Raw genomic sequence first — 54689 nt, 5'->3', positions numbered from 1 at the left:
GCACGTCTACATCGGCCAGGACAAGCTGATCACCAAGCTGGTCGAGCCGGACTTCCGCCGCGAGGACCGGCAGTACTACTCGCACAGCGACCACCTCGGGTCGACCGGGTTCGTCACCGACGACCAGGGCGGCATGAGCGAGCACCTGCAGTACTTCCCCGGTGGCGAGACCTGGGTCAGCGAGCACTCCTCGCAGCCGGTGCCGCACCGGTTCACCGGCAAGGAGTACGACCAGGAGACCAACCTCTACTACTACGGCGCCCGCTACTACGACCCGCGTACCCAGGTCTGGCAGACGCCCGACCCGGTGCTGGAGAACTACCTGGAGGGCACCCCGAACGGCGGCGTGTACGCGTCGATGAACCTGGCGCTCTACACGTACGCCTACAACAACCCGATACGCCTGGGCGATCCCGACGGCAGATTCCCCTGGAACAGGGTGCTCGGCGGGGTGAAACTCGTCGGCGGTGTCGCCGAGGCCGCCGCGGGCGTGGCGCTCGGGGCCGCGACGAGCTGGACGGGTGTGGGCGCGGCCGCCGGTGGCGCGGTGGCGGTGCACGGCGTCGACGTCGCCATCAGCGGCGCCCGGCAGTTGTTCAGCGGCGAGGAGACCAGCTCCTTCACCAGTTCGGGCCTCCAGGCGGCCGGGGTCAGCAAGTCCAACGCCGAGCTGATCGACGCGGGCATCTCGATCGTCGGCAGCGCCGGCGCGAGCATGGCCACCTCGGCGATCAAGGGAGCGGCCACCGCGGCGCCGAAGGTGGCGGCGGCCGCCGCGGACGACGTCGCGGCCCGTGCGGTGCCCAGCACCGCCGAGAAGGTGGTCGAGACGGCCGCCAAGATCCCCTGTGTCGGCAACAGCTTCGCCGCCGGCACCCGGGTGGTGATGGCCGACGGCAGCACCAAGCCGATCGAGGACGTCCGCACCGGCGACCTGGTCCTCGCGGAGGACCCGGAGACCGGTGAGCGCGGACCCCGCGAGGTCACCCACCTGATCATCGGTCAGGGCGTGAAGCACCTGGTCGACGTCGAGGTCAACGGCGAGGTCATCACCGCCACCGACAAGCACCCGTTCTGGGTGGTGGGGGCCGGGACCTGGGTCGACGCCGGTGCTCTCACGCTCGGGGACGTCGTCCGGCTGGCCGACGGCCGCACCGCCATGGTGGACGGGCTCACGCCGTACACCCGGGTCGACCGGGTGCACAACCTGACCGTCGCGGGCATCCACACCTTCTACGTGGTCACCGGCGACGGCCGGGCGGCCGACGCGGTGCTCGTGCACAACTCGGGTCCGTGTTCGGTGAACGCGAAGGCCCTGGCGGGGAGCCTCACCGCGGCGAACGTGGTCCGCCCGGCGGAGACCGCCGCGCACCACATCGTGGCCAGCGGCGCCAAGGCGGCGGCACCGGCCCGGGCGCACCTGACCAGCCTCGGGGTGGGCATCAACGAGGCGGCCAACGGCGTCTACCTGCCCCGCTTCGTCAGCTCGGCCAACCCGCTCGGCGCGGCCGTGCACTCCACGACCCACAGTCCGGCGTACTACGCCGAGGTCAACCGGTTGATCCTGCAGACGAAGACCGCGGCCGAGGCACGCAACGTGCTGGCGTACATCGGTAAGCAGTTGGCGGCCGGGCCGTGGCCGTAGGCCGACCCGCTGACGCCCGGGCCCGCGCCGCCGGGTCCGGGCGGGCAGGATGACGCCATGACCCGACGACTGCCGATCGAAGCCGCCGAGGCCGCCTTCCGCGACCTCGGCGGCTTCGCCGCACCGGACTCCACCGTCCCGCCGCCGGCCCGGCTGCTGGACGCCGTGCGGCGCTTCGCCGCCGTCGAGTTCGAGGTGTCCACCGAGCTGCCCGAGCAGGACGGCCTGCTGTTCCAGTACGCGACGGTCGGCGCGACCGGCGACGCCGCGTTCGTCCTGAGCGTCGTGCGTCAGTTCGAGGTGGTCGACGCCGACGGCGACCACGAGGAGTACGTCCAGCTGCACGCCGAATACCGGTTCGGGCCGGACCCGGAGTGGACCGGGCATCATGAGGACTGGTGGTTCCGGGGCGGGCCGGAGCCGTTCGACGACTGGTTCGCCCGGATCTCGGCCCACCCGGTCTGGGGCCGCTTCGCCCACTCGCCGCCGACCGGATTCGAGATCTCGCAGGAGAGCGTCTGAGCCGCGTCCCCGAGCGACCGACGGCCACCCGGGAACGCGGCGGGACGATCAGTCCAGGTCCTCGCAGACGTTGTGCGTCGTGCCGTGGACCATGGTGAGGGTCTTGTAGAACGTCGGGCTGAACTCCATGCGGTACACCCCGTCGACGAGCCAGTAGCCGCGTGGCAGCGTGCCGCCGTCCTGGCGGAAGCCGAAGAGCGCCGGGCCGTTGGCGTACCAGGTCTGCGACCCGTCCGGGTGGAACTCGATCATGGCGGTGCCGCTGGCGTCCACCTGGGTGCTCGCCCCGCTGTCGGTGTTGGTCACCTTGACGATCAGGTCCCCCGCGTACAGCTCGCGGCGGGGCGAGCCGTCCGGGTTGGTGTCCAGCACCAGCTTGCGGACCTCGTCGCGCACCGGCTCACTGCGGATGGCGAAGTCGCACCGGGCCCCGGCCGGCTGTTCGAAGGATCCCTGCGGAGCGGGCACCCAGCCCCCCGTACCCCCGGTGGCGTCCGCGGACGCCGGGCTCGCCCCGCCCGCGACCACCGCCACCACGGCCGCGACCACAGCGACACTCGTTCTCCTACGCATCTCAACTCCTCCATCGGCATCAGAACGCCCCCACCCTCACCCCCACCCCTCACCACCCCCTCACCACCGACCCTCCCCACCCTCGCCCGCCCTCCCCCACACCGTTGATCATGAAGTTGTAGCCACGACACGCCGGAGAGCGCGGCAACAACTTCATGATCGACCAGGCGGTGGGGGCCAGGCTGGCAACCGGGGTGGGGGGTCAGGGGGTCAGGAGGGGTATGGAGTTTCTTCTGCTCGGGGCGTTCGAGGTGCGGCGGGGCGGGGAGGTGGTGGAGCTGGGGTGTCGGCGGCAGGAGCGGTGCGTCCTCGGGGTGCTGCTGCTGGACGTCGGCCGGGTGGTCAGCACGGAGCGGCTCATCGACCTGCTGTGGAACGGCGAGCCGCCGGCCTCGGCCCGGGGCGCCGTGCACACCTACATCGGGCGCTTGCGGGCGGCGCTGGCCCCGTACCAGGTCCGGATCACCACCCGGGGCGACGGCTACCTGGTGGAGCCGGACGGGCACCGGGTGGACGCGGTGGAGTTCGTCGAGCTGGTGGACCGGGCGGCCGCCACCACCGACCCGGCCGAGCGGGTCCGGCTGCTGGACCGGGCGCTGGCGCTGCGGCGCGGCCCGCTGCTGGTTGGCACCGCCGACGACGTGCTGCGGGACCGGCTGGACGGGCCGCTGGAGGAGCGCCGGCTCACCGGCGTCGAGCTGCGCGCCGAGGCGCGGCTCGCGCTGGGCCAGCACGCCCGCGTGGTGACCGAGCTGACCCCGGTGGTCGGCCGGCACCCGACCCGGGAGCACCTGGTCGCCACCCTGATGACCGCGCTGTACCGAGGCGACCGGCAGGCCGACGCGCTGCGGCTGTACCGGCGCACCCGCCGGACGCTGGTGGACGACCTGGGGGTCGAGCCGGGCGACCGGCTGCGGGAGGTGCACCGGCGGATCCTGCGCGCCGACCACCGCCTGGAGCGGACCGGCCGACCGGTGTACGAGGTGCGGGTCCGCGGCGAGTCCCTGCCGTGGAGCGTCGGCGGCCATCCGGCGCTGGAGTTCTGCAACACCTTCGCCGGTTGGGGCCACCAGCCGCCAATGCCGGGTGCGGAGTGGCTGCGCGGCTACCGCACCCTGGCGGTCTGGACCGGCCACCTGGGGCTGGCCGACGAGGTGACGGTGGGCCGCCTGCTCGACCTGGCCCGCCGGAATCCGGTCGGGGCGAACGCCGCCCTCGACGAGGCCCGCACGCTGCGCGCCCGGCTGTACGCCTGCCTGACCGACGCCGAGGACCGGCGCGCCTTCGACGCGGTCGCCCGGTACGCCGAGGAGGCCGCGAAGACGCTGGTCTTCCGGCGCGACGCCGACGGTCGCGGCCGGTGGTGGCCGGACCTGACCGCCGGGCTGCGGCTGCCCGTGCACGCGGTCGCCTGGAGCGCCGCCGAACTGCTGGCCGACCCGCGCCGGCTCACCGTCCGGGCGTGCCCCGACGAGCGGTGCGGGTGGCTGTTCCTCGACGAGAGCGGCCTGCGGCGGTGGTGCAGCCTCGCCACCTGCGGCCGGTCCGCCGCGGAGGCACCCTGCGAGGGCGCGTCGGCACCGCCTGGCAGGCTGGCCGGGTGGACGCAGACGAGGTGACCGCCCTGCTGACCGAGTTCGCCGCCCACGGGCTGCGGGGCTGGGTGGCCGGCGGCTGGGCGGTCGACGCGGTGGTCGGCCGGCAGACCCGACCGCACGGCGATCTCGACCTCGCCGTCGACGCGGCCCAGCAGGCGGAGGTCCTCGCCCTGCTGGACCGGCTCGGCTTCGCCGTGACCGTCGACTGGCTGCCGGTCCGCGCGGAGCTCACCGCGCCGGACGGGCGGCGGGTCGACCTGCACCCGGTGGCGTTCCGGCCGGACGGCAGCGGGGTCCAGGAGGGGCTGGACGGCGCCAGCTTCGGCTACGCCGCGGACGGCTTCGCCGAGGGCAGCATCGGTGGGCGGCCGGTGCCCTGCCTGTCGGTGGCCCAGCAGCTGCGCTTCCGGGAGGGCTACCCGCCGCGCGCCGTCGATCAGCACGACATCGCCCTGCTCCGGGCAACGGCGGGCTGAGTCAGCCCACCGTCCCCTGGCGCTCGTCGCCGGTATCGAAGAACCGGGTCAGGCACCACCCGCCCGTCGGCATTCTCGTCCACCGGGCCAGCCGGGAGTCAGAGGTACGCCCCACCCTCCTCGGTGAGGCGGGCGACCAGCAGCCCGATCCGGGCAGGGCCGGGCAGCCAGGGGTCGACGCCGCCCACCTCGGCGCGCAGGTGCGCGCCCTCGACCGGCGCGCCGCCGTTCCAGGGTGCCGGCCAGCTGGTGAACCTCCGCACCTCCACCAGACCGTCGGCGGTCAGGCCCACCAGCGCCCCGGCGAGCGCCGGCACGGCTTCCTCGACCGTCGGGGACCTCGCCCCGTTGTCGAACCAGGCGTCGGCGATCTCGGGCAGGGGCGCGTCGCCGTCGGACTCGTGCAGTACGAAGTACTCCACCTGGGTCAGGCCGGTCCGCTCCCTCATTCGTCCATTTTCTCCTGTTCGCCGCCGCACCCGCATCCGGCCCCATCCCGGGCGAATCGCGAGGCTCCCGCACGTTGCGATGCGGCGGGGACAACCTGCCCAGCGCTGTACGGGACAGGCGGTGACTGGCTGGCCCCGGTGAGGATCGGGGAAACGCTGAACAGCACGTCGTCGAGGTCCGGGTTGCCCGGCCAGATCACCTCGGCCCCGGCGATGATGAGCTGACCAACGATCGCGCTGGCCAAGCCCACCCGGGCGACATGGCCGTGGCCACCGGCGTCTGAGAGTGCCAGGGCGCCGCGGCGGTCGTGGGGGTCCGGCACCCGCCGGCGGTACCCGGCACGCTCCAGGCGGTCGAAGGATCTCAGCCCGCGGCGGACGACGAAAGCAAAGGCAAGGAGTTAACACTCCTTGCCACTTCTAACGTATAGCGCACCCGGGGGCTTGCGGCAAGACCTGGGTCTTACCGCAGAATCGGCGGCCGGACACGGCACCGACGAGGAACTGGGGGCACGACGTGGGTGTGTTGCCGATGTACGGGGGACGCGGCGACCTCGAACCAGATATGCGGACGTGCCCGACAAGCACGGCTGCCTCGGAGGTGTCGCGATGATCGAGCGGTACGTGGTGGACCTTCGAGAGGTTGACGAGACGCAGGTCGCGGTCGTCGGCGGCAAGGCCGCGCACCTGGGCGGGCTGTCGCGGATCGACGGCATCCGGGTGCCGACCGGGTTTTGCGTGACGACGGCCGCCTTCCGGCGGATCATGGCGGAAGCGCCGCCCATCAACGATCGGCTCGATCAGCTGTCGCGCCTGAACCCGGATGACCGGGAGGCGATCGGCACGCTCAGCGCGGAGATCCGCCGGACCATCGAGGGGATTGCCGTCCCGGGCGATCTGGCGGCGGCGATCACCCGCGCGCTCACCCAGTTCGGCGAGCAGGCCGCCTACGCCGTGCGATCCAGCGCGACGGCGGAGGACCTGCCGACGGCATCCTTCGCCGGCCAGCAGGACACGTACCTGAACGTCGTGGGGCCGGCGGCGATCCTCCAGCACGTCAGCCGGTGCTGGGCGTCGCTGTTCACCGAGCGGGCCGTGACCTACCGCCTGCGGAACGCCATCGACCACCGTACGGTCCAGATGGCCGTGGTCGTGCAGCAGATGGTCTTCTCGGATGCGGCCGGCATCCTGTTCACGGCCGACCCCGTCACGGGGAACCGGAAGGTCGCCACCGTGGACGCCAGCTTCGGCCTCGGCGAGGCCCTGGTTTCCGGCCTGGTGAACCCGGACGTCTTCACGGTGCGCGACGGCGAGGTCGTCGCCGAGGCGGTCGCCGCCAAACGGCGTGCCGTTCACGCCCTGCCGGCTGGCGGCACGCAGGAAGTGGCGATCGACCCGCAGCGGCAGGAGCAGCCGGCGCTGACGGATGCGCAGGTCGTGCGGCTCGTGCAGCTCGGGCGGCGGATCGAAGCGCATTTCGGCCGCCCGCAGGACATCGAATGGTGCCTGGTCGACGATGACTTCCACATCGTGCAGAGCCGGCCGATCACCACGCTGTTTCCCATCCCCGTGGCCGGCGACCGGGAGAACCACGTCTACGTCTCCGTTGGCCACCAGCAGATGATGACCGACCCGATGAAGCCACTGGGGCTCTCCATGTGGCAACTGACGGCCATGGCGCCGATGCACGAGGCCGGCGGGAGGCTGTTCGTCGACGTCACCCGGCACCTGGCCTCGCCCGCGAGCCGCGCCGGCCTCTTGGACATGGTGGGGAAGGGCGATCCGCTGACCAGGGACGCACTGGAGAGCGTCCTCGACCGCGACGACTTCGTCCCGTCGCTCCCGGACGCGGGTCCCGGCAGGCCGCCGGTCGGTGGCGCGTCGGCCCCGATCGAGACGGACCCGGCCATCGTCACCGAGCTGATCGAGCGCAGCCAGGCCTCCATCGCCGCCCTGCGGCGCGACATCGCGACGTTGATCGGACCGGCGCTGTTCGACTTCCTGCTGGAGGCCTTCCAGGAGCACAAGCGAGTCCTCGGTGATCCGTTGAGCATGCAGGCGATCATGGCGGGGATGGAGGCCACCTGGTGGCTCAACGACCAGCTGCAGGAATGGCTGGGCGAGAAGAACGCCGCCGACACCCTCACGCTGTCCGCCCCCGGCAACGTCACGTCGGAGATGGGACTGGCGCTGCTCGACGTCGCGGACGTGATCCGCCCGCACCCGGAGGTGGTGGCGTTCCTGCAGGGCGTCGAGGACGACGGCTTCCTGGACGAGCTGCCGAAGCTCGCGGGCGGGACCGAGGCGCGCCACGCCATCGAGGCCTACCTCGACCGGTACGGCATGCGCTGCGCCGGCGAGATCGACATCACGAGGCCGCGCTGGAGCGAACGCCCCACCACGCTCGTGCCCCTGATCCTCGACCACGTCAAGCTTCTCGAGCCGGGCGCCGCCGAGCGGCGCTTCGAGCAAGGGCGGCAGGAGGCGCAGCAGAAGGAGCAGGACGTACTCTCCCGCTTGCGGGCCCTGCCGGACGGGGAGCACAAGGCCAACGAGGCCAAGCGGATGATCGACCGGCTCCGGACCTTCATCGGCTACCGGGAGTACCCGAAGTACGGCATCGTCAGCCGCTACTTCGTCTACAAGCAGGCCCTGCTGGAAGAGGCCGAGCGCCTCGTGCGGGCCAACGTGCTCGCCGAGAAGGAGGACATCTTCTACCTCACGTTCCAGGAGCTCCACGACGTCGTTCGCTCGAACAGCGTGGATCACCAGCTCATCCAGCAGCGCAAGGACGCGTTCCGGTCGTACCAGGCGCTCACGCCGCCCCGGGTGCTGACCTCGGATGGCGAGGCCATCGCCGGGACGTACCGACGCGACGACGTGCCGACCGGCGCCCTGATCGGCCTACCGGTCTCCGCCGGAACCATCGAAGGGCGCGCCCGCGTCATCCTGGACATGGCCCAGGCTGATCTCGAACCGGGTGACATCCTCGTGACGGCCCACACGGACCCGAGCTGGACGCCCCTCTTCGTCGCCGTCGCAGGTCTGGTGACGGAGGTCGGAGGATTGATGACACACGGCGCAGTGATCGCACGGGAGTACGGCCTGCCGGCTGTCGTCGGGGTGGCAGATGCCACCCGGCTGATTGCCGATGGGCAGCGGATCCGCGTGCACGGCAGCGACGGGTACGTCGAGATTCTGCCTTGACCGACCACTCACCGAGCAGGCCCGGCTGCCTTGCCGAGCACGTACGCCCACCGGCAGACGCTGCGGCGACGGCGCAGCGATAGCCTGCCGTCATGGGGAGCGCTGAACTGGATGAGTTGATCGTCGCGGACGCCGGCGCGCTGCGCGCGTGGTTGTCGGCCAACCACGCCACGTCGCCCGGTGTCTGGCTCGCCCTGACCAAGAAGGGCGGCACAGTCACGACGCTGACCTGGCAGCAGGCGGTCGACGAGGCCCTGTGTTTCGGCTGGATCGACGGGCAGGCCCGGAAACGGGATCAGGAAACCTCCTGGATCCGGTTCACCCCTCGCAGGCCGCGCAGTTCCTGGTCACAACGCAACGTCGCCCACGTGGCCCGGCTGGAGGCGCAGGGGCGGATGCTGCCCTCAGGCCGCGCCGCGGTGGAAGCCGCGAAGGCGGACGGGCGGTGGGCGGCCGCCTACGCCCCGCCGTCAGAAGCCGAGGTGCCGGCCGACCTCCTCGCCGCCATCGCCGCCGACCCCGCCGCCCAGGCCATGTTCGACGTACTCACCAAAACCAACCGGTTCGCTCTCATCCACCGCGTCAATGCCGTCAAACGGGCGCAGACCCGCGAGCGGAAGATCAGCGAGTTCGTCGCCATGCTGGCCCGTCACGAGACGATCCACCCGCAGCAGGCCAAGCCCCCGAACTCCCCGTGATCGGCATCATCATGATCCAGTGCACTGATCGACGTGCGTACGGACCGGCACGCCGACCGCCGACCACCATGCGCTACTGTCGGGCCCGCAAGAACCTCGACCGGCACCCCAACTACTGGCCGCGTACAGGGCCTCCGGGACATAGCCGGCGCTCGCGGCTCTGCTGATGAGCGAGAACAGCCTTCCGTTCGCCCGCCGAGAAAACCCATTGCGAGTGGCCGGCTCTGGATATCTGGTTGATCCGCCGCCGAGCACGGGAGGGAACATGACGCGCGTGTCGCTGCCCGCCCCCACGCTGCACACCGCTCGCCTGCGACTGCGTCCCTTCGACGACGCGGATGCGAACGATCTCTTCGCGGTGCACAGCAGCGCCCACGTGCTGCGCTACTGGGACGCGCCGCCGTGGAGCGACCGCGTGCGCGCCGAGCGGTTCATCACGGCTTGCCGGCAGATGGCAGAGGCGGGCACCGGGGCGCGGCTGGCCGCGGATCGTGTCTCCGACGGGGCGTTCATCGGCTGGTGCAGCCTGAACCGGTGGAATCCGGACTACCGCAGCGCGTCGCTGGGCTACTGCTTCGACGATGCGGCGTGGGGCCACGGCTACGCGACCGAGGCCGCGCGCGCCTTGCTGCGGTGGGCATTCGACACGCTGGACCTGAATCGAGTCCAGGCCGAGACCGATACCCGCAACGTGGCATCTGCCCGCGTGCTGGAGAAGCTCGGGTTCGTGCGTGAAGGGACGTTGCGGGAAGACTGCGTCGTGAACGGCGAGGTCTCTGACTCGTGGGTCTACGGGCTGATCAGGCGCGAGTGGCGACCGTCGTCCGAGCTGGTTGCCGCCCCCTGAGTCCTCGCTCCCTCGCGCGAGTCGCCCGGCACCCGAATGCTTCGCTACGCCGAGTCGATGGGGTAGCAGGATCGGCGGGTCCGCTTCTCGCATCGCGCGGTGATCGGCGCATGGGTCGGCGCCCCGCTCGCCGACCCCGCCCCAGTGCTCGGCATCAGGACGAAATCGGTGGCCCCGCGAGCCCGTCGCGCCCTACCTTGTGCTGCATCATCTTCTCCGCACCATTCACGAGAGGACTTCACCCCGCGTGACGCCGCCTGCTCTGTAGACCTGACACCTTCCCCGCGCATCGGTCGCCGACGTCGCCGTCGGCTCTTCACCCATGCCATCCGTCAGGCCTCAAGAGGAGATCATGTCTACGCGTCCGCATATCGCGCTGCCCTGGACCACTCGGCCCACGCGCCTCCCTCTGCTCTCGAACCGCTGCGTCCGCTGCCGTTCCGGCTCCGCCAGTGCCGGCGACGGGGATTTCCGCGCCAGCACCCACGGCACACTCCTCGACGTCGGGCTCCCGGTCACCTCCATTGATCGGCTCTACGCCGCACCGCAGAGCCCTCGGAGACTTCTCGTTGGTCCTGCCATGAGCCGCCGCCGTGGGCCCGAGCTGGGGCGAGCGGCAAGGTGGCCGTGCCCCGGACTGCATCACGCGGCGGTCCGCACGCGGTCGCTCATGACCGAGCGCGAACGGAGTTCAGGGCCGGCCCGATACCGGCGACGAAGGTGAACGCCCCGGTGCATCCATCAGCGCGGGTGTCTGCGGTGGCCGGCGTTTCTTGACCGCAATGCCGCGCCCGCCATCGACAAGGGCGGAACCCGACGATCCGGCCCGCGGGGCGCGAGCCACGGGGGCCCGCGGGCCGGGGCGGGCACTATCGTGCTGACGTGCACATCCGTTTCGACGTCCCAGCCGATCCCGCCTACCCGGGCCGCGTGGCCGCCGCGCTCAGCAGTGTTCGGCTGCGCAGGTACGGCCACGTCGGCGCGGTGCTGACGGCGGTCGGGGCGATCGGTGTCGTCGTGTCGCAAGGGTTCGGGTGGGGTGACCGGATCACGCCGCTGTGCATCGCGCTGATCGTGAGTGGTCTGCTCTCGATGCTCTACCCGCCGTGGGTGCGGACGCGCGCCCAGCGCCGCTCCAGTCGCTACGCTGTCGAGGGCGCCTACGACATCACCGACGACAACATCATGATGCGCAGCGGCTCGGAATCCGGCGGCATCGCCTGGGACGGGGTCACCCAGGTGAGGGACACCCCTGAGTTCTGGATCGTGTACGTCGGCCGGATGCCGGCGACCGTGATCCCACGCCGGTTGATGTCCGCCGAGGACGCCGAGACGCTGCGAGCCCACATGATCGAACGCGGGTTGCTCCAGCCTCGGTGAGCTCGGTTGCCGCGGAGCAACAACGAAACCCCGTTCACCGCAGAACAGTCCACACTGCCCGCACCACGGCAGCACCACCGCCCCGCGCGCTCGTCGTGAGCAGCTCAGGCGCGCAGAGCCCGCACCGCAGTGGACGACATCGTCGCCAACTCCGGCCGGGCAGGCATGAACAACGTCGCGACGCCCAGCGCCTCATTCATCGCGGCGAGTTCGTACTCGTGCGAGAAATCGGTCGAGTTCCTGACCCCGCGGATGATCAGCCCGCACCCGTTGTGCCGGCAGTAGTCGGCGGTCAGCCCATGCCATGCGGCCACCGCGACGTTCTCCCAGCCCGGCGGAAGCAAGCCCCGGATCTCCCTCGCCCGCGCACCAGTCGTCCCAGACGGCCGCTTGCCGTCGTTGACGGCAACAAGGACGGTGACCTGATCGAAGATGCGGCGCGCCCGGTCGACAACATCCAGATGACCCGGTGTGAACGGATCGAACGTCCCTGGGTAGACCGCTCGGGCCGACCCGGGACTGCCATCAGCAGCGTGAGTCACCAGGCCAGACTAGGACGTGTCCTGCCGATCTTGGCATGGCGAGACGGAACCTCAGACGTCTAGGGTGTCGATGTGACGACCGCCCGGCCGCTTGACAGCGAGGAACTCGCGAGCACGGCTCCGGAGCGAGAGGTTCTGGAAGCCTTCATCGACGCGTACCGCGATGTGATCATTGGCAAGCTCCGGGGGCTGCCGGAGGATGACGCCCGTCGGAGCCTGGTGCCCTCGCTCACCACGCTCGTCGGCCTCGTCAAACACGTCGCCGCTGTCGAGCGGAACTGGTTCCAGCACTGTCTGGCACAGCAGCCACGTGAACAGATCATTGGCAACTCGTTCGGTGACAACGCCAGTTGGCAGGTCGGCTCGGGCGAGACGGTCGCAAGCGTCATCACGGAGTACGCCACGGCATGTGATCGATCGAGGCAGATCGCGGCCGGCTTCGCCCTCGACGACACTGTTCCTCATCCCCGCCTGGGCATGGTGTCACTGCGCTACATCTACGTGCACATGATTCGTGAGTTGGCGCGGCACTGCGGCCACGCCGACATCCTCCGGGAGCAGATCGACGGCATGACCGGGGACTGAGCTGCATCCCCGCCGATCATCCGTGCGGCGCGGTCTTCACATCGTCCAGATCAGCCATGCCGGCAGTCTTCCTCATCCGCCGAGCCAGCGGGTGAGGTATCGCCTGCAAGATCAGCAAACGCCGGGTGGCCGGGGCCTCGGTCGGTGGACCTCAGCCCGGGTCCCCTGTCGGACCTCAGTCCATGGCGAGGTAAAGCCGTTGACCGGCGGGTCGGTAGCCGACGCGCTCATACACCCGCCACGATTTCTCGCCGGAGGCCTCCAGCCAGGCGATCTCCACGCCGGTGGTGAACAGCCGCCGGGTGATGTCGGCGGTGATGGCGCCCGCCAGCCCCTGGCGGCGGTAAGGCGAACGAACGGCGATGCCGGCGACCTCGCTGACCGCGCCGGTGGGCGGGACCGCCCCGCCACCTCCCGCACAGGTGCCGTCGTCGGTGGCGGCCATGACGGTCGCGCCGCCGGCGGCCTGCAGGCGCCGGAGCCGAGCCACGTCAGCCGCGGAAGCCACCCGGTCGCCGCCGAAGGCTTCGTTCTGCGCGCTGATCAGCGCGGCGCGCTGGGAATCGGTGCCCGGTTCGCGCAGCTCGAGGTGGTCTGGCGTGGGTGGGGTCTGCAATTTGCCGGGCACACAGAGCAGGTAGGTGTGCCGGGCTTCCACGACGAAGCCGGCGGCGATCAGCAGTGCCTCCAGGCCGGGGGCGCAACTGACGACGTACTCCAGGCGGGGTCTGCGACCAGCCGCACGGAAGGCGGCGACCAGGGCGGTGACGTCGGCCGCGGTGATGGCGGTACCGGGACGCGGCGTCGCGTAGTTGATGTGGGGACTGGTCGTTGTCGGATCCACCCCGATCACGAACGGCCCCACTTCGACGGGCGCGGGTCGGCTGGACAGGTTGGCGACGACGGACTGCTGGATGCGGGCATCCATGATCAACGTGAACCTCGATGCATGGGAGAAGCTGCGATGGGCGGAGGAATCGTTGGACCGCTCACCGTGACAGAGCCACGCGACGATCATTCGTCGCGTGGTCGACACTCAGGCGGCCGCTCGGCCTACCCGGATCACAGGCGTCATTCCCTCATGCAGAGCGCCCACGCCGATCGCGTGGTCGGCTGCAAGGTTGCCGCAGCCGGCTTGAGCTGTCAACCCTTGATCACTCCCGCTTCCGCGCCTGCCGGGTCGCTGCGTCGCCGGCCGAGGCGGGGCCGGTGCCGGCAGGACGGGGCGAGGTCAGGCGCCGGGCGAGGAAGCTACGCCCGACGCGCCGGAGCGGAGCCCGGCCGGTCCGCCAGCGCCACACCGACCGCCTCCTCGGGCGTGTCGACGTGACGTGGGCCGGACACCGGCGCCCCGGTGGCGTCCACCACCCGCCAGCCGCCCAGCACCACCACCGGCACCCCGCCCCGACGCATCGCCAGCGCCACCTCGCTGAGGGTGCCCCAGGAGCCGCCCACCGCGATCACCGCGTCGGCGCTCCACACCAGGACGGCGTTGCGGGCCTGTCCCAGGTTGGTCAGCAGCGTCGCCGAGGCGTCGACGACCGGGCCGGGGGCGGTGCCGTCGTCGGGGCGTACCGCGATGACCAGGCCGTGGTGGGCCCGGGCGCCGGCGGCGACCGCGGCCATCACCCCGCCGCCACCTCCGCAGAGGACGGTCGCGCCGCGCGCGGCGAGCAGCTCCCCCACCCGGCGGGCGTGGGCCAGCTCGGCCGGCGTCGCCGACGCCGGGCCGCAGACCGCCACCTGCACCAACCGGCCTCACCTCCACGGCGAGGTTAGCGCCGGGCCCGGTCACCTCGCCGGTACGCCACGGGAACCCGCATGGTGGACCGGCCCTCGTACCATCCCCGGGCATGGCGCGTGACCTGGCGAAACCATCGGAACGGCGGCGGCTCGGTGGACTCGACTGGCAGCCGCTGCTCATCGTCGGCGGGTTCGCCGCACTCCTCGTGGTGCCCGGTCTGCTGCTGCTCGTGCGGGGGGTGGGCGCCGCCCTCGCCGAGTACGCCGGGTCGCCCGGCCAGGTACGGGTCACCCGGTGTGTCCCGTACGACCAAGGAAAGGGCAAGGGGTGGACCTGCAGCGGGGAGTTCGTGGCCGACAGCGGCGAGTTCCGCATCGCCGAGGTGACGATCGAACCGTACCTGGAGGAACGCCCCACCGCCCCGGTCGCGGCGCGAGTCCTCGACCGGCGTTCCGACGTGGCCTGGATCCCGAGCCTGGTGCCGCTCACCGCCGGCGGCGGCGGCCTCGCGTTCCTGGGTATGGCCGGGTGGGTCGGGTGGGGGGTGTTCCGTCCCGGCGACCCGGAGGAGAACCTGTCGAAGCGGGCCCGCCGGCGCCTGGAACGGCAGCGGCGCGGTCCGGCCGGCCCGCCGCAGCTGGGCGATCGGGCCAACAGCCGACGCCGCAGGCGACGCCGGTCCGCGACGTGAGGTGGCTCCCCGGTGTGCACACCGGGGAGCCACCTGGGCCGGGGTCAGAAGACGGCGACGCCGTACTTGCTCAGGGCCTCCTTGACGGGCTGGAAGAAGGTCTGGCCGCCGGTGCGGCAGTTGCCACTTCCACCGGAGGTCAGGCCGAGCGCGGTGCTGCCGGCGTAGAGCGGGCCGCCGCTGTCGCCCGGCTCGGCGCAGACGTTGGTGGCGATCATTCCGCGCACGACACCCTCGGCATACCGGACGGTGGCGTTGAGGCCGGTGACCGTGCCGCTGTGGGTGCCGGTGGTGCTGCCCCGACGGGTCACGGCCTGGCCGACGTACGCGTCACCGGCGGCGGTGATGTCCTGCGAGCCGACCGAGCCGTCGATGGCGACCGAGGTGTTGGTGTAGCGGACGATGCCGTAGTCGTTGCCGGGGAAGCTGGTGCCGGTCCGGTCGCCGAGCTTGGTGCTCAGCGCGGAGTTGGCGTACCAGCTCGCCGACAGGTCGGTGCAGTGCCCGGCGGTGAGGAAGTAGTAGGTGCTGCCGCTGCGCACGTTGAAGCCGAGCGAGCAGCGGTAGCCGCCGCCGTAGATGGCGTCGCCGCCGGAGATCCGCATGCTCAGCGTCCCGGCCAGGTCGGTCGTGCGCGCGCTGCCGCCGGAGGCGGCCACGGCGGCCCCGATGCGGGCCCGGTCGGCGACGCTGACCGTGCTGTCCACGCCCACCACGACCTGGTTGGTCACCGGGTCGACGTACGTCGCGGTGCCGGTGACGCCGAGGTCCACCCGGGACTGCGCGCGCTCCAGCGCGGCGGTGCTGCGGGTGACCAGGCGGGCCTGCCCGCCGGCAGCCCGGACCGTGGCGGCGGCCCGCGCGTCGGTCACGGCGACGACGGTACGCCCGGAGGCGTCGACGTAGGAGCCGGCGGTGCGGTCGGTGCCGAGCGCGGCCGTGAGGGTGGCGGCCCGTTCGGCGGACAGGGGTGCGGGGGCGGCGTGCGCCGGTGCCGCGGCGACGGCGCCGCTGACCAGGGCGGCGGTGACGGCGGACAGCACGCCACGTCGTGTGGTTCTCACGCGTTCCTCCCGGGGAGGGCTGGACGGCCCGATGGGCCGATCGATGAGTGCACATGTTTCTCGCGGCAGCGGGCCGGATCCAGGCCCCCGGCGCGGTTGTTCACCCCGGGCCGGACCGGACGTGGCCGCGTAACGCATCGACGTTGATCGACGCTGGTGGGACGTGGGGGCGCTGTCAGCTCACGGTCGTGCTCCTGACGCGGTGTCGACGCCCACCGCCCGGGTCGGCTAGCCTGCCGGCCATGCCATCGACGCTGACCGAAGCGACCGATCCGTACTGCCTGCGCGAGGGCGAGAGCGGCGCGCTGCTCGCCGGGCATCCGTGGCGCCGGTTCGTGGTGCTGGGCGACAGCGTCGCCGAGGGGATGTGCGAGCCGGTCGACGGGTACCCGCCGGTGCAGTGGGCGGACCGGATCGCCGCCGAGCTGCGCGCGGCCCGCCCCGGGCTGGCGTACCTCAACCTGGGCCGGCGGGGGCTGCGGGCGCACGAGGTGCGCGCGGCGCAGCTGGACGCGGCGCTGGCCTTCGACCCCGACCTGGCGCTGGTGGTCTGCGGCGGCAACGACGCGTTCCGCCCGGCCTTCGACCCGGACGCGGTCGACGCCGAGCTGGCCGCGATGATCGGTGCGCTGCGGGCGGCCGGGGCGGACGTGGTCACCGTCGGGATGTTCGACGTCTCGCACAGCCCGGCCGTCCCGGCTCCCCTGCGGTCCGGACTGAGCGAGCGGATGCGTCGTCTTTCTTCGCACACCGGGCGGCTGGCCGAGTGGCTGGGCACCGTGCACGTGCACCTCACCGACCACCCGGCCGGCGCGGACGCGTCGCTGTACAGCAGCGACGGCCGGCACGGCAGCGCCCGCAGCGACGCCATCGCGGCGGCGGAGACGGTACGCCGGCTCGGCGCCCACCTCGCCGCCCGGCGCGCGCCCCGGCCGTGATCGTCTGTCGTTTCCCGACGTCCGCCCCGGCGGGTCGCGTCGGGAAACGACAGACGATCGTCGGTTCGGTCAGTCGGTGAGCAGGATGCCGGTCAGCAGGACGCCGCGGGCGAGGTTGAGCACGCCCTCGCAGCCGGGGTAGCCGACCCGGGCCAGCGCGCCGGAGCCGGTGCGGCCGAACAGGTACGGGGCGATGCTGTACGGCACCTCCGCGGTGACCACCTCCCCGGTCTCGATCTGCACGAAGTCCATCGCCACCCGGTCGGCCGGCATGTACCGCTGCAGGATGTTGCCGCCCCGCCTCACGGCCGCGCGCACCCCGTCGGCCCAGGCCGCCGCGCTCAGCTCCGGGCCGATCAGCACGTCGTGGCCCGCGGAGCCGTCCGCCGGCTTGGCGACGAGGTCCGCCTGCTCGGCCAGCGCCCGGTCCAGCTCGGCCTCGGTCAGCACCACCGTGTGCGGCACGTACCGGCGGATCAGGGCCTGGTCGTCGGCGGGGAGCTGGTCCAGGTCCTCGTAGAGCCAGGCGAAGTTGACCTTGTTGCCGAGCAGCCAGGCGGCGGCGCTGACGAACATCGGCAGGGTGCCGGCGGCGAGCGCCCCCGCCACCGCCTCCAGGCCCGCGCTCGGCGTGACCCGGTTGGGCACGAAGAGCCGGAACAGCGCGTCCACCGGGGCGCCGCCCACCACCAGCCGCCGGTCGGCGTCCAGGGTGGCGGTGGCGACCGGGGCGATGACCAGGTCGATGCCGAAGCGCCGGGCCTGGTCCGCCAGGGGCGAGAGGATCCGGATGAACGTCTCCGGGTCGTCCAGCCCCGGGTACTCGGCGTCGAAGTCCATCAGCAGCGCCACCCGGGCCCCGTCGGCCAGGCCCAGCTCGTCCCGGATCGCCACGAACCGCTGGTCCAGCAGGGACGGTGCCGGCCGCGCCGGCACGCCGTCGAGCAGGCCGCGCTCCCGGTAGAGGTGGGCGAACCGCTGGATCACCGTGTCGGCGTCGAAGCCGCCGCCGAGGCTGCTGTCGATGTTGTACTCGACGATCCGCGGCTCCCCGCCGGAGAGCAGCACGTCCGGCCGGTACGCGGCCAGCAGCGCCTCGGTCAGCGGCTCGTCCTCGTCGAGCAGCCGGGTCTCCCCCGCCGGCACGCCGAGCAGCCGGCGCAGCTCCCCCGCCGTGCGGGCGCGTCGCCGGCAGGCGTCCAGGACGAGCTGGGCGATCCGGTCGCAGACCTCGTTCAGCTCGCGGAAGGAGTCGGCCGTCAGCACCGTCGGCCGAGCCAGCCGCCACTGCTTGTTGTACGTCGCCCGGCCGTGGAAGATCCGTTCCCACTCCTGCGCCCCGGCGGCGACCATCGCCCGGCGGGCGGCCTCCGGCAGGTCGGTCCACGCCCGGCCGGCCGCCGGCCACGGGTAGTTCACATCGATCATGATCCGTCCTTGGTCACGTGGTGGATGGCGGCGGTGAGGGCCGCCCGGCCGGGCTGTACGGCCCGGTCCAGCGCGGGCGCGAAGGGCAGCACCGCGCCGTCCGGGCGGGTGACCCGCCGGGGCGGAGCGGCCAGCGGTACCCGTTCCACGACACTGGCGATGATCTCCCCGGCGATGCCGCAGGACCGGTTGGAGTCGTCGAGCACCACCAGCCGCCCGGTCCGGCTCACCGAGTCGACCAACCCGTCGAGGTCGAACGGGTAGAGCGTGCGCGGGTCGAAGACCTCGACCGACACCTGGTCGGCCAGCTCCCCGGCGACCGCGAGCGCGTCGTGCACCAGGTGCCCGACGGCGACCACGGTCACGTCGTCGCCGGCCCGGCGCACCACGCCCCGACCCAACGGCACCGGGGCGAGGGTGGCGAAGTCGACGTCCTCGCGGACATCCAGCGCGCCGGCCGGGGCGAAGACCACCACCGGGTCGTCGTGCCGGATCGCCGAGACCAGCAGCCCGTACGCGTCGGTCGGGGTGGCCGGCACCGCGGTGACGATCCCGACGTGGGCGAAGAGCGAGTACGGGTGGTCGGAGTGCTGCCCGGCCCAGCCGGTCCGGGAGCCGGAGCCGGGCACCAGGTAGGTGACCGGGGCGGCGCACTGCCCGCCGGTCATCAGCGGGAACTTGTGCGCGTGGTTGACGATCTGCTCGAAGACCAGGAAGAGCAGCGACGGGATCTGGAACTCCACCACCGGGCGCATCCCGGCCAGCGCCGCCCCGGTGGCGAAGCTGGTGAACGCCTGCTCGGACAGGGGCGTGTCCAGGACCCGTTCCGGCCCGAACCGCTTGAGCAGGCCGGCGGTGACGTTCGACGCGGCCACCCGGATGTCCTCGCCGAGCAGGAACACCGCCTCGTCGCGGGCCAGTTCGTCGGCGAGCGCCCGGGTCAGCGCCCTGCGGTAGGACAGCCGTGGCATCAGCCACCTCCCGTCCGGGCGGTCAGCCCGCTGGCGTACAGGTGGTCCAGCGCGCCGGCCGGGTCGGGCTCGGGGCTGGCCAGGGCGAACGCGACGGCCGCGGCGAGCGTCGACTCGACCTCCGCGTCGACGGCCGCCCTTGCCGCCGGGACGAGCCGGGCGGCCTGGATGTGCACCGGGTCCCGGGAGCGGCCCTCGGCCACCTCCTGCGGCGGGCGGTAGTCGAGGCGTACCGCGTGTTCGAAGGTGTGGTGGGCGTCGAAGCGGTAGGTGCGGGCCTCGACCAGCTCCGGGCCGCCACCGGCGCGCATCCGCGCGACGGCGGCGGCCGCGGCGTCGCGTACCGTCTCCGGGTCCTGGCCGTCGACGACGGCGGCCGGCATGCCGAACGCCTCGGCCCGGCCGACGATGGTGCCGGCGACCGCGCCGGCGACCGGCATGGTGGTGGCGTAGCCGTTGTTCTCGCAGACGAAGAGCACCGGCACCCGCCAGAGCGCGGCCAGGTTGAACGCCTCCAGCAGCATCCCCTCGTTGACCGCGCCGTCACCGAAGAAGGTCGCCCCGACCACGTCGTCGCCGCGCCGCCGCCGGGCCCAGACCGCGCCGGTGAGGATCGCCCCGGAGGCGCCGACGATGGCGTTCGCGCCGAGCACCCCGCGGGAGAAGTCGGCGGCGTGCATCGAGCCGCCCCGGCCCCGGTTCAACCCGGTCTCCCGGCCCAGCAGCTCGGCCATCATCCGGGCCGGGTCGGCACCCTTCGCCAGCACGTGCCCGTGCCCGCGATGGGTGCCGGTGACCAGGTCGGAGTCGCGCAGCGCGGCGCACACCCCGGCGGCGATCCCCTCCTGACCGAGGTACGGGTGGATGCCGCCGACGATCGCCCCGGAGTGGACCAGCTCGACGGCCCGCTCCTCGAACCGGCGGATCAGTCGTACCGTGCGGTAGAGCCGGACCGGGTCGGCGTCGGTCACCGGTCACGCCCCTCCTTCACGGCGACGAGGATGTCGTCCCAGAGCGCGGCCCGGGCGGTGAGCGCCAGGTTGACCGTGTCGGCGCACTCCTGCCACTTGAGGTCGTCGTCGCCGCAGAGGTCGGCGAGCATCTGCATCGCCATCGGGGTGTGCTGCTCCCCGTCGACCTCGATGTGCCGCTCCAGGTAGTCGACGAAGGTGTGCAGCCGGTTGCTGCGCTCGTTGACGGCGACGACCTGGGTGAACATGTCGGGGATCAGGTCCTCCCGGCCGAAGGCGAACGCGGCGGCCTGGCAGTGCACCGGGGTCGACTCGATGATCTTCCAGGTGGTGGCGGCGAACCGCGCCGACGGCGCGGGGACGCCCGCCTCGGCCAGCGCGGCGGTCACCGGGCGACCGGCCCGCAGCAGGTCGACCAGCGCGTCCACGGCGGTGGTGTCCGCGCCGGCCTCCCGCATGCCCCGCACGTAGAGCTCGAAATGGCTGATGAAGCCCTCGCCGAGCTCGTCGCTCTCCTCCACCATCACGATGTCGTTGATCAGGCGGCGGCTGCCGGACGGGCCGGTGGGGATCCACGGCACCGTGACGCAGGTGAGCTGCCGCTGCAACGACTTCAACAGCGACATGAAGTCCCAGACCGCGAAGACGTGGTGCTCCATGAAGGTGACCAGCGCCTCGTGGGTGTCCAGGTTGGCGTAGAGCGGGTGCTTGACCACCGCGTCGCGGCGGTCGGTCACCGCCTGTTCCAGTCGCTCGATGCCCGGGTGGGTCCTCCCCCAGTCGTACCGTGACATGTCAGCCTCCCTGCTGGGCGCGGTCGCGCCAGATGACCGGGCAGTATTCGGGGTCCGCGTAGTCGGGCCGCCCCTCGTGGGTGCGGCGGACCAGCACGTCGTGGTTGTACGCGGCGAGCGTGCCGTCGGAGAGCGGGTACTCCCGCCAGGCGTTGTCGCCGTCCTGCAGGTGCAGCGAGATCGCCTGGCGCGGGCGGCCGCTGACGTTCGCGCCGCTGCCGTGGTAGGTGCGGCAGTGGTGGAAACTCAGGTGTCCCTTGGGGATCACCATCGGGATCTTGCGGATCTCCGCGCCGTTGTAGGCGGCGTTCTCGGCCAGCATCTCCTCCAGCTGGCTGCGGTCGCGGTCGGCGAAGTGCCGCACCACGGTGTCGTCCGCGCCGATCTCCTGCCACCGGTGCGAGCCGTCGACCATGGTGATGGTGCCCATCTCCTCGCCGCAGTCGTGGAAGGGGATGAACGCGGTCAGCATCTTCTCCGACGACGAGGACGCCCAGTAGTGCTTGTCGAAGTGCCAGGGCACGATGTTGGACGGCTCGCCGGAGATCGGCGGCTTGTAGATCAGCGTGGACTGGAAGATCCGGATCTCGTCGGCCTGCGCCAGCCGGGCGGCGACCGCCCCGATCAGCGGCTTGCGCAGGATCGCCGCCAGCCCGTCGTGCTCATGGTGGACGTAGTCGTTGTGCCGCTGCACCGGGCCCTTCGACGGTTCCCAGTAGGCGAGCTTCGGCGGGCGGACCGGCAGGCGGCGGTCCCGCTCCCCGGCGTAGTACCGGTCGGTGGCGGCGGTGAGCGCGTCCACCTCCTCGTCGGTGAGCAGCTTCTTCGACAGGTACCAGCCGTGTTCGGCGTAGAAGCGCACGTCCTCCTCGGACGGGAGCAGCGCCTCCTCCTCGGCGGTCAGCGTCGGATGGAACTCCGTGGTGGTCATGCCCCAACCCCTCGTGCCGTGCCGGCCACGACGGCGGGGGTTGCCCCCACCGCGGCCAGCTCCCGTTCCTTGGCCTCGTAGAGCGCCTTGATGTTGCCGCTGCCGAAGGTGCGCGCCCCGCGTCGCTCGATCAGTTCGAGGAAGAGGGTGCGGCGCACGTGCATCGACTCGGTGAAGATCTGCAGCAGCTGCCCGCCGTGGTCGGAGTCGACCAGGATGCTCAGGTCGCGAAGCCGGTCCAGCGGTGCGTCGACCGGGCCGACCCGCCGCTCCAGGTCGTCGTAGTAGGCGGCGGGGGTGCCGGCGAAGCGCACCCCCCGCTCGGTCAGCGCCCCGACGGCGGTGACGATGTCGTCGGTGCGCAGCCCGAGGTGCTGCACCCCGGCGCCGTGGTGCTCGGTGAGGAACGCGTCGATCTGGCCGGGGCGCCGGCCGGCGTCCGGTTCCAGCAGCACCAGGGTGACCCGCCCGGACGGGCTCTGCACCACCGTGGAGTTCATCGCCTGGCCGGCGACCTCGATGTGCTCCTCGAAGATCTGCGCGAACCCGAAGACCCGCTGGTAGTGCCCGACCGTCTCGTCGAGCTGCCCCGGCGGCACGCAGACCGCCAGGTGGTCGATCTCGGCGAGCAGCTTGTCGTCGTCGGTGACCGGCGGCGTCATCTCCACCGCCCCGGGCAGGAACTCCGCCCGGTCGCCACGCCGTTCCACCAGCCGGTGCAGCACGTCGCCGAAGCCGCCCACCTCGGCGGTCACCACCTCGGCGTCCGCGCCGGTCCAGGTGCGCGGCGCGCTCACCCCGGTCGCCCCCCGGGCCACCAGCTCCGCGTACGCCCCGGCGGCGTCGTCGACCTCCAGCGCCACCACCGCGATCCCGTCGCCGTGCCGCTGCACGTACGTCGCGGCGGGATGCCCGACGGTCAGCCCGGAGGTGAGCAGCATCCGGATGTCGCCCTGGCTGAGCAGCAGCGAGCGCTGCCCGGCCAGCCCCGTCTCCGGGCCCCCCTGGCCCCGCAGTCGGAAGCCGATCGCGGTGCCGAAGTAGAAGGCGGCCTGCCGCGCGTCCCCCGCGTACAGTTCGATGTGGTCTATTCCACGGATGTCCATCTCCAGCCCTTCCCCATGTCCCCCCGTGAGTGCGGTCCGGGCGCGTACCGCCCGGGTTGTCACCTGTGCGGCCCCCGCGCCCCGGCGGCGCGCCGCAGCAGCAGGCTGACGTTCTGGCCGCCGAAGCCGAACGAGTTGGTCAGCGCGAACTCCGTCCCGGTCGCCCGGGGCTCGACCCGGATGTGGTCCGCCGGGCAGTCCGGGTCCGGGTCGTCGAGGTGGTACGTCGGCGGCAGCAGCCCCGCGCCGAGGGCCAGCGCGCAGGCGGCCGCCTCCACCACCCCGGACGCGCCGAGCAGGTGCCCGGTGAGCGCCTTGGTGGAGCTGACCGGCACCCCGCCCGCGCCGAAGACCGTCGCCAGCGCGGTGGTCTCGGCGATGTCGCCGAGCTTGGTGCCGGTGCCGTGCGCGTTGACGTAGCCGACGTCGCCCGCCGACACTCCCCCGCCGGCCAGGGCCCGCCGCATGCACTCGGCCGCGCCCGCGCCGTCGGGCCGGGGCGCGGTCGGGTGGTACGCGTCGGTGGTAGCGCCGTACCCGGCCACCTCGGCGTAGGCGGTGGCGCCGCGCGCCGCGGCGTGCTCGGCGCGTTCCAGCACCAGCAGCGCCGCCCCCTCGGCGAGGACGAACCCGTTGCGCCGGCTGTCGAACGGCCGGCTGGCCCGGGTCGGGTCGGCCCAGCCGCGGGCCAGCGCCCGGGCGTTGCCGAAGGTGTCGGCGAAGGTCGGGAAGAGCGGTGCCTCGCTGGCCCCGCAGAGCACCACGTCGGCCTCCCCGGCCCGGATCAGCCGGACCGCGTCGGCGACCGACTGGGCACCGGAGGCGCACGCCGTACCCACTGCGGAGCTGTAGCCGCGGATGCCGTGCGCGATGGCGATCCGCGCCGACGGCATGTTCGGCAGGATCCCGGTCAGCAGGTACGGGCTGACCGCCGCCCGCCCCCGGGCGGCCCGCGCCATCACCTGCGCCTCCAGTGTGGACATCCCGCCGACCCCGCCGACGATCACGCCGATCCGCGCCGGGTCGACGTCCTGGCCGACCTCGATGCCGGCGTCGGCGAGCGCGTCGCCGGCGGTGAGCAGCGCCAGCACCACGATCCGGTCGAGCACCTTGGTCTCCGGGCCGGAGGCGACCGTGCGCGGGTCGATCGGCGGCAGCAGCCCGGCGACCTCCAGCGACTCCCGGGCGGGGTGCCCCTCGGGCGGCCGGGCCAGCCCGGACTTCCCGGTCATCAGCGCGTCGAAGGTGGCCGCCACGCCCCGCCCGACGGGGCTGAACAGACCCATCCCGGTGATGACGGCGGTCATGACGGCGACTCGGTCAGGTAGCGCTCACGCAGCGCCACCTTGCGTACCTTGCCGGTGACGGTGACCGGGATGTCGGCGGAGGCGACCGGCACCACCCGGCGCACGGTCGCGCCGACGTCCGTTCCGAGCGCGGCGCGCACGGCCGCGGTGCGGTCGGCGTCCGGGTCGGCGCCGGCGGCCAGTTCCAGCAGCACGTCGGTGACGACGGTGCCGTCGTCCTGTTTGACGATCACGACGGTGCAGTCGGTGACGTCGGGGCAGGCGGCCAGGATGCGCTCCTCCGACAGCGCGGTGAAGAAGCGCCGTCCGTCGGGCAGCTCGACCGAGTCGACGGCCCGGTCCAGGTGGTAGTAGCGGCCCTCGGTGTCGGCGTACACGAGGTCGCCGGTGAGGTACCAGCCGCGCAGCCGGGACCGGTAGGTGGTCACCGAGTCGTTCCAGTAGCCGCGGAACAGCGAGGGCGAGTCGATGCCGAGCCAGCCCACCTCGCCGGGCGGCAGTTCGTTCCCGTCGAGATCGAGCACCGCCACCTGCGTGAACCGGTAGGGACGGCCGACGCAGCGGCCGTACCGGTCGGTGTCGGTGGTGTGGGTGAGGTGGAACATCGAGTGGCCCATCTCGCTGGAGCCGAGCCCGTCGATGAAGACCGAGCCGGGCACCCGCACCACGCCGTCACGGGTGACGGTGTCGCGGGAGCCGACCGCGACGAGGCGCCGCACGTGCGGCTCGTGCGAGCAGTCGCCGGTGTTGAACCACAGCCGCACCGACTCCAGGTCGTACCCGGAGAGGTCGAAGCGGGCCAGCTCCGCCCAGGTGACGGAGAAGCCGAACACCCCGTCCGGGCGCCAGCGTTGGATCGCGTCGAGCACCCGCTCGCCGCCCTGCTCGGACAGGAGCAGCATCTCCGCCCGGTTGCCCAGCGCCTGGTTGACCATCAGCACGGTGGCGGTGTGCGGGGCGGGCAGCGCGTTGAGGATCCGGCTGGTGCCCTGCGCCTGCGGCATGGACAGCAGGTGCCGGGTGGCGGCGAAGAGGCTGGCGTGCGAGTGCAGCACCGCCTTCGGTACCCCGGTGGTGCCGGAGGTGTGGGTGATGACGATCGGGTCCTCGTCGTGGTGGCGGTAGTGCGGCGGCGCGGCGGCCGGGTCGCCCGCGCCGGCCTCGGCGGGCTGCCCGAGCAACGGCGCGCCCAGGTCGTGTCCGGCGAGGGCCGCGGTGTGCGTGGCGTCAGCGAGCACCCCGGCGGCGCGCAGCCGGCGGATGTACTCGGCGGCGATCTCCGGGCGGAGCTTGCCGTTCATCAGCGCGGGGATCGCGCCGAGCCGGGTCAGCGCCAGGAAGCTGAGCACCATGTCGGCGGCGCCGGTGGCCCACACCGCGATCGGGTCGCGGGGCCGGACGCCGCGCCGGTGCAGCCAGGCCGCCCGGGCGGCGACCCGCTCGTCGAGCTGGCCCAGGGTGAGCGGCCGCTCGGCGGGGTGCCCGTCGACCGGGGTGTCGAAGGTCAACCCCGGTCCCGTCGGGTCGGCCCCGTGCGCCAGCACCCGGGCGAGCACGTTGCCGGCGCCCAGTGCGGCGTCGGCAGCGAGCGCCCCGCGCAGTCCCTTCGTCCTCATTGCCTCGTTCCTCCCCCCAGCAGCACCGCGACCGCCCCGGTGGGCGTGCCGTCGGGTGCCTCTTCGATCAGAACCAGCAACGCCTCGTCGGCGTCGCCGTCGTAGAGCAGCAGGTCCGCCTGGGCCAGGCCGTCCGCGCGCGGATCACCGGTGGGGCTCAGGCACACCACCGGGCCGTGTAGTCCCCAGCGCGCCGCGACGTGCCCGGCCACACTGTTCGGCACCGACTGGAAGAAGAACAGCGGCCCGACCCGGCCACCGGCGGCGACCGTGGCCCGGACGTGGTCGGCGCTCGGCCGGTCACCCGCGGCGCTGACCAGCACCACCGCGCAGGTGGTGCCCACCGGCGCCGGGCGTGCGCCGTACCGGCGGGTCAGGCAGCGGTCGGCCACCGCGGCCACCAGCGGCGCGAACGGCGAGTGCACGAACCCGGGCAGCGCCGGCGGCGGTCCGTCGCCGGGCTCCGGCCAGCGCGCCTCGGCCAGCACCGCGCTCACGGCGTCGCCACCAGCAGCGCGGTGTCGGCCCCGCCGAAGGCGGCGTTGAGGCTGAGCGCGTACGGGGTGCCGACCGGCCGGGGCGCGTCGGTGACCACGTCCAGCGGGCAGGCCTCGTCGGGACCGAGCCAGCCGGCGTTGACCGGCAGCTTCCCGTGCCGCAGCGCCTGCACGGTGACCACCAGTTCGAGCAGGCCGGAGGCCTCCAGGGCGTGCCCGTGCACCGACTTGGTGGAGCTGACCGGCACCCGGCCGGCGAGGTCGCCCAGCGCCAGCCGCAACGCGGCCGCCTCGGAGGCGTCGCTGAACCCGGTGCCGGTGGCGTTGGCGTTGACGTAGCCGACCGCCGCCGCGTCCAGCCCCGCCCGGCGCAGGGCCGCCCGCACCGCCCGCGCCAGCCCCCGCCCGTGCGGGTCCGGCTGGCACGGGTGGTACGCGTCGCCGGCGCGGCCCCACCCGCACACCGTGGCGACCGGCGTGCCGCCCCGGCGGCGGGCCGCCCCGGCGGACTCCAGCACCACCGCGGCCACCCCGTCGCCGAGCAGCAGCCCCTGTCGCCCGGCGCTGAACGGGCGGACCGCCCCGTCGGCGGCGAGCGCCCGGCCGGCGTCGAAGAGCGCGAACTGGTCCGGTTCGACCAGGTAGCCGGCGGCGACCACCACCCGTGCGACGTCGCCCCGGCCGATCATCGTGGCCGCGTCGGCGACCGCGGTGCTCGCCGAGACGCAGGCGCTGGTGTAGGTCCGGGTCGGCCCGCCGAGGCCGCAGCGCCGGGCCAGGTGGCCGGCGAGCGCCGGCACCTCCGGCCCGCCGCATCCGGCCGACCCGCGTCCCGCCGGCTCTCGTTCGGCCGGCCCGCCGGTCGGCCGGTGGTCGGGCACGACCGCGGGGGCGGTTGTCCCGCCGCCGGGGCCGGCCGCCGGCCGGTCGCCGCGGAAGGCGACGGGCTGGGACAGCGGCCCGCCGTGGGTGGCCAGCAGCAGGGCCGATTCCGCCCGGGCCGCCGCGTCCAGGCCGGCGGCCCGGCATGCCGCGTCGATCGCGTCGGCCAGCTCGTCGGGCAGGGTCCCGGCGTCGGGCATGGTGGCCGCGACGGTCACCCGACGGCCGGTGGTGTCGAAGCGACGTACCGGCCGGAACGCCGGCGTGCCGGCGAGCACCCCGGCGAGCTGCGCGTCGGCGCCCCTGCCCAGGGCGCTGGCGGCGTAGCTGCCGACGATCGGTACGGGCTCCCGCTCAACCATCTGCGGGGCTGGTCAGGGAGGTGCGGAACACCGCCAGGGCGTCGTCGACGGTGCGGATCCCGGCGAGCTGGTCGTCGGTGAGGTCCAGCCGCCGGTCGTAGCGCTGCTCGACGAGGTGCACGAGCCAGGCGAGTTCCATCGAGCCGACCCGGTGCGGTACCTGGTCGACGGGTTTCGCGGTCAGTTCGGCGAGCATGCTCACCAGGTCAGCTCGCCCCAGGTCGGGCTGACCGGACATCAGCGGTTGTCGCTGGTCGACCCGGCGACCCGGTCGGCGACCATGCGAGTGAACTCGCCGACCGTCATCAGGGCCAGCTTCTCCGACTCGTCGTCGGCGAACGTCAGCCCGTACCGGTCCTCGACGCGGACGGACAGGTCGGCCAGGGCCAGGGACTCCAGGTCGACCCCGGACGGGCCGAGGGTGGTCTCGTCGTCGATCCCCTCGACGTCGTAGTTCATGTCCTCGAGCTGCTCGATGACGAAGGTGCGGACCTCGTCTCGCATGGCTTTAACCTCTCTTCGTGGGCGAGCTACCGGTGTCCGGTCGGGACACCGTGCACGTGTGGGTGAGCGCTGCCTCCGGCGGTCGGCCGGAGGCGGCGCGCCGGCTGCTGCGGCGGGCGGGGGGCACGCTGCTCGGCCGGGCGGAACGGGAGGTCGGGGTGGGCCGCCGGCCCGACGGGCGGCCGTGGGTGCGGGCCGGTGCCGTGTCGCTGCCGGTCAGCGTCAGCCACGCCGAGGGCGTGGTGGTGGTCGCCGCCCGGCGGACCGGTCCGGTCGGGGTGGACGTCGAGCGCCGTCGCCCGCTGCCCGCCCTGGCCCTGGCCCACCGCTGGTACGCCCCGCCGGAGGCGGCCTGGCTGGGCGACCTGCCGGACACTGCCCGGGTCGAGGCGTTCCTGCTGCTCTGGACGGCCAAGGAGGCGGTCGGCAAGGCGCTGGGCCGGGGGCTGCGCGCCGGTGGCCTGCGCCGGCTGATGCCGGTGCCTGAGAACCCACGCGAGCTGCTGCGCCCCCTGCCCGGCCAGGCCGGCGTCCGGGTCGGCCACCCGGGGTGCGGCGCCGGGCTGGTGCTGGCGATCGCGGTCGACGCCACCCTCGACGCCGGAACCGAGCCGGCCGGCCCAGCCGAGGTCGAGGTGTCGGTGGTGTTCGAGTAGCGGGCCGGTGCCCGGGTGTTCGCCGAGCGGGCCGGTCACGGGGCCGCCGCCCGCAGCGCGGTGACCGAGCGGACCAGCTTGCCGGTGGTGGTCCGGGGCAACTGGTCGACCAGGTGCAGGGTGCGGGGGCGCTTGTAGCCGGCGAGCCGCTCGGCGAGCAGCTTGTCCAGCACCTCCTCCGACAGCGGGCCGTCGGGCTGCACGTACGCGGTGATGCCGTCGTCGTACACGACCACGGCGGCGGCCACTCCGGGCAGGCCGGTGAGGGTGACCTCGACCTCGGTGAGGTCCACCTTCATCCCGCCGACGGAGACCTGCGAGTCGAGCCGGCCCTTGACGGTGACCAGGCCGGTCGCCGGGTCGACGGTGCCGGCGTCGCGGGTGTGCAGCCAGCCGTCGGCCCAGCGGGTGGGGTCGCTGAACCCCACGTACGGCGACGCCGAGCAGCTCACCCACAGCTCGCCGCCGGACTCGCGGACCTCGATGCCGGGGGCGGGCGCGATCGACGGGCGGTGCCGTCCGTACAGGTCGGTGCCGATCACCCCGACCTCGGTCATCCCGTACATGTTGCCCAGCGGGACGCCGAAGCGGTCGGCGAACGCCTGCGCGGTGGCGGCCGGGATGAGTTCCCCGCCGGTGGTCATCCGCCTGAACTGCGGCAGCGGGCGCTCCGGCCGGGTCGAGGCGAGCAGTCCGATGTGGAAGGGCACCCCGAGCACGGTCGCCGGGGTGTCCTGGGCGGCGACGGCGGCCAGGATCGCGTCGCCGCCGAGCCGCTCCGGCGGGACCAGCTCCACGCCGGCGTGCAGGCCGTAGAGCAGGCCGCCGACCAGGCCGAGCACGTGCACCATGGACGGCAGCAGGATGATCCGTTCGCCGGGCAGCGCCACCCCGTCGATCCGGGTGTAGCGGTGCACCTCGGCGACCAGGTCCGCGGCGGTACGACCGATGACCTTGGACGGTCCGGTGGAGCCGGAGCTGAGCTGGATCACCGCGTGGCCGCTGGTGGCCGGGGCGGCCGAGCGGGGCGCGACACCCTCGGTGACGTCGACGAAGATCCGCAGCGCGCCGCCGCCGGTGCGCACCGGCGCCACGACCACCTGCGGGGTGAGCCGCTCCAACGCCCGAGCCACCTCGTGGTCGGTCAGCCGGTGGTCGAGCAGCACCGCCTGGGCGCCGGTGCGCCAGGTCGCCAGCAGGTTCACCACGTACGCCAGCGACGGCGGCAGCCGCAGCGCGGCGGCGCCGCCGGGGCGCAGTCCGGCCGCGGCGAGACGGGTCTGCGCCTCGCCGACCAGACGGCGCAGGTTCCCCCGGTCAACCGGCTCCGGCAGACGGAGACAAATATCGGTTGAACGGCCTGTTAACAATATTTCGTCAACCCAGCCCGGGTCCGTCGCCGTAGAATCTTCCGTCGGACGATCCATGGTCACTGCCGCCCACCGCCCAGCGTCAAATAGGGCGGAATCCGCCCATCAGGTGCGTCTTTCGGGGTGCTGTCGGAACCCTACGACAGGCCGGAAACCCATTGCTAGATGCAAATGGCTAGATCAGAAAGAGCGGCCGGCCGGATTGCCGACACTCGATCGGACAGGCAGGATCAGGCGCGTCCGCCGGCTCGGGACACCGCCGGCCGGGCCGTCGCGTGCCCGGAGCCGACAACGAGGCGCCGCGGCGGCCGGTGACCACCCCGGGGCCTGGCCTTCCCGGCCAGGTCACACACACTCGGTGACGGAGCACGGCTCGGTCCCCCGAGATGTGCGCCTCGGCCGATCCGCCGGGGTCCGCGGCGCACCCGGCCCCGCCCACACCGACGGTCGCCACCGGACGGTCGTCGCTACGGCACTGCACGATCTGGACAGTTGTCGCGCGAAGCGGACGTCTCGGTCCTCCACTGGAAGTATCAGTATTCCCTCGGGCTTTTCCCGCTCGTTCCGCACGGGAAATCGCGCGGAAATCGATGAGCGCATGAGTGATTTCCCGGGGGTGCGGTGACACGAGCAGGCACATTGGGCTTGTCAGAGATAGTTGTGGCGCGGATGATGTGAGGCCACCACGTGCCGCACCCACGGGGGGAGTTGGTGGGGATGGTTGCCGCGGAAGCATCTGTCGCACACCGCGCCATGGACGGCCGGCGGTTCCGGCTCAACGGCCCACTCGACTTCAGCGCGCCGTTCACCTCGGTGGTCGAGCTGACCATCGCCGGGCGGCGGCACGAGTTCACGGCGGGCTCGGTCGGCCTGGCCGACGACGTGGCCCAGGCGCTCGGCGTCGACGACTTCGACGAGAAGCTGACCTATCAGGGCGGCACCCTGTTGACGGCGCGCGCACGGTCGTACGACGCGCAGATCCGGCTGACCGAGGACCGGTTGGTGGCGGCGTGGCGAGGGCGCCGGTACTGCTTCGTCACCCAGTTGTACGGCGCCTCGACCGCGCAACTGCTCGCGGTGCTGCGGACGCTGCGGATCACGGAGCACGACGACGGCGTCATCGTGCGCCCCGACACCAGGGTCGGCAGCCGGTTCGCGGCGCCGGCAACCGTGATCAAGCAGGTGCCCGGGCTCGGCCTGCTGGACATGACGCCGCTCACCGCGGAGCGCACGCGACAGTTGCCGTCGTGGCGAGGGTTGCGGACCCGGGCGGGAGAACTCTTCCGGGACACGCTCTCGGACGGCAGGCCCTACTTCGTGCTCGCCGCCGCAGACACCTGGGTCACCGTGCTGCCACTGGCCGACACGGTGCTCGACCGGGTACCGGACCTGGTGGACCGGCTACGTGTCGCGTCGGCCGGGTAGGTCGTCGTGTCCGCTCTGGTGGCCGGCGTCGCGGCGTACACCGTGCTGCTCACCCTGCTCCTCGCCTGCGGTGAGCACCTCTCGAAGCCGGCGGCGCTGTCGACGGCGCTGGCCGCCCACCGGGTGGTTCCCGCGCCGGCCACCGTCGCGGCGGTGGTCATCGCGGCCGAGGGCCTGCTCGGCGTGGCCGGAGTCGTCGCCCTGCTCCGCGACGACGGCGGCCGGCTGCTGGGCGTGGTCCTGGCCGGCTGCGTCGCGCTGCTCGCCACGTACGCGGGATACGGCTGGTACGTCCGGTCGACCGGGCGGGCCGTCCCCTGCGGGTGCTCGCGGGTCGAGGTGCCGATGACCGGCTGGGTGGTGGCGCGCGCCTCCACGCTCGCCGGCCTGGCCCTGCTCGGATCACTGCTCTCCGACGCGGTCGTGCCGGTGGGACGAGCCGGCACCTCGCTCGCCATCGTCCTGCTCGCCGCGGCGACGTTCACCGCGCTCCTGGCGCACCTGCCCGCCGCCATGCACGACCCGACCCCGGACCGGCCGGCGGCCGGGGTGGCCCGAGGAGGCGTACCCGGATGAGTTTCCAGACGAGCGCGCTGATCCTGAGCTGGATCGCGATCCTGCTGCTGGCCCTCGTGGTCTCCGGCCTGGTACGTCAGGTGCACGCCCTGTCCACCGGCACCGTCGGCCGCCCCGGGTCCGTCGGCCTGCGGCCCGGCTCACCGGCGCCCCGGTTCCGCGACCTGGCGCCGCCGTCCCCGGCCACCCTGGTCCTGCTCTTTCTGGATCCCGGCTGCGCGACCTGTGACCAGCTGCTCGACGCGGCCGCCGAACACACCCGACGGACCGATGTCGTGCTTCGGGTCCTCTACCGCGACTCCGTCCCGTCGCGAGCGGCGGACCTGCCGATGACCGTCCTCGGCGAGCAGGCGGACCTGTTCGACCGGTACGACGCGATCGCCACCCCGTTCGCGGCCGTCATCGACCCGACCGGCCGGATCCGACGCTCCGAGCCCGTCGGCTCCGGGGTGGCGCTGCGCCACCTGCTCGACGAGGTCGACGACCGGTCCGGCGACGACACCGTCCACTCGATCCGACGGGGAGGCACCCGATGATCACCCTCGACGCGGTGCCCGCGCTGCGGGGAACGGACCCGGGTACCGGCACCGCGTCCCGGCGGCGGCCGCCGGCGAGCCGGACCAGGGGTGGCCTGACCATGTCCTGGGCGCTGTCCCGCCGCACGGTGCTGCAGGCCGGCACCGCGCTGGGCATGGCCGCGCTGAGCATCTTCCCGGCGGCCCGCCGCGCCTACGCCGACGGATACGACATCTACGGCAGCTGCCCGAGTTACGCCAGCGACCAGAACTGTTCCCCCGGCTGCGGCCCGAGCCCGATCTTCGCCGCCGCCTGCAACACCAGCGGGGCGAACACCGGCTTCCACAAGAACGACGGCACGACCTGGATCCTGCGCCCGAACCAGTGCTACGCCGGCACGTACGACGGCTGGCTGTGGCGCTACCAGGGCGCGTGCGGCGCGTGCGCCTGCTCGGTGGAGCGCCGCTGCCACGACGGGTACCGGCAGACCAGCTCGGGCTGGGTGCGGTCGATCTGCCGCTGGAACACCGACTGCGGGTGCCTCACCTCGGTCAGCTGGCCCACCACCCGGCGTGGCCAGGCGGGCCCGAACGTCTACACGGTGCAGCACCTGCTGACCGCCTGGCGCTACACCACCACTGTGGACGGCAGCTTCGGCAGCGGCACCGAGACCAGGGTGAAGCAGTTCCAGTCGGCCAGGGGAATCCCGGCGACCGGCGTCGTCGACGCCCAGACCTGGCCCGTCCTCGTGGCCACCGTGTCGGCCGGCGGAATCACGCTGAGCCGGGTGGTCGGCCCCCGGCCGCGGCTGCCCTACCTCACCGCCACCGTGCACCGTCCGTACGCCGGACACGTCGTGCGTGGCGTGCAGCGGCAACTCAACAAGCACGCGTACGGGCTGGCCGTCGACGGGGTCTTCGGTTCGGGGACGGACTCCGCGGTACGGGACTTCCAGCGGCAGAACGGGCTCGCCGTCAACGGCGTCGTGGGACAGAGCACCTGGCGTACGCTCACCGGCGGCGCCGTATGACGGGTCAGTCGCCACCCGTTCGACCCGTTCGGCGGCTGCGCCGCTGGGCCACCGACCCGCTCGTACCCGTGCTGCTGCTCACCGCCGGCGCGTTGCTCGCCGCCACCTCCGGGCACGTGCTCACCTGGGCGGTGGTCGGCGGGCTGGCCGGCTACACGCTCTCCGGCTCCGTTTGAACCCGCAACAGCGCGTACGCGCTAGCCTCGCCCGGGCGGCGAGATCGGCATCCGCAGGGGAAGCTCCTCACCCTGTTCCTCCTGGGGCTGTTGGCCGGTGGCCTGCTCAGCGGGGTGGTCCTCGGGATGCTCTCCGGGCTGTCGGCGCCGCTGCCGGCGTCCTGGCGGTACGCGGCCGTCGTGGCGGTGGCGCTGCTGGGAGTGCTCCGGGACGCCAAGGTGGTGAGTATTCCCCTGCCGCAGAATGCCCGTCAGGTGCCGCAGGACGTGCTGCGACCCAGCCCGCGGCGCGGAGCGCTGCGATTCGGCTTCGAACTCGGCACCGGCGTGCGGACGTACCTGTCGGCCACCGCCCCGTACGTGCTCGCGGTCGCGGTCCTTTTCGCCGGTCAGCGCCTGGAGTTCGCCGTACTCGCCGGTGTCGGTTTCGGGGCGGGGCGCGCCGCCACCCCGCTCATCCGCCGCGCCTCCGGGGCGGTCGAGGGCTGGGACGCCGACCTGTCCGGACGACTTCGCACCATCAGCGTCACCGGGTGCGCTGCGCTCGCCGCCGCCTTCGCCCTGCTCTTCCTGCGGCAGGTGTAGTGCCTGCGGCAACTCACCGTCACCGCTGAGCGTTGAGAAATCCGACGGCGGTGGCGGTCCACCAGCCGGCCTGGGAGGTCACCATGACCAGGCTCGCCGCCAGCAGGACCCTGCGCGGTGGGGCGTTTCCGTGCAGTTCCGCCAACCGCTCCTGCACCTGCCGGGCGCAGAGACCGTTGATCGCTACGGCCAGCACGGCGACCAGTTTGACCACGGTCCACGGTGCGGACGTGTCGGGGGCGAGCACCACACCGCTGGCCGTCAGGCCGCCCAGGCCGAGCCAGACCGGCGTGTGGACGCCGTACGCGACCTGCACGACGGTCGCCAGCTCCCGGCGCCCCAGCAGCCACAGCAGAGCGAACCAGTCCAGCGTCAGCACCGCGCCGAAGCCCAGCACCATCGCGGCGAGGTGGGCGAAGAGCGCGACCTGCCGGACGCCCGCACCGGCGCGCAGGTGCGGGGCGACGAGGAACATCGCCGTCCAGACGACCAACAGCGCCAGCGCCAGCAGGTAGCACGTGGTCCGGCGCCAGGGCCGGGAGCGGCGCGACCGGGTGACGGGGGCGCTCCCATCCAGAGCTGACATGGCACTCTCCGCAGGTCGGAACCGTCGGTTGGTGGATGACGCCGGAGGGGCGTGGGCGGGCCGTACACCGCGCCGGCCCGCCCACCCGAGGCCCGTCGATCGCGCCGTCAGTCCTTCGCGATCCAGCCGGTCATGATGCCCATGACGTTCTCGTGGGGATGGTCGGCGACGTAGTGGGCCGCGACCTCCAGGACATCACCCCGGCGGATGGTCGTGATCGGAGAGCCGGCGCAGGGTGGGGCGCTGGAGATCTCCGGGTTGCCGTGGGGGTCGATGAACTCCGGTGAGCCACCTGACACCACGGTGACCGCGCATATTCGTTGACCCGTGGTGACGTTGGTGGTCGTGATGGTCCTGCCGCCGTGGTGCAGGTGACCCTTCAGGTAGACGATCCGACCGTTCACCGTCGACGTCCATCGTGCGGTTCGGGTGGTACTCCCGGCGGGGACGTCGAAGGTGGGGTTGAGGCAGCTGACCACGTCCAACCACATCGGGGTGACCGGCGTCAGTTGCCGCGCGGCCTCGCCGGTGACGTAGGTGTACTCGAGGGAGATGTAGACGCTCTTCTCCTCGTGGGCGTGGTTCATCAGGTCGTACACCATGCTCCAGCGGTCGCCCCGGTCGATCCGCATGCCGTAGCCGGCCGGCAACGTCACCGGGGTCCGTTCGTTGCCCGTCGAGAACACGCGTTTCGGACCCAGTCCGCCGAGCCGGCACACCAGGTCCGGCTCGCCGAGCTGGCCGATGACCGCGTGGTGCAGCATCGGACCGGTGTTGACGTTCGCGTTGCGGCCGTCCTCGTACACCAGGTTCGGCTTGATCGCCGTCACCATGCACTGCTCGCACGGCTTGGCGATGTTGAGGTCCAGTCGGTTCCCGGTGGTCCCCATCTCGTCGTGGGTGTGGCCGGTGGCGGCGGGAAGAGTCCACGGACCGTACCGGATGGTCCTCGTCTCGGTCGCCTCGACCTGCTGCTCGCGACCGTCCCCGGCGCTCGCGGCAGGAATGTCGACGACCGCGGTACCGGCGACGGCGACCGCGAGGGCCACTGTCAATGTCAGCCTACGTACAGACACCATGTCCTCCTTGGGGGATCCCTCCGAACGGCTCCATATCGGACAAATATGGCTACTGACCGTTCGGTAACTGGCATCTGCCAGGATGGCCACCACAGCGATCGATGTCAATGGATGGCGAGGTGCCGACCCGGCGGAGGGAACCGCTGGGGAGTGCCCGGGACTCGACGGGACCGGGTGACGACGGGCGGGCCGACGGCACGAACCGGGTGCTCGGCTTCGCACCCGAGCCTGAAGTCCTGCCTGCCTACGCCCGATCCTCACCCACCGGCAGCCCGTGATGGCGGGCCAGCGCCAGCAGGGCGACGCGCAGCTGCGGTACGGGCAGCGGCGTCACCGGACCGTCGAACCAGCGCGCCATCGCGGTCCCGCCGACCACGCTCAGCATGAAACGGGCGAGTTCGTCGGCGACGGCCGGCCGGTCGGCGAGGCCGAAGACGTGGCCGAGCGAATCGGTGGCCCACTGCCGCAGGTCCAACCGGTACTGCCGCAGCTCCGCGATGGCCGCGGCCCCCATGCCCTCCTCAAGCATGCCGAGACCGAGCAGCAGCCGTAGGTCGTGGGGATGATGCTCGAACGCGACGCCGGCGCCGTCGAGGAACGCGGCGAGCCGCTCCCCCATCGTGTCGCCAACCGGCCGGGTCGCCGGCAGCGAGCCGACGAGGTGGTGGCGGGCACGGCGGAGCACCGCGAGGTAGATCCCGTCCTTGCTGCCGAAGTGCCAGTAGATCGAGCTGACCGGTGCCCCCGAGGCGGCGGAGATCTTCGAGATGGAGGTACCGGCGTAGCCGAGCCGCGCCATCAGTGCCGTGGCGGCGTCGAGGATCGCGTCGCGGGAGGGCACCTGGGCGCCCTGGAGGGCGGCGTCCTGCATGGCCTCGAGCCTAGTGCCGCGGCCGGTCACCGGCCCGCTCCGCCGGCGGGGCACGTGATCCGGATCGGCGATCGACGGCACCCTGCTCAGTGCGCGCCGCCGAGGTTGAGCACCACCACGCCGGCGATGACCAGGCCGACGCCGACCACCTTGGTCACGCTCAGCGGCTCGCCGAGGAAGACCGCGCCGATGGCCACGATCGCCGCGGTGCCGAGGCCGGACCACACGGCGTACGCCACCCCGACCGGGATGTCCCGCACCGCCAGGGCGAGCAGCAGGAACGCCGCCAGGTACGACCCGGCGAGGCCGAGCGTCGGCCAGAGCCGGGTGAATCCGTCGGTGGCCTTGAGCAGGCTGGTGCCGAACACCTCGGCGGAGATCGCGAGCAGCAGGAACAGGTACGCCATGCCCGCGATCCTCCGCCATGCCCGTGGGCGGCGGGCCACCTCGGGGTTCGTTGGGCAGCGGCGTCGGCGCGCCCCGGGGTCCGCTACTCCTGCGACGCTCTCGGCGCCGGTGGCGCCCCGCGCAGCACCAGCGCGCTGTTGAACCCGTCGAAGCCGCGCGCGCCCACCAGGGCCACCCGGTGGCGCGGCTGCCGTGGCGTACGCAGGAAGTCCAGCTCGCAGCCGGGCGCCGGCTCCCGGGGCCCGGCCGACGCGGGCAGCTCGTCGTGCCGGAAGGCGAGCAGCGCGGTGGCCACGTCCAGCGCCGAGCCGCCCTGGTGGGCCCGGCCGGTCAGCGCCTTCTGGGTGGTCACCGGCGGCGGCCGGTCACCGAAGACGGTGCGCAGCGCCTCGGCCTCGCCGCGGTCGTAGCGGGGCACCCCCAGCGCGTCGGGCAGCACCACGTCCACCTCGTCGGCGGTGGCGCCGGCCCGGTCCAGGGCCAGCCGCATCGCCCGGGCGTACTGGTCCGGGTCGCCGGCGGTGTCCGGGCCGGTGTGCGCGGCGTCGTGGGTGGCCGCCCACCCGCTGACCTCGCCGTAGATCCGGGCGCCCCGGGCCAGCGCGTGGCCCAGTTCCTCCACCACGAAGACCGCCCCGCCCTCGGCGGGCACGTACCCGCCGGCCGAGCGGTCGAACGGCCGGTACGCCGCCTCCGGGTCGGCGCCGTCGCTGAGCAGCCCGGAGCGGAGCTGGCAGGCCAGCGCGTACGGGCTCAGCGGGCACTCGGTCGCCCCGGCGATCACCACCGGGGTGCCCCGGCGCACCGTGCGCACCGCGTGGGCCAGGCTGTCCAGGCCGCCGGCGGTCTCGGCGACCAGCACTCCGCACGGGCCCTTGAACTGGTGGTGGATGGAGAGCTGCCCGACGCTGGCGGCGTAGAACCAGGCGATCGACTGGTACGCCCCGACGGTGCGGGTCGGCCCGCCCCAGAGCCGTTGCAGCTCCCGCTGCCCGAACAGGTTGCCCCCGGACGAGCTCGCCAGGGTGACCGCCCACCCGTACGGATCGGGGGCCCGCTCGGGCAGCCCGGCGTCGGCCAGCGCCAGCCGGGTGGCGGCGAAGCCGAGGTGGGTCCACCGGTCGGTCTGCACCAGCTGCCGGTTCTCGACGTACGCCGCCGCGTCGAAGTCGGCCACCTCGCCGGCGACCCGGGTCGGGTAGCTCGCCGGGTCGAACAGGGTGATCGGGCCGGTGCGCCGGATGCCGTCGCGCACCGTGCGCCAGTGCGCGTCGACGCCGATTCCGCTGGGCGCCACCACCCCGATGCCGGTGACCACCGCCCGGGCGCTCACCCCGCCCGGGCCGGTCACGCCGCCACCGCCAGCCGGCGGAACAGCATCGCGGACTGGAAGCCGCCGAAGCCGCTACCCACCGAGAGCGCCACGTCCACCGGCGTCTCCCGGGCCACGTTGGGCACGTAGTCCAGGTCGCACTCGGGGTCCCGGGTGGCCCAGTTGGCGGTGGGCGGCACCACGCCGTACTCGATCGCCAGGGCGCAGGCGGCCATCTCGATCGAGCCGATCGCGCCGAGCGAGTGCCCGACCATGCTCTTGATCGAGCTGACCGGCACCCGATAGGCCGCCTCGCCGAGTGCCCGCTTGAACGCCGCCGTCTCGTGCCGGTCGTTCTGCCGGGTGCCGGAACCGTGCGCGCTGATGTAGGAGACGTCCGACGGGGACAGCCGCGCCTGCCGCAGCGTGTCGCTGATGGCCAGCGCCATCTCGACCCCGTCGGGCCGCAGCCCGGTCATGTGGAAGCCGTTGCTGCGGCTGGCGTACCCGGCCAGTTCGCAGTAGACGTGCGCGCCGCGCCGGCGGGCGTGTTCCCACTCCTCCAGCACCAGCACCGCGGCGCCCTCGGCGAGGACGAAGCCGTGCCGGTCGGCGTCGAACGGCCGGGAGGCGTGCGCCGGGTCGTCGTTGTCCGGGCTGGTCGCCTTGATCGCGTCGAACGAGGCGACGGTGACCGGGGAGATGGGCGAGTCGGCGGCCCCGGCGAGCACCACGTCGGCCTCGCCGTCGACGATCAGCTGGTGGGCGTACCCGATGGCGTCGATGCCGGAGGTGCAGCCGGTGGAGATCACCTGGGCGGGGCCGTGCAGCCCGTGCCGGCAGGCCACGTCGGCGGCCAGGCTGCTCGGCACCAGGGCCTGGTAGAGGTACGGCCCGCCGAGGGCGTGGTCGACCAGCCAGTGCCGGCCCGAGTCGCTGACCCGGACGTACTCCTGTTCCAGGGCCATGGTGCCGCCGACGGCGGTGCCGAGCACCACCCCGGCCACCTCCCGGTCGGCGTCGGTGAGGTCCAGGCCGCTGTCGGCCAGCGCCTCGGCCGAGCAGGCCAGGGCGAACTGCACGTACCGGTCGGCGCGCTGCCGCTCGGCGAGGGTGAGCCCGGCGGCGTCGGCGTCGAAGTCGCACTCGGCGGCGATCTGGGAGCGGAACGGCGACGGGTCGAAGAAGCTGATCCGCCTCGTCGCCGTCCGCCCCTCGGTGACGGTCTTCCAGAACCTGTCCCGGGTGGCGCCGCCCGGCGCGACCACCCCGACGCCGGTGACGACCGTGCGGCGCCCGGTCACGACGCGCCCCGCTGCTCGACCAGTTCGGTGTCGACGTGGCCGAGTTCCGGGCGGGGCGCGAGGGGGCCGAGGTGGAAGACCACCTCGGCGGGCTCGTCGCCGGTGTTGCGCAGCCGGTGCCGGACGTTGCGGGGCACGAACAACGCCTCGCCGGCCGCCAGCTCCACCGGCTCGTCGTCCAGGTCGACGGTGATCGCACCCCGCGCGACGTACAGGAACTCCTCGCTGTAGGGGTGGTAGTGCTCGGCGATCCGCTCACCGGACGCGAGCGCCGCCACCCCCATGAAACCCGACGTGCTGCCGACGGTCTTCGGGCCGAGCAGCACCCGCAGCTCCCCGCCGCGCCGCCGGTCGGCGGTCACGTCGCGGGCGGCGACCAGTCCGGTGGTGATCTCACTCATCGTCGCCTCCCGCGTACGCCCGCTCGACGCGCTCCTTGATGACGGCCAGCTGCACCCGGCTGTTGGCGTTGATCCGGGCGGTCATGCCGGCGTTGTCCACCGGCGCGGTCGGCTTCATCGCGAAGTCCTGCACCCAGGTCATCCGGACGCCCTCGGGTTCCTCGGTGTAGCGCCAGTGGATCCGCATGTACTCGAACGGCCCGGTCTCCACCCGGTGCGCCCGCACCTGGCGGCCGGCCGGGTCGGCGGTGCGTTCGCTGACCCAGCTCCAGGCGATCCCGTTCTCGTCGGGGTGCATGGTGAGCCGGAAGCGGACGGTGTCGCCCTCCTGGTGCAGGATCTCCACCGCGGCGTACTCGGTGAACAGGTCGGTCCAGCGCGCCACGTCGTTGGTGATCTCCCAGACCAGCGGCAGCGGCGCGGCGATGACGATGCTGTTCTCGGTGTGGCCGGGTGGCTGGGCACGGCGGGCGACCAGGTCGGCGACGGCGGGGATGCTGAGCTGCCCGGCCTGCTCGGGGATCTGCACCCGCCACCGGTCGGCCACCACGGCGGAGAGTTCCAGCAGGGCCAGCGAGTCCATGCCCAGCTCCTCCAGCGAGGCGGCGGGGGCGCGGGCGGCCGCGTCGGCGTCCAGGCCGCAGTGCGCCACCAGGATGTCGGTGATCTCGGTGGTGAGCGGCTGGCCGTGGGTGACGGTCATCGGGGTCCTCCTCGGAAGCGGTCAGCACTGGTCGGTGGCCGGCGCCGCGGTGGCGGCGACCGGACGGGCGGTGGGACGGGGTCCGGGTACGGTCCCGCCGGGTCGTGCCGGGAGCGCCGCCCCGACGACGGCGGGACGCGCGGCGGGGAGCGCCGGGGGTGGTGGCGCGGCCGGTGCCGCCGGCGCGCCGGCCGCGGACCGCGGCGCGCCGGCTCCGGCCGACGATGCCGCCGGCGGGCCCGCCTCGGGTGCGACGGCGACCGTGGGCGGCGGCGGGGTGACCCCGGTCGGCTGCCGTTCGGCGAGCAGGCGGTCGACCAGGGAGGTGGTGTAGCGGCCCTTGCGGAAGGCGGGGTCGTCGAGCACCCGCCGGACGAACGGGATGGTGGTGCGCACCCCCGGCCCGGCGATGTCGAACTCCTCCAGGGCGCGTTCCAGCCGGTTCAACGCCAGCTCCCGGTCCGGCGCCCAGACCGCCACCTTCGCCAGCAGCGAGTCGTAGTACGGCCCGACCAGGTAGCCGGGATGCCCGTGGGTGTCGACCCGGGTGAACGGGCCGCCGGGCGGCAGGAAGCGCTCCAGCCGGCCCGGGGTCGGCGCGAAGTCACGGTCGGGGTCCTCGACGTTGACCCGGCACTCCACCGCCACCCCGTGCGGCCGGACGTCCTCCTGCCGCAGCCGCAACGGCAGCCCGGCGGCGATGTGCAGCTGCTCGTGGACCAGGTCGATCCCGGTGATCATCTCGGTGACCGGGTGTTCGACCTGGATCCGGCAGTTGATCTCCAGGAAGTGGAACGCCTCCTCGGCGTCCACCAGGAACTCCATCGTGCCGGCGCCGGTGAAGCCGACCTCGAGCGCGCCGCGCAGGGCGGTCTCCGCGATCGTCTCCAGCGTCCGGGCGGACAGCGCCGGCGCGGGGGCCTCCTCCACCAGCTTCTGGTGCCGCCGCTGCACCGAGCAGTCCCGGGTGCCCAGGTGCACGCCGTTGCCGTGCCCGTCGCAGAGCAGTTGCACCTCGACGTGCCGGGCCTCGGTCAGGTAGCGCTCGACGTACACCCGGTCGTCGCCGAAGGCCGCCTGGGCCGCCGCGCGGGTCCGCGCGTACGCCCGGGGCAGCTCGGCCGGGCACCGGACCACGGTCATCCCCCGGCCGCCGCCGCCGGCCGCCGCCTTCACGATCACCGGGTAGCCCACCTCGGCGGCGACCTCGGCGGCCCGTTCGGCGGTCGGCACCGGGCTGACGCTGCCCGGTGGCAACGGCAGCCCCGCCCGGCTCATCAGCGCCCGGGCCGAGGACTTGTCCCCGAGCGCGGCCATCACCTGCGGCGGCGGGCCGATGAAGACCAGCCCGTTGTCGGCGCAGATCTCGGCGAAGTCGGCGTCCTCGGAGAGGAACCCGTAGCCGGGGTGCACGGCCTGCGCCCCGACCAGGCGGGCGGCCTCCACGATGGCGGCGGCGTTGAGGTAGCTGCGCCGGCTCGACGCCGGTCCGATCAGGACCGCCTCGTCGGCCAGCCGGACCGGGGCCGAGTCGGCGTCCGCGGTGGAGTAGACCACCGCCGTCCGCACGCCCAGTTCCCGGCACGCGCGCAGCACCCGCAGCGCGATCTCACCCCGGTTGGCGATGAGCACCTTCTCGAACATCCCCACCACCTCAGGCCGGATCCAGCGCGACCAGCGGCTGGTCGTACTCCACCGGTCGACCGTCGTCGACCAGGACCTCGGTCACCCGCCCGGCCCGCTCGGCGGTGACCTCGTTCATCAGCTTCATCGCCTCGACGATCCCGACCACCTGTCCGGGCCGGACCACGTCACCGACGGTGACGAAGGGCGCGGCACCCGGCTCGGGCGCGCGGTAGAAGGTGCCGACCATCGGCGAGCGCACCTCGATCCGGCCGGCCGACGGGGCGGGCCGCGGGGCCGGCGGCGGGGCGACGGGGACCACCGCCGGGGCGTCGGAGGCCCGGCCGGTCTCCGTCGCGGCGACTCCCTGACCGGCGGCGGCGTCGTGCCACTCCACCTCCAGCACCGTGTCACCGCTGCGCAGCCGCACCCGGCGTACCGGGCCGGCGACCTCGGCGACGAGCTGCCGGGCGTGCCGGCGCAGGCCGGCCAGCACGGCGTCCACCTCGTGCGCCGCCTCCGCGCCGTCGGCGGCCGACGGCGCGCCGGCCGGGACCGTCCCGGCGCTCACCGGGCACCCGCCCGGGCGCCGGCGCGGGCCGCGCCGAAGCGCCGGAAGCGCTGGCGACGGCGGCGCACCAGGGTGGCGGGCGGCACGTCGAGCAGCGGCAGCAGGTGCGTCAGCACCGCCTCCCGCAGCGCGCGGGCGGCCGCCTCCGGATCGTGGTGCGCCGCCGGGACCGGCTCGGGGACGAGGTCGTCGACGACGCCGAGCCGGCACAGGTCGGGGGCGGTGAGCCGCAGCGCGCGGGCGGCCTGCGGAGCGGCCCCCCGGTCCGGCCAGAGGATGGCCGCACAGCCCTCCGGGCTGATCACCGAGTAGACGGCGTGCTGCAGCATCAGCACCCGGTCGGCGACGGCCAGCGCGAGGGCCCCGCCGCTGCCGCCCTCACCGGTGATCACCGCGACCACCGGGGTGGGCAGCATGCTGAGGGAGAGGATGTTCTCCGCGATCGCCGCCGCCTGCCCCTGCTCCTCCGCGCCCACGCCCGGATCGGCCCCCGGGGTGTCCACCAGGGTGACCACCGGCAGGCCGAGGCGGGCGGCGAGCCGCATCAGCCGCAGCGCCTTGCGGTGCCCGGCCGGGCTGGCCATGCCGAAGTTGCGGGCCACCAGCTCACCGGTGGTGTGGCCCTTCTGGTGGCCGATCACCATCAGGTGCCGGCCGTCGAGGCGGGCCAGGCCGCCGACCACCGCCGGGCAGTCCCCGCCCAGCCGGTCGCCGTGCAGCTCGACGAACCCCTCGAACGCGGTGTCCAGGTAGTCCAGTGTGGTCGGTCGGCCGGGATGCCGGGCCAGCCGTACCGTCTCCCAGGCGTCCGCCGGCGCCGCGTCGACCACGGGCGGAGCCGCGACGACGGCCGGGCGCGCGGCGGGGGCGGGCTCCTGCCGGGGTACGGCGGGACGCGACGCCGCACGGCGGCCGGCCCGGGCGGCGGCGAGCAGCGCCACCAGCCGAGCGCGCAGGGCGTGCCGGGGCACCACCATGTCCACCTGGCCGTGCCGCAGCAGGAAGGCCGCGGTCTGGAAGCCCTCCGGGAGCTCCCGGCCGGTGACCTGGCGGATGACCCGGGGGCCGGCGAAGCCCATCCGGGCGCCGCTCTCGGCCAGCACCACGTCGGTGTTGGTGGCGAACGACGCCGCCACTCCCCCGTACGTCGGATCGGTGAGCACGCTGACGGTGAGCAGCCCGGCCTCGCGCAGCGCGGCGATCGCCTGGCTGACCGTGGCCATCTGCATCAGCGACAGCGCGCCCTCCTGCATCCGCGCCCCGCCGGAGGCGGTCACCAGGACCAGTGGGACCCCGTCCTCCAGCGCCCGCTCCGCCGCCCGCGTGATCAGCTCACCGACGGCGGCGCCGAGGCTGCCGCCGAGGAACCGGAAGTCCATCACGGCCAGCGCGCACGGGTGCCGGCCGATGGTCGCGGTGCCGCAGACCACCGCCTCGGCCAGTCCGGTGCCGGCCCGGGCCACGCTGAGCCGGTGGGGGTACGACAGCACGTCGACGAAGTCGATCGGGTCCACCTCCGCCGCCCGGTCCGGCAGCGGGGTGAACGACTCCGGGTCCACCAGCTGGCGCAGCCGTTCGGGGGCGGCGAGCCGGGCGTGCTCCCCGCACTCCGGACAGACGTCCAGGTTGCGGCGCAGCCGCTTGCGGTACAGCAGCGAGGCACAGCCGGCGCAGCGGGACCACAGCTCCCCCTCCCGGGGGGCGGTGGCGGTCACGGCAGCCGCCCGACGGGGGCGCCGGCGTCGAAGCGGTAGAAGCAGTGGGCCATCGCGTCGCGAGGCTCCCGCCAGGTCGGCAGGTACGGCGAGATGTACGGGCGCAGCCGCGCGCTGACCCGCTCGAACTCCGGATGCCCCCGGGCCGCCTCGACCGCGCCCGGCGCCGGTGACTCCGTCTCCAACAGGTGCACGTACAGGTCGTGCAGCCGGTAGAGCGAACGGTGCCGGACACCGACCAGGCGCGGCAGCTCCGTCGCGTCGGACTCGGCGAAGATCTCGGCGACCCGCGCCTCGGCGCTGGGTACCACCTTCGCGACGATCAGCGAACGGTCCATGGATGGGCCTCCCCCCACGGCCGCCGGCGCGGTGTGGACCGCGCCGCGAGCCGGACGACTGCCGACACGATGCGCGCGCCGGCGTCACCCCGGCGTCACCGACCGGCACCGACCGGCGCTGCCGCATCGTGACGGTGCGTTGACGCAAGCTGTGTAACCGCTGTGCGACGCGAGACCCGCAGCCACGGCGTGCGCACAGTTCAGAAGGTGTTTCACGGTAGAGCGTGGCGAGCGCCGGACAGAACCTCGACATTGACCGAGAGTGACCACAATTGATAATCTTCGTCACGGTCAGCCCGGTGGCCGTGGCGACACCGCCACGGCGCAGCGACCCGACAGTGCGGTCACGGGTGCCGCACCGGGACACACGAGGAGTCGGGACGCGGGTTCCGCAGGGGGTGCCGCCGTGGCCGCTGATTCGTCCATGCCGACGACCGGGCGCCCACCCGGCACGGACATCTCGCTGCACCTGCTCGGCGGCTTCCGGCTGCTGCACGGCGACACCCCGATCGTGGTCCCCCGCGGGCTGCAACGGGTCATCGCGCTGATCGCGCTGCGCCCCGGCGCCACCCGCAGCCACCTCGCGGGCCTGCTCTGGCCGGACGCGCCGGAGGACCGGGCGTTGTCCTCCCTGCGCACCGCCCTCTGGCGGCTGCGCCAGGACCCGTGCTGCCCCTTCACCACCGCCGGCGACACGGTACGACTGGACCCGGTCGTCCGGGTCGACGTCGACGCGCTGGTCGGCACGGCCGCCCGGGTCCGCCACGGCGAGGACCCGTCCGCCGCGCTCGCCGCCGGCCGGCACGACCTGCTCCCCGGCTGGTACGACGACTGGGTCCTCGCCGACCGCGAGCGGCTGCGCCAGTTGCGCCTGCACATGCTGGAGGACCTGGCCGGCCACCACCTGGCGGCCGGCCGGCACGGGGAGGCGCTGCAGGCCGCGCTGGAGGCGATGGCCGCCGAACCGCTGCGGGAGACGCCGCACCGGCTGGTGGTGCGCATCCACCTCGCCGAGGGCAACGCCTTCGAGGCGGTGCACGCCTTCTACGTCTACCGCGACCTGCTGCTGCGGGAGCTGCGGCTGGAACCGTCCGCGGCGATGACCGCGCTGCTCGACGAAACCCTCGCGCCGATCCGCGACGCCACCCGGGAGCGACCCGACCCCCCCGGGCGACCGCCGGCCGCCCGGGTCGCGCCCCAGGGCGGCTGACCGCCGTCACCACCGGCGCGGCACGCGTGACGGTCAGGTGACAGCCGTCCCGGCAGGGTGGGCCGCACACCAGTCCGTGGGCTCCGACCTCGACGGAGCGCCACCGGCGAGAGGGGTCCCATGAGCCGTCTACTGATCGTCAGCAGAATCCTCCCGGGCTCGGAGGGCCGGGTGGCGCAGATCTTCGCCGAATCCGACGCCACCGAACTGCCCGCCCTGACCGGCGTCCGGCACCGGTCCCTGTACTGCCTGCACGACCTGTGCGTCCACCTGATGGAGACCGAGGACGTGGACCCGGACGCGCTGGCCGGCGCCCGCAACCACCCGCTGTACCTCCAGGTCAACGAACGACTCTCCGCGCACACCTCCCCGTACCTGCCGACCTGGCATTCGCCCCGGGACGCCATCGCCGGGTGCTTCTACCGCTGGGACGCCGCCGACGTCCCGACGCCGCGCCCGGCCCGGTGAGCGGGCGGACGCCGAAGAGGACCGAGCCACCGGCCGGGTCGGACGACGCCACCTCGTCGCGACCCGGCCGGATCCACCCGCTTTCCGTACCGTCGGTCATCCCGCCGCCACCCGCCGACACCGTGCATCCCACCTGCATCGCGATGACCCATCCTCCCTGTCGTCCGCCATACGCGTGTGCGAAGCTGCCGGCGAGTTTTCTTCGTGACTTTCACCGACATATGCAAGAGGGAGGTTTGCCGTGCCGTCGACTTTCGGGCAGTGGCTGATCGTGATCCTGGCCGTGGTGCTGGGCGGAGCCGGGGGCTGGGTGGCCCGCGGCCGGCAGGCCGCGGCGACCGCCGAGCGGCCGGAGCCCATGGTGGAGGGTGACTCGGTCGTCGGGCTCTCCGAGGAGGAGCAGGCCGCCGCCACGGTGACCGCCACCGTCGACACCCCCCAGCCGGCGGCCACCGTCGACGTCGCGCCGGCGCCCGCCGCCGTGATCGACGTGCCCACCCCGCACGACCTCGACGCCCCGCCCGCCGCCGCGTCCCTGGCCGCCAGCCACACCCCGCTGACCGCCGACGACGACACCGCTCGGACGGACACCGTCGCCGGCCCGGTCGACGTGGCCGCCGCCGACGTGGCGGCCGATCGCACCGACGTGCTCGACGACCGCACCGACGCGTTCGACGCGGGCGACGACCGGACCGACGTCGTCGCCGTCGAGGCCGACGAGGAGCGGACGGTGGAGCCGGTCGGCGCCACGCAGAGCGACCCCGACACCACCGCCCACAAGGTGGACGCCGAGGTTGTCGCCCCCGCCACGCCGGTCGAGGCCGTCGCCCCGGCCGAGGTCGAGGCCGCGGAGCCGGCCAGCCGGGTGGTCCCCGCTCCCCGCCGCGCGCTGGATGACGAGGCACCGGTCGCCTCCGACGAGCCGGCGACCGCCGACGCGGACGCCGTGGCGACGCCGGACGCCGACGCGCCGGACGACTTCCGCCGGATCCAGGGCGTCGGGCCGAAGATGGCCGCCGCGTTGCAGGCGGCGGGGATCCGCACCTACCGCCAGCTCGCGGAGCTGGACGAGCCGGCGCTGCGCGAGACCATCCGGGCCGCCGGGCTGCGTGCCGCGCCGAGCCTGGCGACCTGGCCGCAGCAGGCGAAGCTGCTGGCCGGTGCCGGCGCCGAGGCCGGTGCGGTGCTGCCCGAGCCGGCCGCCGACCAGGCCTGAGCACCACGTGGGCCGGTGTCCGCGCCTCGGCGCGGACACCGGCCCACACCGTTTCCCCGGGGCCCGTCACCGACCCGGGCGGCGTACTCCTCGGCGATGGCGACGAGCGTCTGCCGTGCCTTCGCCGCGCGAGCCGGGTCGGGGTCGTCGAACGTGATCAGCGCCTTGCACAACGCCCAGCCATCGCGGCTCGGGCCTGCGCGGACGTCCGAAGTGGCCCCCCGGCGTCAGGCGCTGCTCTCGGCGGCCGGACCGGACGTGGCGTCGATCCGATGCAGGGTCGCGAGGGAGCCGGCGAGCCCGGTGGCGAACGCGGTCAGGTCGGCGATCGGCTCCACCCAGGCCTGTCCCCCTCTATCCATCGGCTGACCACGCCAACGGAGAGCCCTCGGCGGGCTCCCCTGCGGGAGCGGGATCGGGACGGGCAGCGGGGGGCGGGCACCGGCAGCCAGCGCTGCTCCTCGGCCACCTGCGCGGCGTGGCCGGGCGCGCTGGGCAGCCGTACCGTCATCTCGTCGCCGAGGTGACGGGCAACCGGGATTCGCCGGGAAAGCGCCGAACCGGACACGTCGCCCGGCGGCCGTCGCTACCGTCGGTGAGCGGGCCGACCGCGGCCCGCCGCGCCGAAAACCCGGTACGCAGGAGCAGCACGTGCAGCCACTCATGCCGGAGCCGCCCGCCCGGCAGACCGGCGCGCCGGTGCGTGACCCCGAGGGGCCCCGCCGGGTGACCCTGCTGGAGCTCTTCTTCGACCTGGTCTACGTCGTCGCGCTCGCTCTCATCTCCAATAACCTGGTCACCGACCTGACCTGGCAGCACGCCGGCCAGTCCCTGATCATCCTGATGGCGGTCTGGTGGACCTGGGCGATCACCACGCTGGTCACCGACATGTACGACCCGCAGCGCACCGAGATCAAACTGTTGGTCACGGCGGTGATGTTCGGCGCGCTGCTGATGACCACGGCCATCCCGCACGCCTTCACCGACCGGGGCATGGTCTTCGCCGGCACCTACGTGGCGATCCACCTCGGCCGGGGCCTGTTCCTCATGCCCACGGTACGCGGACACCGGCCGACCCAGCGCCGGGCGGCGCGGATCTTCATCTGGTTTGCCGTCTCCGCGGTCCCCTGGATCATCGGCGCCACGGTGAGCGGGCACGCCCGGGAGGCGTTCTGGGCGCTGGCGCTCGCCATCGACTACGGCGGCTTCCGGCTGGCGTACCCGGTGCCCGGGCTGGGGATGGTCCCCGAGCGGCAGCGCAACGTCACCGCCGAGCACCTGTCGGAGCGCTTCCAGCAGTTCTTCATCATCGCGCTCGGCGACGCCGTCCTGGTCATCGGCACCATGTTCAGCCGCGTGCACTCCGAGGCGGAGAACATCAGCGCGTTCGCCATCGCCTTCCTCACCACCCTGCTGCTCTGGCGGATCTACGTGCACCGCTCGGGTGAACTGCTGCCGCACGCGATCCAGGCGGCGCAGGCGCCGAGCCGGTTCCTGCTGAGCGCGCCGTACACCCACCTGACCCTGGTAGCGGGAGTGGTGACCACGGCGGCCGGCTTCGACCTGGTGCTGCACGAGCCGCTGGGGCACACCCCGCCGTCGTGGGCGGCGGTCATCCTCGGCGGGCCGGCCCTCTTCCTGGTCGGCCGGTCCGCCTTCGAGTACGAGGTGTTCAGCCGGGTCTCGCTGTCGCGCCCCGGCGGGCTGCTGGCGCTGCTGACCCTCGCCCCGGCGGTGCTCTTCCTGCCACCGCTCTCCGCCGCCGCGGGCGCGATGGTGGTGCTCGCCGGCGTGGCCGTCGCGGACACCCTGCGCAGCCGGGGCAAGCCGCCGGAGCGCCCGTCCCCGCCGCACTGATCCGGCCGGTGCGCCGGTGACCGTTCCGGATGTCGTTTATCCGCTCGTCGCGTCTGGGTACAAGTGCGTCACCTCGACCCACCACGACCCTGGAGGCACCCCATGCGCGGCACATCGATTTTCGGAGTCATCGTCGTCATCTGGTTGCTCATCGGCGCGATCGCCGCCGGGCAGCGCGGCTACTACAGCAACGACGACACCAACTGCGCCGAGGCCGGCACGATCCTGGTGACCATCGTGGCCGGGCCGCTGAACTACATCGGCGCCAACCCGAAGGTCGACTGCAAGCTGCCCGAGCCGTCCAAGTAGGTCCACCGACCCCCGGCCCGCGCCCGCACCCCGGGGCGCGGGCCGTTTCGTGTCCGCTCCCGATCACGCCCGTCACCACCCCTACGGCGTCCTAGGAGGCTGGGTCGAGGGGTGCGTTTGTCGGCCGACGGGCCGGGAAGGGCAGCGGCCCAGCGCCGGACGGGACGGAGACGCGGCATGCAGATCGGCTACAAGCTGGCCTCGGAGGGGTACGCCCCGCAGGAGATCATCCGCCAGGCGGTCCGCGCCGAGCAGGCCGGCTTCGACTTCGTGGAGATGAGCGACCACTTCCACCCCTGGCTCGACGTGCAGGGCCACTCGTCCTTCACCTGGAGCGTGCTGGGCGCGATCGCCGCGAGGACGAGCAGCCTGGGCCTGGCGACCGGGGTCACCTGCCCCACCGTGCGGTACCACCCGGCGATCATCGCGCAGGCCGCGGCGACCATGGCGCTGATCTCCGACGGCCGGTTCACCCTCGGCGTCGGCGCCGGGGAACGCCTCAACGAGCACGTGGTCGGGCAGGGCTTCCCGAGCGTACGGGGGCGACACGAGCGACTGCGCGAGGCGCTGGAGATCATCCGCCTGCTGTGGCAGGGCGGCTACCAGTCGTACGAGGGCAGGCACCTCCAGTTGGAGGACGCCCGGGTCTTCGACCTGCCGGAGACCCCGCCGGTGATCGCCGTGGCGGCCAGCGGCAGGTCGTCGGCCACCATGGCGGCCGAGCTGGGCGACGGCCTGTTCGTCACCGAGCCGAAGTCGTCCATCGTCGAGCACTACCGGGCGGCCGGCGGCGCCGGACCCCGCTACGCCGAGGTGCCGCTCGCCTGGGCCGGCGACGAGGAACAGGCGGTGCGGGCGGCATGGGAGACCAGCCGGTGGGCGATCACCGGGTGGAAGGTGATGAGCGAGCTGCCCAACCCGGCGAACTTCGACGCGGCGACCTCGTGGGTGGAGGACCACCACATCCGGCGCCAGTTCGCCGTCGGCCCGGATCCGCAGGTGCACGTGGCGGCGGTCAAGGCGTTCGTCGACGCCGGCTACGACCACATCGTCCTGCAGAACGCCGGCCCCGACCCGGACGGCTTCCTCGACTTCTTCGCCGGCGACCTGGCCGGGCGGCTGCGATCACTGGGCTGACCAGCGGCCCGGACCCACCACTAGGTGCGCTCAGCCGCCGACGTGGATGCCCGGCCGGCGCGACGGGTCCGGCTCACTCTTGCGGATGATCTCCCGGACCACCGGCGGCGTGTCGCCCCGGCCGAGGATGAGGTAGCGCAGCAGGTGGGCGAGCGGGTTGCCCTCGGACCACTCGAAGTGCGCGTGCGGGCGTACGCCGGTGCCGTCGCGCAGGGCGAGCAGGATGGCGGCGATGGCGTTCGGGACGGCCGGGCTGCTGGCCCGCAGCACCCGGTAGCCGCCGACCTCGACACCGTGCACCCGCAGCACCTGGCTGAACTGGGACGGGTCCACCACGTCGATCTCCAGGAACAGCACGTCCGCCGCGCCCGGTACCGGGTTCATGCCGCGCTGCGCCCGCTCCTTGACCCGGTACTCCTTGAGCGCCCCGCTGTCGCGCTTGTTGGCGATCAGGTGCAGCCGGCCGTCGTGGGTCAGCGAGTCGGCGATGAACCGCCGGGCGGTCGGGTCGAACTCGATCCGCTCCGCCCGCAGCTCGGTGGTGCGGGACACCCGGGAGATCAGCGAGACGGCGATGATCCCGGCGATGAACAGGGCCGAGATGGCGATGCCGTCCGGCTTCGCGATCACGTTCTCGGCGAGGGCGTAGAGCAGGACGGCGGTGAGCAGGCCGAAGCCGGCCCCGGCGAACCGGTGGTGGGCCCGCACGGCCGCGATGGTCACCGCCACCGAGCCGGAGACCATCATCGCCAGGATCCCGGTGGCGTACGCGCCGGCCTGGGCGTTGACGTCCGCCCGGAAGGCGACCGTGATCAAGATGCTGATCAGCGTGTAGACGATCACCACCGGCCGGACCGCCCGGCTCCACTCCGGCGCCATCCCGTACGACGGCAGGTAGCGCGGCACGATGTTGATCAGGCCGGCCATCGCCGAGGCGCCGGCGAACCAGAGGATCAGCACGCTGCTGATGTCGTAGACCGTGCCGAACGCCTCGCCGAGGTGTTCGTGGGCCAGCCAGGCCAGGGCCCGTCCGTTGGCGGCGCCGCCCGGCCGAAACTCCTCCGCCGGGATCAGCACCGTCGTGACGAACGTGGTGGCGATCAGGTACACCGACATGATCAGCGAGGCGGCGGCGAGCAGCTTGCGGGTGTTGCGGATCCGCGCCTCCAGGCGCTGCCGGGAGTCCGCCCCCGCCCCCTTCACCAGCGGCATCATGCTGACCCCGGTCTCGAAACCGGACAGGCCCAGCACCAGCAGCGGGAAGGCCAGCACCGCGGGCCCGAGCAGCTCGCCGAGACCGGTGCCGCCGGCGGTCAGCGCCTGCGTCCAGTCGCCCACCAGGGGCGGGTCCGCGACCACCTCGGCCAGCCCGGCGACCACGATCACCGCGTTCAGCCCGAGGAAGACCGCGACCAGCGGGATGGCCACGGTGACCGCCTCGCTGAACCCCAGCAGGAACACCCCGCCGAGGACCAGCAGCAGCACCACGGTCACCACCACGGCGGCGGCCGTGCCGTGCGGGAAGGACGCCGGCAGGTACGGGTTCTCGATCAGGTGGACCGTCGCGTCGGCGGCGGAGAGGGTGATCGTGATGATCCACGAGGTGGCGACGAAGCCGAGCAGCACCAAAACGAAGATCTTGCCGCGCCAGAACGGCAGCAGCCGCTCCAGCATCGCCACCGAGCCCTGCCCGTGCGGGCTCTCCCGGGCCACCCGCCGGTACATCGGCAGCATCCCGAACAGGGTCAGCGCCACGATGAGCAGGGTGGCCAGCGGGGAGAGCGCCCCGGCCGCCAGCGCCGCGATGCCGGGCAGGTACGACAGGGTGGAGAAGTAGTCGACGCCGGTCAGGCACATCACCTGCCACCAGGGGTGGCGCTTCTGCGTACCCTCCTGCGCCTCGGGGCCGGCGGGCTGCACCTGGTGGGCGAAGAGCCAGCGCCGCAGCGGGTCGGCCGCCGGGCGGGGGCGGGCGTGGCTCTCCACGCACTCCGGGACCGTCACCGACCCCGATCGGGTGCGCTCCCCGTGCAGCGGATCGCGGGCCGCCCGCACCTCGGCCCCGAGACCCGCCGGCGTGCCACGCCGCCCCCGGGTACGCCGTGGCGTCGCCCCGTCCCGCCCGTCCACCATGCCCGTCCCACTCTCTACGGTCCTGCACCGACCGTAGGCGGTACCCACGGCACCGCTCGGCGGAACCGGCAAGCCGGGAGATCATCGCGGGCGCGACACCGCGCGGGCCCGCTGCTCTCAGCCCGGTGGCGCCCCCAGGACGTCCCGCAGGGCCTCCGGGTCGGAAACGGTGACCGTGGCGCCCGGGTGACGGGGCCACGGTCCCGGCACCAGGGCCGGGACGGCGTCGGCGAATTGCACACAGACCCCCGCGGCGGTGCTGGTGCCGAAGGTGACCCCCTGGTCGGCGAACGACAGGTGCGGCCCGATCGTCCGCCACCACCGGTACGGCCCGTCGAGCCGCGCCCCGGTGATGTTGGCCCGGGGGGTGCGCAGCCGCCAGGGTCCGTACCGAATCTCCAGCGCCTCGTCGTCGACGAGCACCCAGGAGGTCTCCGGGCGTACGCCGAGCAGCGCCAGCGGGGCCCGGAAGGCCGGGTCGAAGCGGAACGCGGAGCGGTGCACAGGCATGACCCGCGCGTACCCGGTGCCGGCCGGTCGACACCCCGGCTCACTCCAGCGCGCGGGTCCAGTCCTCGACGTGCGCGTCCAGGTGCGCGGCGGTGGCCCGCCAGTACGGCCCGTCGACGGTGAAGATCCGGGCCCAGGGCTGCACCCCGTCGCGGGCGCCGTCGCGCAGCAGCGCGTACATCGCCCGGGCCCGGCGGCCCAGGGTGGCGGCCAGTGCCGGGCGGTCCGCGTCGGCCAGGCCGTACCCGTCGACCAGGGCGCGCAGCCGCCGCGCGG

General features: G+C 73.4%; 59 protein-coding genes and 1 pseudogene (2 of these 60 only partly in view). 24 read left to right on the top strand and 36 right to left on the bottom strand.

Annotated elements, in window-relative coordinates:
- Both V6U89_RS10770 and V6U89_RS10765 read left to right on the top strand, forming a co-directional pair.
- On the top strand, window positions 1-1645 hold the 3' portion of the coding sequence (locus tag V6U89_RS10770; RefSeq protein ID WP_334570695.1) for a SpvB/TcaC N-terminal domain-containing protein. Its footprint begins 7640 nt before the window's first position; the window shows 1645 of its 9285 coding nt (coding positions 7641-9285); the start codon falls outside the window, past its left edge; its stop codon occupies window positions 1643-1645.
- 57 nt (window positions 1646-1702) lie between these two features.
- Window positions 1703-2167 carry a hypothetical protein gene (locus V6U89_RS10765; RefSeq protein ID WP_334570694.1) on the top strand — a complete coding sequence of 155 codons (465 nt, stop codon included), beginning with the start codon at window positions 1703-1705 and terminating at the stop codon, window positions 2165-2167.
- Window positions 2168-2215: 48 nt separating this feature from the next.
- On the opposite strand, the gene V6U89_RS10760 is transcribed toward V6U89_RS10765, so the two are convergent.
- On the bottom strand, window positions 2216-2740 hold the full coding sequence (locus V6U89_RS10760) for a hypothetical protein (RefSeq protein ID WP_334570692.1): 525 nt from the start codon (window positions 2738-2740) through the stop codon (window positions 2216-2218).
- 221 nt (window positions 2741-2961) lie between these two features.
- On the opposite strand from V6U89_RS10760, the gene V6U89_RS10755 reads away from it, so the two are divergent.
- Window positions 2962-4359: a BTAD domain-containing putative transcriptional regulator gene (locus tag V6U89_RS10755; protein WP_334570691.1), complete on the top strand. Its 1398-nt coding sequence runs from the start codon at window positions 2962-2964 to the stop codon at window positions 4357-4359.
- Window positions 4341-4814, top strand: coding sequence for a nucleotidyltransferase domain-containing protein (locus tag V6U89_RS10750; RefSeq protein ID WP_334570690.1), 474 nt, complete (start codon window positions 4341-4343; stop codon window positions 4812-4814). The genes V6U89_RS10755 and V6U89_RS10750 overlap by 19 nt, the downstream gene beginning before the upstream one ends.
- A gap of 98 nt (window positions 4815-4912) precedes the next feature.
- On the opposite strand, the gene V6U89_RS10745 is transcribed toward V6U89_RS10750, so the two are convergent.
- Both V6U89_RS10745 and V6U89_RS10740 read right to left on the bottom strand, forming a co-directional pair.
- The gene (locus V6U89_RS10745; protein WP_334570689.1) at window positions 4913-5263 is read right to left on the bottom strand and encodes a hypothetical protein; all 351 of its coding nucleotides are present in this window, start codon (window positions 5261-5263) and stop codon (window positions 4913-4915) included.
- The gene (locus V6U89_RS10740) at window positions 5260-5586 is read right to left on the bottom strand and encodes a hypothetical protein (RefSeq protein WP_334570688.1); all 327 of its coding nucleotides are present in this window, start codon (window positions 5584-5586) and stop codon (window positions 5260-5262) included. The genes V6U89_RS10745 and V6U89_RS10740 overlap by 4 nt, the downstream gene beginning before the upstream one ends.
- A 286-nt stretch (window positions 5587-5872) precedes the next feature.
- Here V6U89_RS10740 and rph point away from each other — a divergent pair, with 286 nt between their 5' ends.
- The 4 genes from rph to V6U89_RS10720 all read left to right on the top strand — a co-directional run bounded on the left by rph (window position 5873) and on the right by V6U89_RS10720 (window position 11395).
- Entirely contained in the window at window positions 5873-8470 is a 2598-nt protein-coding gene (gene rph / locus V6U89_RS10735; protein ID WP_334570687.1) for a rifamycin-inactivating phosphotransferase, read from the top strand.
- Window positions 8471-8562: 92 nt separating this feature from the next.
- Complete coding sequence (locus V6U89_RS10730; RefSeq protein ID WP_334570685.1) at window positions 8563-9168, top strand: YdeI/OmpD-associated family protein; 606 nt, start codon at window positions 8563-8565, stop codon at window positions 9166-9168.
- Window positions 9169-9334: 166 nt separating this feature from the next.
- Window positions 9335-10015 carry a GNAT family N-acetyltransferase gene (locus V6U89_RS10725; RefSeq protein ID WP_334570684.1) on the top strand — a complete coding sequence of 227 codons (681 nt, stop codon included), beginning with the start codon at window positions 9335-9337 and terminating at the stop codon, window positions 10013-10015.
- Between the two features lie 882 nt (window positions 10016-10897).
- The gene (locus tag V6U89_RS10720; protein WP_334570683.1) at window positions 10898-11395 is read left to right on the top strand and encodes a YcxB family protein; all 498 of its coding nucleotides are present in this window, start codon (window positions 10898-10900) and stop codon (window positions 11393-11395) included.
- 104 nt (window positions 11396-11499) lie between these two features.
- Here the strand turns inward: V6U89_RS10720 and coaD are convergent, their stop codons facing one another.
- Window positions 11500-11937 (bottom strand): pantetheine-phosphate adenylyltransferase, encoded by a 438-nt coding sequence (gene coaD, locus V6U89_RS10715; protein WP_334570682.1) that lies wholly within the window; start codon window positions 11935-11937, stop codon window positions 11500-11502.
- A gap of 72 nt (window positions 11938-12009) precedes the next feature.
- On the opposite strand from coaD, the gene V6U89_RS10710 reads away from it, so the two are divergent.
- Entirely contained in the window at window positions 12010-12522 is a 513-nt protein-coding gene (locus V6U89_RS10710) for a DinB family protein (protein WP_334570681.1), read from the top strand.
- A 175-nt stretch (window positions 12523-12697) separates the two neighbouring features.
- On the opposite strand, the gene V6U89_RS10705 is transcribed toward V6U89_RS10710, so the two are convergent.
- Both V6U89_RS10705 and V6U89_RS10700 read right to left on the bottom strand, forming a co-directional pair.
- Window positions 12698-13540, bottom strand: coding sequence for a GNAT family N-acetyltransferase (locus V6U89_RS10705; protein ID WP_334570679.1), 843 nt, complete (start codon window positions 13538-13540; stop codon window positions 12698-12700).
- A gap of 233 nt (window positions 13541-13773) precedes the next feature.
- The gene (locus V6U89_RS10700; protein WP_334570721.1) at window positions 13774-14271 is read right to left on the bottom strand and encodes a dethiobiotin synthetase; all 498 of its coding nucleotides are present in this window, start codon (window positions 14269-14271) and stop codon (window positions 13774-13776) included.
- A 104-nt stretch (window positions 14272-14375) separates the two neighbouring features.
- On the opposite strand from V6U89_RS10700, the gene V6U89_RS10695 reads away from it, so the two are divergent.
- Window positions 14376-14957 (top strand): hypothetical protein, encoded by a 582-nt coding sequence (locus tag V6U89_RS10695; protein ID WP_334570678.1) that lies wholly within the window; start codon window positions 14376-14378, stop codon window positions 14955-14957.
- Between the two features lie 44 nt (window positions 14958-15001).
- Here V6U89_RS10695 and V6U89_RS10690 read toward each other — a convergent pair whose 3' ends face one another.
- The gene (locus V6U89_RS10690; protein ID WP_334570677.1) at window positions 15002-16021 is read right to left on the bottom strand and encodes a S1 family peptidase; all 1020 of its coding nucleotides are present in this window, start codon (window positions 16019-16021) and stop codon (window positions 15002-15004) included.
- A 242-nt stretch (window positions 16022-16263) separates the two neighbouring features.
- Here V6U89_RS10690 and V6U89_RS10685 point away from each other — a divergent pair, with 242 nt between their 5' ends.
- Window positions 16264-16959 carry an SGNH/GDSL hydrolase family protein gene (locus tag V6U89_RS10685; RefSeq protein ID WP_334570676.1) on the top strand — a complete coding sequence of 232 codons (696 nt, stop codon included), beginning with the start codon at window positions 16264-16266 and terminating at the stop codon, window positions 16957-16959.
- 69 nt (window positions 16960-17028) lie between these two features.
- Here V6U89_RS10685 and V6U89_RS10680 read toward each other — a convergent pair whose 3' ends face one another.
- Genes V6U89_RS10680 through V6U89_RS10625 form a run of 12 tightly spaced genes read right to left on the bottom strand, consistent with a single transcriptional unit; the run spans window position 17029 to window position 28328 of the window.
- Window positions 17029-18387: a hypothetical protein gene (locus V6U89_RS10680; RefSeq protein ID WP_334570675.1), complete on the bottom strand. Its 1359-nt coding sequence runs from the start codon at window positions 18385-18387 to the stop codon at window positions 17029-17031.
- The gene (locus V6U89_RS10675) at window positions 18384-19358 is read right to left on the bottom strand and encodes an alpha-ketoacid dehydrogenase subunit beta (RefSeq protein ID WP_334570673.1); all 975 of its coding nucleotides are present in this window, start codon (window positions 19356-19358) and stop codon (window positions 18384-18386) included. The genes V6U89_RS10680 and V6U89_RS10675 overlap by 4 nt, the downstream gene beginning before the upstream one ends.
- Complete coding sequence (locus tag V6U89_RS10670; RefSeq protein WP_334570672.1) at window positions 19358-20329, bottom strand: thiamine pyrophosphate-dependent dehydrogenase E1 component subunit alpha; 972 nt, start codon at window positions 20327-20329, stop codon at window positions 19358-19360. Before V6U89_RS10670 ends, V6U89_RS10675 begins: the two co-directional genes overlap by 1 nt.
- A complete protein-coding gene (locus tag V6U89_RS10665; RefSeq protein ID WP_334570671.1) occupies window positions 20326-21123 on the bottom strand; it encodes a DUF3050 domain-containing protein in 798 nt (265 codons plus the stop codon). Before V6U89_RS10665 ends, V6U89_RS10670 begins: the two co-directional genes overlap by 4 nt.
- A 1-nt stretch (window position 21124) precedes the next feature.
- Window positions 21125-22054: a phytanoyl-CoA dioxygenase family protein gene (locus tag V6U89_RS10660; protein ID WP_334570670.1), complete on the bottom strand. Its 930-nt coding sequence runs from the start codon at window positions 22052-22054 to the stop codon at window positions 21125-21127.
- Entirely contained in the window at window positions 22051-23160 is a 1110-nt protein-coding gene (hppD, locus tag V6U89_RS10655; protein WP_334570669.1) for a 4-hydroxyphenylpyruvate dioxygenase, read from the bottom strand. Before hppD ends, V6U89_RS10660 begins: the two co-directional genes overlap by 4 nt.
- A 59-nt stretch (window positions 23161-23219) precedes the next feature.
- On the bottom strand, window positions 23220-24467 hold the full coding sequence (locus V6U89_RS10650) for a beta-ketoacyl-[acyl-carrier-protein] synthase family protein (RefSeq protein ID WP_334570668.1): 1248 nt from the start codon (window positions 24465-24467) through the stop codon (window positions 23220-23222).
- Window positions 24464-26083, bottom strand: a complete 1620-nt coding sequence (locus V6U89_RS10645; RefSeq protein WP_334570667.1) for a class I adenylate-forming enzyme family protein — start codon at window positions 26081-26083, stop codon at window positions 24464-24466. The genes V6U89_RS10650 and V6U89_RS10645 overlap by 4 nt, the downstream gene beginning before the upstream one ends.
- Complete coding sequence (locus V6U89_RS10640; protein ID WP_442933905.1) at window positions 26080-26571, bottom strand: beta-ketoacyl synthase chain length factor; 492 nt, start codon at window positions 26569-26571, stop codon at window positions 26080-26082. Before V6U89_RS10640 ends, V6U89_RS10645 begins: the two co-directional genes overlap by 4 nt.
- 5 nt (window positions 26572-26576) lie before the next feature.
- The gene (locus V6U89_RS10635; RefSeq protein ID WP_334570665.1) at window positions 26577-27824 is read right to left on the bottom strand and encodes a beta-ketoacyl-[acyl-carrier-protein] synthase family protein; all 1248 of its coding nucleotides are present in this window, start codon (window positions 27822-27824) and stop codon (window positions 26577-26579) included.
- Window positions 27817-28062 carry a hypothetical protein gene (locus tag V6U89_RS10630; RefSeq protein ID WP_088961673.1) on the bottom strand — a complete coding sequence of 82 codons (246 nt, stop codon included), beginning with the start codon at window positions 28060-28062 and terminating at the stop codon, window positions 27817-27819. The genes V6U89_RS10635 and V6U89_RS10630 overlap by 8 nt, the downstream gene beginning before the upstream one ends.
- Complete coding sequence (locus V6U89_RS10625; RefSeq protein ID WP_088961672.1) at window positions 28062-28328, bottom strand: acyl carrier protein; 267 nt, start codon at window positions 28326-28328, stop codon at window positions 28062-28064. The genes V6U89_RS10630 and V6U89_RS10625 overlap by 1 nt, the downstream gene beginning before the upstream one ends.
- A 17-nt stretch (window positions 28329-28345) precedes the next feature.
- On the opposite strand from V6U89_RS10625, the gene V6U89_RS10620 reads away from it, so the two are divergent.
- On the top strand, window positions 28346-28984 hold the full coding sequence (locus V6U89_RS10620) for a 4'-phosphopantetheinyl transferase family protein (protein WP_334570664.1): 639 nt from the start codon (window positions 28346-28348) through the stop codon (window positions 28982-28984).
- 35 nt (window positions 28985-29019) lie between these two features.
- On the opposite strand, the gene V6U89_RS10615 is transcribed toward V6U89_RS10620, so the two are convergent.
- A complete protein-coding gene (locus tag V6U89_RS10615) occupies window positions 29020-30411 on the bottom strand; it encodes a class I adenylate-forming enzyme family protein (RefSeq protein ID WP_334570663.1) in 1392 nt (463 codons plus the stop codon).
- A 696-nt stretch (window positions 30412-31107) separates the two neighbouring features.
- Here V6U89_RS10615 and V6U89_RS10610 point away from each other — a divergent pair.
- The 6 genes from V6U89_RS10610 to V6U89_RS10585 all read left to right on the top strand — a co-directional run bounded on the left by V6U89_RS10610 (window position 31108) and on the right by V6U89_RS10585 (window position 34662).
- Complete coding sequence (locus tag V6U89_RS10610; protein ID WP_334570662.1) at window positions 31108-31779, top strand: hypothetical protein; 672 nt, start codon at window positions 31108-31110, stop codon at window positions 31777-31779.
- A 6-nt stretch (window positions 31780-31785) separates the two neighbouring features.
- The gene (locus V6U89_RS10605; protein WP_334570661.1) at window positions 31786-32355 is read left to right on the top strand and encodes a MauE/DoxX family redox-associated membrane protein; all 570 of its coding nucleotides are present in this window, start codon (window positions 31786-31788) and stop codon (window positions 32353-32355) included.
- A complete protein-coding gene (locus tag V6U89_RS10600) occupies window positions 32352-32891 on the top strand; it encodes a hypothetical protein (protein ID WP_334570660.1) in 540 nt (179 codons plus the stop codon). Before V6U89_RS10605 ends, V6U89_RS10600 begins: the two co-directional genes overlap by 4 nt.
- The gene (locus V6U89_RS10595; RefSeq protein WP_334570658.1) at window positions 32888-33901 is read left to right on the top strand and encodes a peptidoglycan-binding domain-containing protein; all 1014 of its coding nucleotides are present in this window, start codon (window positions 32888-32890) and stop codon (window positions 33899-33901) included. Before V6U89_RS10600 ends, V6U89_RS10595 begins: the two co-directional genes overlap by 4 nt.
- Entirely contained in the window at window positions 33898-34077 is a 180-nt protein-coding gene (locus V6U89_RS10590; RefSeq protein WP_334570657.1) for a hypothetical protein, read from the top strand. Before V6U89_RS10595 ends, V6U89_RS10590 begins: the two co-directional genes overlap by 4 nt.
- A gap of 90 nt (window positions 34078-34167) precedes the next feature.
- Window positions 34168-34662 carry a hypothetical protein gene (locus V6U89_RS10585; protein ID WP_334570656.1) on the top strand — a complete coding sequence of 165 codons (495 nt, stop codon included), beginning with the start codon at window positions 34168-34170 and terminating at the stop codon, window positions 34660-34662.
- 19 nt (window positions 34663-34681) lie between these two features.
- On the opposite strand, the gene V6U89_RS10580 is transcribed toward V6U89_RS10585, so the two are convergent.
- The 12 genes and pseudogenes from V6U89_RS10580 to V6U89_RS10525 all read right to left on the bottom strand — a co-directional run bounded on the left by V6U89_RS10580 (window position 34682) and on the right by V6U89_RS10525 (window position 45573).
- Complete coding sequence (locus V6U89_RS10580; RefSeq protein WP_334570655.1) at window positions 34682-35248, bottom strand: hypothetical protein; 567 nt, start codon at window positions 35246-35248, stop codon at window positions 34682-34684.
- Between the two features lie 107 nt (window positions 35249-35355).
- Window positions 35356-36420: a hypothetical protein gene (locus V6U89_RS10575; protein ID WP_334570654.1), complete on the bottom strand. Its 1065-nt coding sequence runs from the start codon at window positions 36418-36420 to the stop codon at window positions 35356-35358.
- A 151-nt stretch (window positions 36421-36571) separates the two neighbouring features.
- Entirely contained in the window at window positions 36572-37198 is a 627-nt protein-coding gene (locus tag V6U89_RS10570; protein WP_334570652.1) for a TetR/AcrR family transcriptional regulator, read from the bottom strand.
- Between the two features lie 86 nt (window positions 37199-37284).
- Window positions 37285-37605, bottom strand: coding sequence for a DMT family transporter (locus V6U89_RS10565; protein WP_154936427.1), 321 nt, complete (start codon window positions 37603-37605; stop codon window positions 37285-37287).
- A gap of 83 nt (window positions 37606-37688) precedes the next feature.
- Window positions 37689-38939, bottom strand: a complete 1251-nt coding sequence (locus V6U89_RS10560; protein WP_334570720.1) for a beta-ketoacyl synthase N-terminal-like domain-containing protein — start codon at window positions 38937-38939, stop codon at window positions 37689-37691.
- A gap of 14 nt (window positions 38940-38953) precedes the next feature.
- Entirely contained in the window at window positions 38954-40222 is a 1269-nt protein-coding gene (locus tag V6U89_RS10555) for a beta-ketoacyl-[acyl-carrier-protein] synthase family protein (protein WP_334570651.1), read from the bottom strand.
- Window positions 40219-40623 (bottom strand): cupin domain-containing protein, encoded by a 405-nt coding sequence (locus V6U89_RS10550; protein ID WP_154936425.1) that lies wholly within the window; start codon window positions 40621-40623, stop codon window positions 40219-40221. Before V6U89_RS10550 ends, V6U89_RS10555 begins: the two co-directional genes overlap by 4 nt.
- Window positions 40616-41326, bottom strand: coding sequence for an SRPBCC family protein (locus V6U89_RS10545; protein ID WP_334570649.1), 711 nt, complete (start codon window positions 41324-41326; stop codon window positions 40616-40618). Before V6U89_RS10545 ends, V6U89_RS10550 begins: the two co-directional genes overlap by 8 nt.
- A gap of 297 nt (window positions 41327-41623) precedes the next feature.
- Window positions 41624-42970: pseudogene (locus tag V6U89_RS10540) on the bottom strand (acetyl-CoA carboxylase biotin carboxylase subunit); the annotation flags it as partial.
- Window positions 42971-42980: 10 nt separating this feature from the next.
- A complete protein-coding gene (accB, locus tag V6U89_RS10535; protein WP_334570647.1) occupies window positions 42981-43520 on the bottom strand; it encodes an acetyl-CoA carboxylase biotin carboxyl carrier protein in 540 nt (179 codons plus the stop codon).
- Complete coding sequence (locus V6U89_RS10530) at window positions 43517-45235, bottom strand: acetyl-CoA carboxylase carboxyltransferase subunit alpha (protein WP_334570645.1); 1719 nt, start codon at window positions 45233-45235, stop codon at window positions 43517-43519. Before V6U89_RS10530 ends, accB begins: the two co-directional genes overlap by 4 nt.
- Window positions 45232-45573, bottom strand: coding sequence for a TcmI family type II polyketide cyclase (locus tag V6U89_RS10525; protein WP_334570644.1), 342 nt, complete (start codon window positions 45571-45573; stop codon window positions 45232-45234). Before V6U89_RS10525 ends, V6U89_RS10530 begins: the two co-directional genes overlap by 4 nt.
- 406 nt (window positions 45574-45979) lie before the next feature.
- Between V6U89_RS10525 and V6U89_RS10520 the strand changes: the two genes are divergently transcribed.
- From V6U89_RS10520 to V6U89_RS10510, 3 genes are all read left to right on the top strand, one after another.
- On the top strand, window positions 45980-46783 hold the full coding sequence (locus V6U89_RS10520; RefSeq protein WP_375155170.1) for an AfsR/SARP family transcriptional regulator: 804 nt from the start codon (window positions 45980-45982) through the stop codon (window positions 46781-46783).
- Between the two features lie 120 nt (window positions 46784-46903).
- The gene (locus V6U89_RS10515; protein ID WP_334570643.1) at window positions 46904-47251 is read left to right on the top strand and encodes a TcmI family type II polyketide cyclase; all 348 of its coding nucleotides are present in this window, start codon (window positions 46904-46906) and stop codon (window positions 47249-47251) included.
- Window positions 47252-47492: 241 nt separating this feature from the next.
- Window positions 47493-48467 (top strand): hypothetical protein, encoded by a 975-nt coding sequence (locus V6U89_RS10510; RefSeq protein WP_334570642.1) that lies wholly within the window; start codon window positions 47493-47495, stop codon window positions 48465-48467.
- Window positions 48468-48694: 227 nt separating this feature from the next.
- Here V6U89_RS10510 and V6U89_RS10505 read toward each other — a convergent pair whose 3' ends face one another.
- Window positions 48695-48829 carry a hypothetical protein gene (locus V6U89_RS10505; RefSeq protein WP_334570640.1) on the bottom strand — a complete coding sequence of 45 codons (135 nt, stop codon included), beginning with the start codon at window positions 48827-48829 and terminating at the stop codon, window positions 48695-48697.
- Window positions 48830-49118: 289 nt separating this feature from the next.
- On the opposite strand from V6U89_RS10505, the gene V6U89_RS10500 reads away from it, so the two are divergent.
- From V6U89_RS10500 to V6U89_RS10490, 3 genes are all read left to right on the top strand, one after another.
- Entirely contained in the window at window positions 49119-50324 is a 1206-nt protein-coding gene (locus V6U89_RS10500; RefSeq protein ID WP_334570639.1) for a low temperature requirement protein A, read from the top strand.
- Window positions 50325-50426: 102 nt separating this feature from the next.
- Window positions 50427-50633, top strand: coding sequence for a hypothetical protein (locus V6U89_RS10495; RefSeq protein ID WP_154936417.1), 207 nt, complete (start codon window positions 50427-50429; stop codon window positions 50631-50633).
- Window positions 50634-50810: 177 nt separating this feature from the next.
- Window positions 50811-51770, top strand: a complete 960-nt coding sequence (locus V6U89_RS10490; RefSeq protein WP_334570637.1) for a TIGR03557 family F420-dependent LLM class oxidoreductase — start codon at window positions 50811-50813, stop codon at window positions 51768-51770.
- A 30-nt stretch (window positions 51771-51800) separates the two neighbouring features.
- Here the strand turns inward: V6U89_RS10490 and V6U89_RS10485 are convergent, their stop codons facing one another.
- The 3 genes from V6U89_RS10485 to V6U89_RS10475 form a co-directional block, all read right to left on the bottom strand.
- On the bottom strand, window positions 51801-53903 hold the full coding sequence (locus V6U89_RS10485) for an amino acid transporter (RefSeq protein WP_334570636.1): 2103 nt from the start codon (window positions 53901-53903) through the stop codon (window positions 51801-51803).
- 117 nt (window positions 53904-54020) lie between these two features.
- Entirely contained in the window at window positions 54021-54413 is a 393-nt protein-coding gene (locus tag V6U89_RS10480) for a hypothetical protein (RefSeq protein WP_334570634.1), read from the bottom strand.
- 40 nt (window positions 54414-54453) lie between these two features.
- On the bottom strand, window positions 54454-54689 hold the 3' portion of the coding sequence (locus tag V6U89_RS10475; RefSeq protein WP_334570633.1) for a phosphotransferase. Its footprint extends 514 nt past the window's final position; only the last 236 of its 750 coding nucleotides appear in the window; its start codon lies beyond the right edge, outside the window; the stop codon is at window positions 54454-54456.

Origin of the sequence: Micromonospora sp. CPCC 206171 (assembly GCF_036906755.1) — a bacterium.
GTDB classification, from domain to species: domain Bacteria; phylum Actinomycetota; class Actinomycetes; order Mycobacteriales; family Micromonosporaceae; genus Micromonospora; species Micromonospora purpureochromogenes.
This window is presented reverse-complemented; position numbering and strand designations above follow the sequence as displayed.

Excerpts from the sequence above, each read along its gene's own strand:
- V6U89_RS10765 (WP_334570694.1), top strand. The coding sequence starts at position 1,703 with ATGACCCGACGACTGCCGATCGAAGCCGCCGAGGCCGCCTTCCGCGAC.
- V6U89_RS10760 (WP_334570692.1), bottom strand. The coding sequence starts at position 2,740 with ATGCGTAGGAGAACGAGTGTCGCTGTGGTCGCGGCCGTGGTGGCGGTG.
- V6U89_RS10755 (WP_334570691.1), top strand. The coding sequence starts at position 2,962 with ATGGAGTTTCTTCTGCTCGGGGCGTTCGAGGTGCGGCGGGGCGGGGAG.
- V6U89_RS10745 (WP_334570689.1), bottom strand. The coding sequence starts at position 5,263 with ATGAGGGAGCGGACCGGCCTGACCCAGGTGGAGTACTTCGTACTGCAC.
- rph (WP_334570687.1), top strand. The coding sequence starts at position 5,873 with ATGATCGAGCGGTACGTGGTGGACCTTCGAGAGGTTGACGAGACGCAG.
- V6U89_RS10730 (WP_334570685.1), top strand. The coding sequence starts at position 8,563 with ATGGGGAGCGCTGAACTGGATGAGTTGATCGTCGCGGACGCCGGCGCG.
- V6U89_RS10725 (WP_334570684.1), top strand. The coding sequence starts at position 9,335 with ATGAGCGAGAACAGCCTTCCGTTCGCCCGCCGAGAAAACCCATTGCGA.
- V6U89_RS10705 (WP_334570679.1), bottom strand. The coding sequence starts at position 13,540 with ATGATCGTCGCGTGGCTCTGTCACGGTGAGCGGTCCAACGATTCCTCC.
- V6U89_RS10695 (WP_334570678.1), top strand. The coding sequence starts at position 14,376 with ATGGCGCGTGACCTGGCGAAACCATCGGAACGGCGGCGGCTCGGTGGA.
- V6U89_RS10685 (WP_334570676.1), top strand. The coding sequence starts at position 16,264 with ATGCCATCGACGCTGACCGAAGCGACCGATCCGTACTGCCTGCGCGAG.
- V6U89_RS10680 (WP_334570675.1), bottom strand. The coding sequence starts at position 18,387 with ATGATCGATGTGAACTACCCGTGGCCGGCGGCCGGCCGGGCGTGGACC.
- V6U89_RS10675 (WP_334570673.1), bottom strand. The coding sequence starts at position 19,358 with ATGCCACGGCTGTCCTACCGCAGGGCGCTGACCCGGGCGCTCGCCGAC.
- V6U89_RS10665 (WP_334570671.1), bottom strand. The coding sequence starts at position 21,123 with ATGTCACGGTACGACTGGGGGAGGACCCACCCGGGCATCGAGCGACTG.
- V6U89_RS10660 (WP_334570670.1), bottom strand. The coding sequence starts at position 22,054 with ATGACCACCACGGAGTTCCATCCGACGCTGACCGCCGAGGAGGAGGCG.
- hppD (WP_334570669.1), bottom strand. The coding sequence starts at position 23,160 with ATGGACATCCGTGGAATAGACCACATCGAACTGTACGCGGGGGACGCG.
- V6U89_RS10650 (WP_334570668.1), bottom strand. The coding sequence starts at position 24,467 with ATGACCGCCGTCATCACCGGGATGGGTCTGTTCAGCCCCGTCGGGCGG.
- V6U89_RS10645 (WP_334570667.1), bottom strand. The coding sequence starts at position 26,083 with ATGAGGACGAAGGGACTGCGCGGGGCGCTCGCTGCCGACGCCGCACTG.
- V6U89_RS10635 (WP_334570665.1), bottom strand. The coding sequence starts at position 27,824 with ATGGTTGAGCGGGAGCCCGTACCGATCGTCGGCAGCTACGCCGCCAGC.
- V6U89_RS10630 (WP_088961673.1), bottom strand. The coding sequence starts at position 28,062 with ATGTCCGGTCAGCCCGACCTGGGGCGAGCTGACCTGGTGAGCATGCTC.
- V6U89_RS10625 (WP_088961672.1), bottom strand. The coding sequence starts at position 28,328 with ATGCGAGACGAGGTCCGCACCTTCGTCATCGAGCAGCTCGAGGACATG.
- V6U89_RS10615 (WP_334570663.1), bottom strand. The coding sequence starts at position 30,411 with ATGGATCGTCCGACGGAAGATTCTACGGCGACGGACCCGGGCTGGGTT.
- V6U89_RS10610 (WP_334570662.1), top strand. The coding sequence starts at position 31,108 with ATGGACGGCCGGCGGTTCCGGCTCAACGGCCCACTCGACTTCAGCGCG.
- V6U89_RS10600 (WP_334570660.1), top strand. The coding sequence starts at position 32,352 with ATGAGTTTCCAGACGAGCGCGCTGATCCTGAGCTGGATCGCGATCCTG.
- V6U89_RS10595 (WP_334570658.1), top strand. The coding sequence starts at position 32,888 with ATGATCACCCTCGACGCGGTGCCCGCGCTGCGGGGAACGGACCCGGGT.
- V6U89_RS10590 (WP_334570657.1), top strand. The coding sequence starts at position 33,898 with ATGACGGGTCAGTCGCCACCCGTTCGACCCGTTCGGCGGCTGCGCCGC.
- V6U89_RS10580 (WP_334570655.1), bottom strand. The coding sequence starts at position 35,248 with ATGTCAGCTCTGGATGGGAGCGCCCCCGTCACCCGGTCGCGCCGCTCC.
- V6U89_RS10570 (WP_334570652.1), bottom strand. The coding sequence starts at position 37,198 with ATGCAGGACGCCGCCCTCCAGGGCGCCCAGGTGCCCTCCCGCGACGCG.
- V6U89_RS10565 (WP_154936427.1), bottom strand. The coding sequence starts at position 37,605 with ATGGCGTACCTGTTCCTGCTGCTCGCGATCTCCGCCGAGGTGTTCGGC.
- V6U89_RS10550 (WP_154936425.1), bottom strand. The coding sequence starts at position 40,623 with ATGAGTGAGATCACCACCGGACTGGTCGCCGCCCGCGACGTGACCGCC.
- V6U89_RS10545 (WP_334570649.1), bottom strand. The coding sequence starts at position 41,326 with ATGACCGTCACCCACGGCCAGCCGCTCACCACCGAGATCACCGACATC.
- V6U89_RS10525 (WP_334570644.1), bottom strand. The coding sequence starts at position 45,573 with ATGGACCGTTCGCTGATCGTCGCGAAGGTGGTACCCAGCGCCGAGGCG.
- V6U89_RS10515 (WP_334570643.1), top strand. The coding sequence starts at position 46,904 with ATGAGCCGTCTACTGATCGTCAGCAGAATCCTCCCGGGCTCGGAGGGC.
- V6U89_RS10505 (WP_334570640.1), bottom strand. The coding sequence starts at position 48,829 with ATGGATAGAGGGGGACAGGCCTGGGTGGAGCCGATCGCCGACCTGACC.
- V6U89_RS10495 (WP_154936417.1), top strand. The coding sequence starts at position 50,427 with ATGCGCGGCACATCGATTTTCGGAGTCATCGTCGTCATCTGGTTGCTC.
- V6U89_RS10490 (WP_334570637.1), top strand. The coding sequence starts at position 50,811 with ATGCAGATCGGCTACAAGCTGGCCTCGGAGGGGTACGCCCCGCAGGAG.
- V6U89_RS10485 (WP_334570636.1), bottom strand. The coding sequence starts at position 53,903 with ATGGTGGACGGGCGGGACGGGGCGACGCCACGGCGTACCCGGGGGCGG.
- V6U89_RS10480 (WP_334570634.1), bottom strand. The coding sequence starts at position 54,413 with ATGCCTGTGCACCGCTCCGCGTTCCGCTTCGACCCGGCCTTCCGGGCC.